Source organism: Nocardia sp. NPDC041819 (assembly GCF_055590505.1).
In genome coordinates, this window is record NZ_JBVJAP010000003.1 from 543,702 (window position 1) to 599,598 (window position 55,897).

General features: G+C 69.0%; 54 protein-coding genes, 1 tRNA gene and 1 riboswitch (2 of these 56 only partly in view). Of the genes, 20 read left to right on the forward strand and 35 right to left on the reverse strand.

Annotated elements, in window-relative coordinates; all coding sequences use genetic code 11:
• From ACZ6DL_RS14265 to ftsH, 12 genes are all read right to left on the reverse strand, one after another.
• Positions 1–220 carry the start of a cysteine dioxygenase gene (locus ACZ6DL_RS14265; RefSeq protein ID WP_466051180.1) on the reverse strand. Its footprint begins 389 nt before the window's first position, so only the first 220 of its 609 coding nucleotides appear in the window; its start codon is at positions 218–220; its stop codon lies beyond the left edge, outside the window.
• Positions 221–401: 181 nt separating this feature from the next.
• A complete protein-coding gene (locus ACZ6DL_RS14270; protein WP_466051182.1) occupies positions 402–1,199 on the reverse strand; it encodes a type III pantothenate kinase in 798 nt (265 codons plus the stop codon).
• A 17-nt stretch (positions 1,200–1,216) separates the two neighbouring features.
• Entirely contained in the window at positions 1,217–1,636 is a 420-nt protein-coding gene (gene panD / locus ACZ6DL_RS14275; RefSeq protein ID WP_040773236.1) for an aspartate 1-decarboxylase, read from the reverse strand.
• Between the two features lie 14 nt (positions 1,637–1,650).
• Positions 1,651–2,631 (reverse strand): pantoate--beta-alanine ligase, encoded by a 981-nt coding sequence (panC, locus tag ACZ6DL_RS14280; protein ID WP_466051184.1) that lies wholly within the window; start codon positions 2,629–2,631, stop codon positions 1,651–1,653.
• Entirely contained in the window at positions 2,631–3,575 is a 945-nt protein-coding gene (locus ACZ6DL_RS14285) for a Rossmann-like and DUF2520 domain-containing protein (protein WP_466051186.1), read from the reverse strand. Before ACZ6DL_RS14285 ends, panC begins: the two co-directional genes overlap by 1 nt.
• 140 nt (positions 3,576–3,715) lie before the next feature.
• Positions 3,716–4,663, reverse strand: a complete 948-nt coding sequence (locus ACZ6DL_RS14290; protein ID WP_466051188.1) for a DUF6779 domain-containing protein — start codon at positions 4,661–4,663, stop codon at positions 3,716–3,718.
• A 69-nt stretch (positions 4,664–4,732) separates the two neighbouring features.
• A complete protein-coding gene (locus tag ACZ6DL_RS14295) occupies positions 4,733–5,203 on the reverse strand; it encodes a DUF3180 domain-containing protein (protein ID WP_466051315.1) in 471 nt (156 codons plus the stop codon).
• 2 nt (positions 5,204–5,205) lie between these two features.
• Positions 5,206–5,742, reverse strand: coding sequence for a 2-amino-4-hydroxy-6-hydroxymethyldihydropteridine diphosphokinase (folK, locus tag ACZ6DL_RS14300; RefSeq protein ID WP_466051190.1), 537 nt, complete (start codon positions 5,740–5,742; stop codon positions 5,206–5,208).
• Between the two features lie 58 nt (positions 5,743–5,800).
• Entirely contained in the window at positions 5,801–6,238 is a 438-nt protein-coding gene (gene folB / locus ACZ6DL_RS14305) for a dihydroneopterin aldolase (protein ID WP_466051192.1), read from the reverse strand.
• Entirely contained in the window at positions 6,235–7,092 is an 858-nt protein-coding gene (gene folP / locus ACZ6DL_RS14310; RefSeq protein WP_466051317.1) for a dihydropteroate synthase, read from the reverse strand. Before folP ends, folB begins: the two co-directional genes overlap by 4 nt.
• A gap of 143 nt (positions 7,093–7,235) precedes the next feature.
• Positions 7,236–7,847 (reverse strand): GTP cyclohydrolase I FolE, encoded by a 612-nt coding sequence (gene folE / locus ACZ6DL_RS14315; RefSeq protein WP_357043799.1) that lies wholly within the window; start codon positions 7,845–7,847, stop codon positions 7,236–7,238.
• Positions 7,848–7,996: 149 nt separating this feature from the next.
• Positions 7,997–10,387, reverse strand: coding sequence for an ATP-dependent zinc metalloprotease FtsH (gene ftsH / locus ACZ6DL_RS14320; RefSeq protein ID WP_466051194.1), 2,391 nt, complete (start codon positions 10,385–10,387; stop codon positions 7,997–7,999).
• 358 nt (positions 10,388–10,745) lie between these two features.
• Between ftsH and ACZ6DL_RS14325 the strand changes: the two genes are divergently transcribed.
• Positions 10,746–11,690, forward strand: a complete 945-nt coding sequence (locus ACZ6DL_RS14325) for a hypothetical protein (RefSeq protein WP_466051196.1) — start codon at positions 10,746–10,748, stop codon at positions 11,688–11,690.
• Here ACZ6DL_RS14325 and ACZ6DL_RS14330 read toward each other — a convergent pair.
• Complete coding sequence (locus ACZ6DL_RS14330; RefSeq protein ID WP_040864663.1) at positions 11,670–12,503, reverse strand: DUF1266 domain-containing protein; 834 nt, start codon at positions 12,501–12,503, stop codon at positions 11,670–11,672. The two genes, ACZ6DL_RS14325 and ACZ6DL_RS14330, sit on opposite strands and share 21 nt — an antisense overlap.
• A gap of 159 nt (positions 12,504–12,662) precedes the next feature.
• Between ACZ6DL_RS14330 and ACZ6DL_RS14335 the strand changes: the two genes are divergently transcribed.
• Complete coding sequence (locus ACZ6DL_RS14335) at positions 12,663–12,926, forward strand: DUF2277 domain-containing protein (RefSeq protein WP_040864529.1); 264 nt, start codon at positions 12,663–12,665, stop codon at positions 12,924–12,926.
• 8 nt (positions 12,927–12,934) lie between these two features.
• Here ACZ6DL_RS14335 and ACZ6DL_RS14340 read toward each other — a convergent pair whose 3' ends face one another.
• Complete coding sequence (locus ACZ6DL_RS14340) at positions 12,935–14,248, reverse strand: PucR family transcriptional regulator (RefSeq protein WP_466051198.1); 1,314 nt, start codon at positions 14,246–14,248, stop codon at positions 12,935–12,937.
• Between the two features lie 184 nt (positions 14,249–14,432).
• On the opposite strand from ACZ6DL_RS14340, the gene ACZ6DL_RS14345 reads away from it, so the two are divergent.
• The 4 genes from ACZ6DL_RS14345 to ACZ6DL_RS14360 all read left to right on the forward strand — a co-directional run bounded on the left by ACZ6DL_RS14345 (position 14,433) and on the right by ACZ6DL_RS14360 (position 18,181).
• Positions 14,433–16,034: an aldehyde dehydrogenase family protein gene (locus ACZ6DL_RS14345; protein ID WP_466051200.1), complete on the forward strand. Its 1,602-nt coding sequence runs from the start codon at positions 14,433–14,435 to the stop codon at positions 16,032–16,034.
• Complete coding sequence (locus ACZ6DL_RS14350; RefSeq protein ID WP_466051202.1) at positions 16,031–16,864, forward strand: SDR family oxidoreductase; 834 nt, start codon at positions 16,031–16,033, stop codon at positions 16,862–16,864. Before ACZ6DL_RS14345 ends, ACZ6DL_RS14350 begins: the two co-directional genes overlap by 4 nt.
• 228 nt (positions 16,865–17,092) lie before the next feature.
• On the forward strand, positions 17,093–17,275 hold the full coding sequence (locus ACZ6DL_RS14355) for a hypothetical protein (RefSeq protein WP_466051204.1): 183 nt from the start codon (positions 17,093–17,095) through the stop codon (positions 17,273–17,275).
• A gap of 18 nt (positions 17,276–17,293) precedes the next feature.
• A complete protein-coding gene (locus ACZ6DL_RS14360; protein WP_466051206.1) occupies positions 17,294–18,181 on the forward strand; it encodes a LysR family transcriptional regulator in 888 nt (295 codons plus the stop codon).
• Here ACZ6DL_RS14360 and ACZ6DL_RS14365 read toward each other — a convergent pair.
• Positions 18,171–19,664, reverse strand: coding sequence for an amidase family protein (locus tag ACZ6DL_RS14365; RefSeq protein ID WP_466051208.1), 1,494 nt, complete (start codon positions 19,662–19,664; stop codon positions 18,171–18,173). The genes ACZ6DL_RS14360 and ACZ6DL_RS14365 overlap by 11 nt on opposite strands.
• A gap of 177 nt (positions 19,665–19,841) precedes the next feature.
• On the opposite strand from ACZ6DL_RS14365, the gene ACZ6DL_RS14370 reads away from it, so the two are divergent.
• From ACZ6DL_RS14370 to ACZ6DL_RS14380, 3 genes are read left to right on the forward strand one after another with little or no spacing between them, the layout of a single operon-like run.
• Positions 19,842–22,397 (forward strand): serine/threonine-protein kinase, encoded by a 2,556-nt coding sequence (locus ACZ6DL_RS14370; protein ID WP_466051210.1) that lies wholly within the window; start codon positions 19,842–19,844, stop codon positions 22,395–22,397.
• Entirely contained in the window at positions 22,394–25,255 is a 2,862-nt protein-coding gene (locus ACZ6DL_RS14375) for a serine/threonine-protein kinase (RefSeq protein WP_466051212.1), read from the forward strand. Before ACZ6DL_RS14370 ends, ACZ6DL_RS14375 begins: the two co-directional genes overlap by 4 nt.
• The gene (locus tag ACZ6DL_RS14380; RefSeq protein ID WP_466051214.1) at positions 25,252–25,968 is read left to right on the forward strand and encodes a cyclase family protein; all 717 of its coding nucleotides are present in this window, start codon (positions 25,252–25,254) and stop codon (positions 25,966–25,968) included. The genes ACZ6DL_RS14375 and ACZ6DL_RS14380 overlap by 4 nt, the downstream gene beginning before the upstream one ends.
• Before the next feature lie 3 nt (positions 25,969–25,971).
• On the opposite strand, the gene hpt is transcribed toward ACZ6DL_RS14380, so the two are convergent.
• Genes hpt through dacB form a run of 4 tightly spaced genes read right to left on the reverse strand, consistent with a single transcriptional unit; the run spans position 25,972 to position 30,283 of the window.
• On the reverse strand, positions 25,972–26,526 hold the full coding sequence (gene hpt / locus ACZ6DL_RS14385) for a hypoxanthine phosphoribosyltransferase (RefSeq protein ID WP_040864524.1): 555 nt from the start codon (positions 26,524–26,526) through the stop codon (positions 25,972–25,974).
• A 1-nt stretch (position 26,527) separates the two neighbouring features.
• Positions 26,528–27,664, reverse strand: a complete 1,137-nt coding sequence (gene tilS / locus ACZ6DL_RS14390) for a tRNA lysidine(34) synthetase TilS (RefSeq protein WP_466051216.1) — start codon at positions 27,662–27,664, stop codon at positions 26,528–26,530.
• A gap of 56 nt (positions 27,665–27,720) precedes the next feature.
• Positions 27,721–28,830, reverse strand: coding sequence for a zinc-dependent metalloprotease (locus ACZ6DL_RS14395; protein ID WP_466051218.1), 1,110 nt, complete (start codon positions 28,828–28,830; stop codon positions 27,721–27,723).
• Positions 28,831–28,843: 13 nt separating this feature from the next.
• Positions 28,844–30,283, reverse strand: coding sequence for a D-alanyl-D-alanine carboxypeptidase/D-alanyl-D-alanine endopeptidase (gene dacB / locus ACZ6DL_RS14400; protein WP_466051319.1), 1,440 nt, complete (start codon positions 30,281–30,283; stop codon positions 28,844–28,846).
• Between the two features lie 217 nt (positions 30,284–30,500).
• Here dacB and ACZ6DL_RS14405 point away from each other — a divergent pair, with 217 nt between their 5' ends.
• Positions 30,501–30,992 (forward strand): inorganic diphosphatase, encoded by a 492-nt coding sequence (locus ACZ6DL_RS14405; RefSeq protein WP_040864523.1) that lies wholly within the window; start codon positions 30,501–30,503, stop codon positions 30,990–30,992.
• Between the two features lie 126 nt (positions 30,993–31,118).
• Here ACZ6DL_RS14405 and ACZ6DL_RS14410 read toward each other — a convergent pair whose 3' ends face one another.
• Positions 31,119–31,361, reverse strand: a complete 243-nt coding sequence (locus tag ACZ6DL_RS14410) for a hypothetical protein (RefSeq protein WP_063049413.1) — start codon at positions 31,359–31,361, stop codon at positions 31,119–31,121.
• A 188-nt stretch (positions 31,362–31,549) separates the two neighbouring features.
• Positions 31,550–32,371 (reverse strand): crotonase/enoyl-CoA hydratase family protein, encoded by an 822-nt coding sequence (locus tag ACZ6DL_RS14415; RefSeq protein WP_466051221.1) that lies wholly within the window; start codon positions 32,369–32,371, stop codon positions 31,550–31,552.
• A 193-nt stretch (positions 32,372–32,564) separates the two neighbouring features.
• Here ACZ6DL_RS14415 and ACZ6DL_RS14420 point away from each other — a divergent pair, with 193 nt between their 5' ends.
• From ACZ6DL_RS14420 to ACZ6DL_RS14430, 3 genes are all read left to right on the forward strand, one after another.
• Positions 32,565–32,885, forward strand: coding sequence for a 2-oxo-4-hydroxy-4-carboxy-5-ureidoimidazoline decarboxylase (locus ACZ6DL_RS14420; protein WP_357127632.1), 321 nt, complete (start codon positions 32,565–32,567; stop codon positions 32,883–32,885).
• 54 nt (positions 32,886–32,939) lie between these two features.
• On the forward strand, positions 32,940–33,416 hold the full coding sequence (locus ACZ6DL_RS14425; RefSeq protein ID WP_040864519.1) for a YbaK/EbsC family protein: 477 nt from the start codon (positions 32,940–32,942) through the stop codon (positions 33,414–33,416).
• A gap of 88 nt (positions 33,417–33,504) precedes the next feature.
• The gene (locus ACZ6DL_RS14430; protein ID WP_466051224.1) at positions 33,505–34,056 is read left to right on the forward strand and encodes a flavin reductase family protein; all 552 of its coding nucleotides are present in this window, start codon (positions 33,505–33,507) and stop codon (positions 34,054–34,056) included.
• A gap of 83 nt (positions 34,057–34,139) precedes the next feature.
• Here the strand turns inward: ACZ6DL_RS14430 and ACZ6DL_RS14435 are convergent, their stop codons facing one another.
• Positions 34,140–34,739: a Uma2 family endonuclease gene (locus ACZ6DL_RS14435; protein WP_466051226.1), complete on the reverse strand. Its 600-nt coding sequence runs from the start codon at positions 34,737–34,739 to the stop codon at positions 34,140–34,142.
• Positions 34,740–34,815: 76 nt separating this feature from the next.
• Positions 34,816–36,135, reverse strand: coding sequence for an aminotransferase class V-fold PLP-dependent enzyme (locus ACZ6DL_RS14440; RefSeq protein WP_466051228.1), 1,320 nt, complete (start codon positions 36,133–36,135; stop codon positions 34,816–34,818).
• Between the two features lie 47 nt (positions 36,136–36,182).
• Positions 36,183–36,296: riboswitch (SAM riboswitch) on the reverse strand.
• 669 nt (positions 36,297–36,965) lie between these two features.
• On the opposite strand from ACZ6DL_RS14440, the gene ACZ6DL_RS14445 reads away from it, so the two are divergent.
• Positions 36,966–40,877, forward strand: a complete 3,912-nt coding sequence (locus ACZ6DL_RS14445) for a Pls/PosA family non-ribosomal peptide synthetase (protein WP_466051230.1) — start codon at positions 36,966–36,968, stop codon at positions 40,875–40,877.
• Complete coding sequence (locus tag ACZ6DL_RS14450) at positions 40,877–42,223, forward strand: M1 family metallopeptidase (RefSeq protein ID WP_466051232.1); 1,347 nt, start codon at positions 40,877–40,879, stop codon at positions 42,221–42,223. The genes ACZ6DL_RS14445 and ACZ6DL_RS14450 overlap by 1 nt, the downstream gene beginning before the upstream one ends.
• On the opposite strand, the gene ACZ6DL_RS14455 is transcribed toward ACZ6DL_RS14450, so the two are convergent.
• From ACZ6DL_RS14455 to ACZ6DL_RS14465, 3 genes are read right to left on the reverse strand one after another with little or no spacing between them, the layout of a single operon-like run.
• The gene (locus ACZ6DL_RS14455; protein ID WP_062974667.1) at positions 42,224–42,409 is read right to left on the reverse strand and encodes a hypothetical protein; all 186 of its coding nucleotides are present in this window, start codon (positions 42,407–42,409) and stop codon (positions 42,224–42,226) included. It abuts the gene before it with no gap.
• A gap of 27 nt (positions 42,410–42,436) precedes the next feature.
• Positions 42,437–42,895 carry a DUF2752 domain-containing protein gene (locus ACZ6DL_RS14460; protein WP_466051234.1) on the reverse strand — a complete coding sequence of 153 codons (459 nt, stop codon included), beginning with the start codon at positions 42,893–42,895 and terminating at the stop codon, positions 42,437–42,439.
• Between the two features lie 49 nt (positions 42,896–42,944).
• Entirely contained in the window at positions 42,945–43,316 is a 372-nt protein-coding gene (locus tag ACZ6DL_RS14465; protein ID WP_466051236.1) for a glyoxalase superfamily protein, read from the reverse strand.
• A 188-nt stretch (positions 43,317–43,504) separates the two neighbouring features.
• On the opposite strand from ACZ6DL_RS14465, the gene ACZ6DL_RS14470 reads away from it, so the two are divergent.
• From ACZ6DL_RS14470 to ACZ6DL_RS14480, 3 genes are all read left to right on the forward strand, one after another.
• Positions 43,505–44,557: an alpha/beta fold hydrolase gene (locus ACZ6DL_RS14470; protein WP_466051238.1), complete on the forward strand. Its 1,053-nt coding sequence runs from the start codon at positions 43,505–43,507 to the stop codon at positions 44,555–44,557.
• Positions 44,558–44,851: 294 nt separating this feature from the next.
• Positions 44,852–45,307: a hypothetical protein gene (locus ACZ6DL_RS14475; protein ID WP_466051240.1), complete on the forward strand. Its 456-nt coding sequence runs from the start codon at positions 44,852–44,854 to the stop codon at positions 45,305–45,307.
• Positions 45,308–45,443: 136 nt separating this feature from the next.
• Positions 45,444–45,866 (forward strand): PPOX class F420-dependent oxidoreductase, encoded by a 423-nt coding sequence (locus ACZ6DL_RS14480; RefSeq protein ID WP_466051242.1) that lies wholly within the window; start codon positions 45,444–45,446, stop codon positions 45,864–45,866.
• A 38-nt stretch (positions 45,867–45,904) separates the two neighbouring features.
• Here ACZ6DL_RS14480 and ACZ6DL_RS14485 read toward each other — a convergent pair whose 3' ends face one another.
• The 5 genes from ACZ6DL_RS14485 to ACZ6DL_RS14505 form a co-directional block, all read right to left on the reverse strand.
• Positions 45,905–46,513, reverse strand: coding sequence for a hypothetical protein (locus ACZ6DL_RS14485; protein WP_466051244.1), 609 nt, complete (start codon positions 46,511–46,513; stop codon positions 45,905–45,907).
• Positions 46,514–46,643: 130 nt separating this feature from the next.
• A complete protein-coding gene (locus ACZ6DL_RS14490) occupies positions 46,644–48,176 on the reverse strand; it encodes an MFS transporter (protein ID WP_466051246.1) in 1,533 nt (510 codons plus the stop codon).
• 359 nt (positions 48,177–48,535) lie between these two features.
• The gene (locus tag ACZ6DL_RS14495; protein ID WP_466051248.1) at positions 48,536–49,795 is read right to left on the reverse strand and encodes a SpoIIE family protein phosphatase; all 1,260 of its coding nucleotides are present in this window, start codon (positions 49,793–49,795) and stop codon (positions 48,536–48,538) included.
• The gene (locus tag ACZ6DL_RS14500) at positions 49,792–50,601 is read right to left on the reverse strand and encodes an alpha/beta fold hydrolase (protein WP_466051250.1); all 810 of its coding nucleotides are present in this window, start codon (positions 50,599–50,601) and stop codon (positions 49,792–49,794) included. The genes ACZ6DL_RS14495 and ACZ6DL_RS14500 overlap by 4 nt, the downstream gene beginning before the upstream one ends.
• Positions 50,602–50,829: 228 nt before the next feature.
• On the reverse strand, positions 50,830–51,333 hold the full coding sequence (locus tag ACZ6DL_RS14505; protein WP_466051252.1) for an SPW repeat protein: 504 nt from the start codon (positions 51,331–51,333) through the stop codon (positions 50,830–50,832).
• A 130-nt stretch (positions 51,334–51,463) separates the two neighbouring features.
• Between ACZ6DL_RS14505 and ACZ6DL_RS14510 the strand changes: the two genes are divergently transcribed.
• Positions 51,464–51,925, forward strand: coding sequence for a MarR family winged helix-turn-helix transcriptional regulator (locus ACZ6DL_RS14510; protein ID WP_466051254.1), 462 nt, complete (start codon positions 51,464–51,466; stop codon positions 51,923–51,925).
• Positions 51,926–52,010: 85 nt separating this feature from the next.
• Here the strand turns inward: ACZ6DL_RS14510 and ACZ6DL_RS14515 are convergent, their stop codons facing one another.
• On the reverse strand, positions 52,011–52,961 hold the full coding sequence (locus ACZ6DL_RS14515) for an RNA polymerase sigma-70 factor (protein WP_466051256.1): 951 nt from the start codon (positions 52,959–52,961) through the stop codon (positions 52,011–52,013).
• A 122-nt stretch (positions 52,962–53,083) separates the two neighbouring features.
• Entirely contained in the window at positions 53,084–54,274 is a 1,191-nt protein-coding gene (locus ACZ6DL_RS14520) for an NAD(P)/FAD-dependent oxidoreductase (protein ID WP_466051258.1), read from the reverse strand.
• A 251-nt stretch (positions 54,275–54,525) separates the two neighbouring features.
• Between ACZ6DL_RS14520 and ACZ6DL_RS14525 the strand changes: the two genes are divergently transcribed.
• On the forward strand, positions 54,526–54,918 hold the full coding sequence (locus tag ACZ6DL_RS14525; RefSeq protein WP_357127682.1) for a hypothetical protein: 393 nt from the start codon (positions 54,526–54,528) through the stop codon (positions 54,916–54,918).
• A gap of 209 nt (positions 54,919–55,127) precedes the next feature.
• Here ACZ6DL_RS14525 and ACZ6DL_RS14530 read toward each other — a convergent pair.
• Positions 55,128–55,200, reverse strand: a tRNA-Thr gene (locus ACZ6DL_RS14530).
• 62 nt (positions 55,201–55,262) lie between these two features.
• Positions 55,263–55,897, reverse strand: partial view of a DNA polymerase III subunit delta' gene (locus ACZ6DL_RS14535; RefSeq protein WP_466051260.1) — the 3' portion only. The gene runs 571 nt beyond the window's last position; only the last 635 of its 1,206 coding nucleotides appear in the window; the start codon falls outside the window, past its right edge — the gene reads right to left on this strand; it ends in the stop codon at positions 55,263–55,265.

Here is a 55,897-nt window from a genome sequence, read left to right on the forward strand (position 1 = left end):
GCCTGGTCGCCCAGCGCTCGTTTTCCGGCCATTTCCCCCCGGCGGGAAGCAAATGGTCGTATCGCCCGGCCAGCACGTCTTCGGCGCCCTCGTCGGTCAGACGCAGCAGATCGGCCGGGCGCAGCCGGGTGGGCAGGGCGGGCGCCACCGAGCGTTCTACCGGCGGGGTAGCCGACAGCGCGGTACGCGCGGAAGAAAGGGAAAGGACAGAAGAACGCATGAGCGAATCCCCAGGAGGAAGGTAACGGTCGAGGGCGGGAACTCAGCCTCGATCGGTCGAGGCACGTCAGCCTCGACAACACTCCTGGGTGCTCGCGTAGAAGGTCACGAGAGGGAGTCTAACAGCAGACAGCGCGGTGTCGACAAGTGCCCGGCCTGCGACAAATCCGACACCGCGCATATCAGACACTTCCCTTGCGCCGCTGATTGCGTTCGTATACGAGTCGCAGACCGGTCAGCGTGAGGTGCGGATCGTGGTCGTCGATCGTTTCGGATTCCGGGACGATCAGCGGTGCGCTCGCCCCGGTCGCCACCACGGCGACGTCGTCACCGGCGAACGCGTCGAACTCGTCGCGAATGCGATCTATCAGGCCGTCCACCAGCCCGGCGAAACCGAATACCGCGCCGGACTGCATGCATTCCATGCTGTTCTTCCCCAGCACCGAACGTGGCCTGGTCAACTCCGCCCGCCGCAGCGCACTGCGTTCCACCAGGGCCTCGGTGGAGATCTCCACACCTGGCGCGATGATCCCGCCCAGGAACTCGCCCTTCTTCGACACCAGGTCCACGCAGATCGCCGTGCCGAAATCGACGACGATCGCGGGCGCGGAATAGCGCTGATACGCGGCCAGGCAATTGACGATGCGGTCCGCGCCGACTTCCTTCGGATTGTCCACCAGCAGCGGAATCCCCGTGCGCACACCGGGTTCCACCAACACGTGCGGAACGTGGCCCCAGTATTGGCCGAGCATGCCGCGCAACTCGCGCAGCACGGGCGGCACCGTGGAAAGCGCTGAGACGCCGATCACCTCGTCCAGTTGCGCGCCGACCAGCCCGCGCACCTGCATGGCGAATTCGTCGGCGGTCAGCAACGGATTGGTGTGCATTCGCCAGTGCCGCACCAGTTTCGAATGCTCCCCGGATCCGGAGAACAGGCCGAGTTCGATACTCGTGTTGCGGACATCGATGGTCAGCAGCATGTCCTGGTCGCCGCTCCTCAGACGAACGACAGCGAGCGGGGCGAGGTCAGGCCCGAGCCCTCCGGCGCGTGCGCCGGGTCCGAGCCGAGTTCGACCGGGCGGTTGCGCTCGTCGACGAACACGACCTTGGGGTCGTACTCGGCGATCTCTTGCTCGTTCAGCTGGCCGTAGGCGATCAGGATGACGAGGTCGCCCGGGTGCACCAGGTGAGCCGCGGCGCCGTTGATCCCGATCACCCCGGAACCGCGCTCACCGGCGATGACGTAGGTCTCCAGGCGGGCGCCGTTATCGATGTCGACGATGCAGACCTGTTCGCCTTCCAGCAGGTCGGCGGCGTCGAGCAGGTCCTGGTCCACGGTGACCGAGCCGACGTAGTGCAAGTCGGCGTGCGTCACGGTGGCACGGTGGATCTTCGACTTCATCATGGTGCGCAGCATTGCGTCGAACCTTTCTAGTTCGCGGGAGGGAGGACGGCGGGGTCTGACACCGCCGCGACAGGCTGGGAGGAGGTCGCGGCGGGCCGCGAACCGGCGACGGTGGGGTGGCCGTCGATCGGAGCGCCGAGCGTGACGGCGATGTTGTCGATCAGCCGGGTCGCGCCGACGCGGGCCGCGACCAGCAGCCTGGCGTTGCCGGTGGCCGGAGCGGGCCCCAGGGTGGCCGAACGCAGCTCCAGGTAGTCGACGTCCACGCCGGTCGCGGCGTCGAGCACTCGGCGGGCGGCCGCGAGAACCGCGTCGCCGCCGAGGCCGCCCGCGTGTTTGCCCGCCGACAGCGCGGCCGACAGGGCCAGCGCCGCTTCGCGCTGCACGGGGTCGAGGTAGCGGTTGCGCGAGGACAGGGCCAGGCCGTCGGGCTCACGGACGGTGACCACCGGGGTGATCTTCACGTCGAAATTCAGGTCGCGGACCAGCTGCCGGATCAGGGTGAGCTGCTGATAATCCTTCTCACCGAAGAACGCCTCGGTCGGCCGCGCGATCTGTAGCAGTTTGGCGACCACGGTGAGCATGCCCGCGAAATGGGTCGGGCGGCTGGCCCCCTCCAGCTCCGCGCCGAGCGGACCCGGGTGCACTGTGGTGCGCGGACCGTCCGGGTACATGTCGGACACGCTCGGCGCGAACACCAGCTCGACGCCCTCGGCGCGCAACAGCTCGACGTCGGCGTCCAGCGTGCGCGGGTATTTGTCCAGGTCTTCATTCGCCCCGAACTGCAAGGGATTTACGAAGATCGACACGATGACGACCTGGTTGGTCCGCTTGGCCAGCCGCACGATCTCCAAGTGCCCCTCGTGCAGCGCGCCCATGGTCGGCACCAGCGCGACGGTGCGGCCGACGCCGCGCAGGGCGGCGGACACCGCCCCGAGTACCGCGGGATCGTGGTGCACGGTCAGCACCCCGGGCCGATAGGCACCGCGCAATTTCGAGTCGAACATCAGCGTCCTTCCAGCAGCTGGATTACGGCGGGGGCGGTGCCTGCCCGCTCAGCGGTGCGCAGCGACAGCGCGCGATAGGCCTCGGCCAGCCGGGAATCGACCGACGCCAGCGCCTCCAGGTGCGCGGCCACCGCGTCGGCGTCGCCGCGGGCGACCGGGCCGGTCAGCGCGGACTGGCCGCGGCGCAACGCGTTGTCCAGCGCCGCCGATGCCAGCGGGGCGAGCAGACGCTCGGCCAGGCCGTTGGGCTGCTCGTCGACCAGTTGCTGTCCGATCAGGCCGGGGCCGGCCAGGGCGGCGCGCAACGCGGCCACCGCGTCCACGATCACCGTGACCAGGTGATTGCTGCCGTGCGCGAGCGCGGCGTGGTACAGCGGCCGGTGCTGCTCCGGTACGCGAACCGGCTCGCCGCCCATTTCGATCACCAGCGACTGCGCGATGGCAAAGCCGACCTCGTCGGCCGCGGTGATACCGAAGCACGCGTTGCCCAGCCGGGCCACGTCCTCGTCGTGACCGGTGAAGGTCATCGCCGGGTGGATGGCCAGCGGAAGGGCGCCGACCTCGGCCAGGGGGGCGAGCACGCCGACGCCGTTCGCGCCGGAGGTGTGCGCCACGATGGTGCCCGGCCGAACCACTCCGGCGCCTGCCAGGCCGCGGACCAGGCCGGGGAGCTCGGTGTCGGGCACGGCGAGCAGCAGCAGCTCACTGCGGGCGGCCACCTGCTCGACCGGCAGGATCTCCGAATCGGGCAGCCGGGTCCTGGCACGGCGCACCGAGGCGTCGGAGATCGCGCAGACGCCGAACACGACGTGTCCGGCCCGCTCGAGCGCGGCGCCCAATGCCGAGCCCACGCGTCCCGCCGAGACGATTCCCACCGTCAGGCGTGCGGGCGCGGGGTCGTAGCCCGAAGCAGCGTTGTCGGAATTCACGCTTCTCGAGGTCAACGTTGTCCTCTCGATGTCGTTCCAGTCCCGCCATGCGGGTACCGGACGGTACGCCAAGAGAATATCGGCAGGCGGTTCGCCGCCGCCACGGGGTGCCCGCGTGATCTAGGCCGCAGTGCCGGGATGCGGCCCGGCACGCGTCACCGGCGTTCACGCTCCTCGGATTGCAGGTTGGCCATGATCTCCGCGACCGAGAGACGGCGCGACGGCGTCGCGTCGTCGCTCTCGGCCCTGCGCCGCCTGCGCGCGCTGGGCGTACCCATGGCGGGCGCGGACGAGGGCCGTGCGGGCGGTTCCTCGGTCGGCTGCGGGCGGGTAGCGGGGCGGGTGGGCGGCTCGTCGCGCGGCTCGTCCGCGGTCTCGGTGAAGGCATCCGCCCAGCCGTGCGGCCCGGCGTGGTGTGCCCGCTCCGCGTCGGCCTGCTCGGCATCGTCGTCGACGGAGACGACCGCGGTCTCGGCGGTGACCGGATCGTCGAAGGGGCTGGCGAAGACCGGCGGCTCGGGATGGTCGGGCTCGAAGATCGGCGTCATGCTGCTACGCGGTTGCTGGTCGGCGAAGACCGACCACATCCCGGCATTCGCGGAGCTATTGTTCCCGGACTCGGTCCCGGAGCTGGTCAGCTCCTGGATCCGGGTCGCGTCGGCGCGCAATGCCGGGCGATCCGTCGGCAGATCGCCGTCGAACAGCCGCTGCAGGCTCTGCCGCAGCACCGTGAGCTCGGCCCGTAAGGCCGCGAGTTCGGCCGCGTCGGCGCCCACTTCCTCGCGGACCCGCGCCTCGACGCCGAGTTCGTACTCGCGCCGCGCGGTGACCTCCCGCTCCAGCTGCAACTCGTAGACGGTCTGCAGATCGCGGACCTTCGCCTTGTCGATCGTCGCCTCTTTGCGGTACTTCGTCGCAGCCAGAGCGCCGATTGCCGCGGCCCACAGCGCCGCGACCAGACCTACCCGTACGAACTCGACACTGTTACTGAAGATCAGGAAAACGCTGGCAACCAGACCGAGCAAGATCAAGACACCGACGAATAATTTTCCCGCGTCCTCCCGCTGTCGACGGGAAGTGCTGCTACGGGAGGGTGAAACCATGCCAGCCAGGGTAGCCAATAGGTCGTGCAGAGCCCAGATTCCGTTTTGTGATTCGATTCGGGACACTAGCTATGTAGTTGCCGCATCGTCGGTTGGATCCTCCGGCGCCCGGCAGCAGTACTCCAGCCACAGGGCCGCAGCAACCAAAGCGACGCCCGCCAGCATCCCGACGATCGCACCGGGGCTGTCGGCGGCGGCCGCGCGCAGCGTGCCGCGCTGCGGGAGGACCCAGCACAGGAAACCGAGCCAGATGCCCGCGGCGATCGAACCCACCTGCGCCGACGCCTTGGCCAACGCGACGGCGCGGGCCGCGGTGATCGGATGCAACTGGTGGCGGCCGTCGCCGATCTCGTGGTCGTTGACCCGCGCCCGGATGACGAAAGCGAGCACCGCTTCGATCGCGGCCACCGGGTACAGCGAGGCGCCCGCGAAGATCGAGATCGGCGGGAAGCTGTCGTAGGCCACGCGGGTGGCGATCCACGCGACGAGCGCGGCGATCAGCACGTTCGCCACGACATCGAGGATGCGGGTCGGCTTCAGTTTCACGACGCCTCGCCCGTCAGCGAGAACTCGGTGCGGCGCACCCCGGCGCGCTCGGCCGGATCGAGCCGCGCCAGCAGATCCGCCACCGGATGCGGCGCGCCGTCGACCTCCAGCACCGCGTCCGGCGCCACGTCCAGCCACGGCACCAGCACGAAAGCGCGCCGGTGCGCCTGCGGGTGCGGCAGCAGCAGATCCGGGTCGGCGCTGCGGCACGCGACCGGCTGCCCGTCGCGCAGCTCGGCGCACCACACCACGTCCACGTCGAGTGTGCGTGCGCCCCAGCGCACCTCGCGAATTCGCCCCGCTGCCTGCTCCAGCTCCTGGCCGCGACGCAGCCAGTCCGCGCAGCTGAAGGCCGGATCCTCCACCAGCACAGCGGCATTGAGATAGTCCACCTGCGGGACACCACCCCAGGGCGCCGTGGAGTACACCGCCGAAGCGGCCAGCACGCGGTGTCCGAACCCGTCGAGGACGCTGCGCAGATGCGCGAGCCGGTCGCCCAGATTCGAACCGATGGACAGCACGGCACGGGTCATCGGCGTGCCTCCCAGGCACCCGGCACGGTGAAAGTGGCCGTGCCGCAAGGTAGCTCGCTCATTCGGCGGGCTCCCCCCGGTGCCGGGAGGTGACCACCCGCACATCGGCGAAGGTGTGCGGGATCGGCGCGGACGGTTTGTGCAGCACCACCTCGACCGACCTGATCCGCGGATCGGTCATCACGTCGTCGGCGATCTCCGACACCACCGTTTCGATGAGATCGCGCGGCTCACCCTGGACGATGCGCACCGCACGCTCGGCCAGCGCGCCGTAGTCCACGGTGGCGGCCAGATCGTCGGACGCGGCGGCCACCGCGAAATCCACCCACACCGTCAGATCGACCAGGAATTCCTGACCGTCGCGGCGCTCGTGCTCGAACACGCCGTGATGCCCGTAGGCGCGCAGGCCGCGCAATTCGATGCGGTCGGCGCCGCGCCGGATCACCGGATCACGCGGCGGTGCCTCGTGTTCGGCGTGGACGGGGGACCGGCTCATCGTCGAGCTCCTTGCGCACTGGGTCGGGCGGTGTCGTGCTGTGCGGCGCGCTGCTGTGCGGCATTCTGCCACGCGTCGGTGACCGTGATGGCGTCCAGCGAGGCGCGCACGTCGTGCACCCGCACGCCCCACGCGCCGTGCAGCGCGGCCAGCGCCGAGATGGTCGCGGTGGCCGTCTCCCGGCCGTCCGGCGGGCGCAGACCCGCCTCGTCGGCGAGCAGCGAACCGAGAAAACGCTTGCGCGACGCGCCGATCAGGACCGGCAGCCCGTGCGCGACCAATTCGGGCAGCGCCCCGAGCAGCGCCCAGTTGTGCTCGGCGTTCTTCGCGAAGCCCAGACCGGGGTCGAGGATCAGCCGGGAGGGGTCGACGCCCGCGGCCACGGCCAAGTCCACCTGCGCGGTGAGTTCGGCGAGCACCTCCGCGACCACGTCGCCGTAGTGGTCCGCCGGTCCGGTGTGCCGGTAGTCGGCGCCCGCCCGCCAGTGCATGAGAATCCACGGGACCCGCGCGGACGCGACCACCCGCACCATGTCGGCGTCGGCGCGGCCGCCGGAGACGTCGTTCACCACCGACACCCCGGCTTCGAGCGCCGCAGCGGCCACGGCCGCGCGCATGGTGTCCACGCTGGTCGGTATGCCCGCCGCGACCAGGCCGCGGATGACCGGGGCCACCCGCGCGGCCTCGGTCGCCGCGTCGATGCGGACCGCGCCCGGCCTGGTCGACTCACCGCCGACGTCGATGATGTCCGCGCCCGCGGCGTGCAGCCGTACACCGTGGGCGATGGCCAATTCGGGATCGAGGTACCGGCCTCCGTCGGAGAACGAATCGCTGGTGACATTCACCACGCCCATCACGACGCAGGAGCGTCCGGCGCGGGCGAACCCGCGCACCGGAACGGTCGATCCCGTTTCCGACCGCGCCGTGGCGGTGTCCTGCCTGGTCGCACCAGTCGCCGCGCGCTGCGCGCCGCTCGGTTCGGACACCGCGGGACCGCTCACTTCCGGAGGATCAGATCGAGCGCCTCGGCGCGCGAGGCGGCGTTGGACTGCAGCAGTCCGCGCACGGCGGAGGTGGTCGTACTCGCACCCGGCTTGCGGATGCCGCGCATCGCCATGCACAGGTGCTCGGCCTCGATCACCACGATCGCACCGCGCGGGTCCAGCTTGCGCATCACCGCGTCGGCGATCTGGCTGGTCAGCCGCTCCTGCACTTGCGGGCGCTTGGCGTACAGGTCGACCAGCCGGGCGAGTTTGGACAAGCCGGTGACCCGGCCGTGCGGGCCGGGGATGTAGCCGACGTGGGCGACGCCGTGGAAGGACACGAGATGGTGCTCGCAGGTGGAGTACATCGGGATGTCCCTGACCAGCACGAGTTCCTGATGACCCTCGTCGAACGTGGTGTTGAGCACCGAATCCGGTTCCACGTAGAGCCCGGCGAAGGTCTCCCGGTAGGCGCGCGCGACCCGGGCGGGCGTCTCGAGCAGGCCGGGCCGATCCGGGTCCTCGCCGACGGCGAGCAGCAATTCCCGTACCGCGGCTTCGGCCCGCGCCTGATCGAATGATCTGCCCGTTTCCAATGCGACGGGGCCGGGCTCCGTCACGCCGATGTCGACACCGTTGTGTTCAGCACTGTCCGGTTCGGCGAGGATGTAACCACCGCCATGCTCGTTCGCCGACAATCGAGGACACCTCCAAACTCCCGGGGCGCCGGCAATTTCTCGGCACCCCCACGATGGACGAGCCTAATCGTCACCGCTCAGTGACGACCGTTCGGTCCATCCCAATCGCCGTTGTCGCCCTCACCGTTCGGATTGGTCCGGCGCGGCTCGTCGTAGCCGCCGCGATCGCCGTACCCGTCCCGGTCGTAGCCACCTTCGGGCCCGCCCTGCGGACCCCATTGCTGGTAGCCGTGCCGCGGCTGCTGTGGCTCGCCCCAGCCCGGCTGACCCGGCTGCGGCTCGTCCCGCGGCGGCCAACCCGGAGCCGACCATCCCGCCGGAGCGCCGTAGTCCGGCCGCGAACCGTGCGTACCCTGGCGCGGATACGCCGGAGCGGGCGCCTGGGGCAGCGGGTAACCACCCGATGCGGGCGGGCGGCCGTATTGCGGCGGAGCGCCGTAACCGCTCTCGTGCGGCGGGTATCCGTTGGCGGGCTGCGGCTCGCGCTGAGCGGACGCGGCCACCGGCTCCGCGACCGGCTCCGGCGGCCAGGACTCGCCGCGCTCGGCGGCCAGCTCGCCCGGGGTCTTCACCGGCGGCTTGTCCGAAGGGACGCGGTCGCCGAAATCGTTGAACGCGGTGATGCGCGGGCGCTTCTGCACCGACGTGAGGATCTGCTCGAGATCCTTGCGGTGCAGGGTCTCCCGTTCCAGCAGCGCGGTGGCCAGATCGTCGAGCACGTCGCGGTACTCGTTCAGGATCGCCCACGCCTCGGTGTGCGCGGCCTCGATCAGGTTGCGCACCTCCTCGTCGATCGCGCCCGCCACCTCGTGCGAGTAGTCCGAACCCATGCCCATCGAGCGGCCGAGGAACGGATCGCCCTGCTCTTGGCCGTAACGGACGGCGCCGAGCCGAGCACTCATGCCGTACTCGGTGACCATCGCGCGGGCGATCTTGGTGGCCTGGTCGATATCGGAGGACGCGCCGGTGGTCGGCTCGTGGAACACCAGTTCCTCGGCCGCGCGGCCGCCCATCGCCATCACCAGGCGGGCGATCATCTCCGAGCGGGTCATCAGGCCCTTGTCGTCCTCGGGCACCGTCATGGCATGGCCGCCGGTGCGGCCGCGGGCCAGAATGGTGACCTTGTAGACCGGCTCGATGTCCGGCATCGCCCAAGCGGCCAGGGTGTGGCCGCCCTCGTGGTAGGCGGTGATCTTCTTCTCGTGCTCGCTGATGATCCGGCTCTTGCGCCGCGGACCGCCGATCACGCGATCGACCGACTCCTCCAGCGATTCGCCGGTGATCATCGCGCCGTTCTCGCGGGCGGTGAGCAGGGCGGCCTCGTTGATCACATTGGCCAGGTCGGCGCCGGACATGCCGACGGTGCGCTTGGCCAGGCCGTCCAGGTCGGCGTCCGGGGAGATCGGCTTGCCCTGCGAGTGCACCCGCAGGATCGCGCGGCGACCGGCGAGGTCGGGGTTGCCCACCGGGATCTGCCGGTCGAACCGGCCGGGACGCAGCAGTGCCGGGTCGAGGATGTCGGGCCGGTTGGTCGCGGCGATCAGGATGATGCCGGTGCGGTCGCCGAAGCCGTCCATCTCGACCAGCAGCTGGTTGAGGGTCTGCTCGCGTTCGTCGTGACCGCCGCCGAGGCCAGCGCCGCGCTGGCGGCCGACCGCGTCGATCTCGTCGACGAAGATGATGCAGGGGCTGTTCTGCTTGGCCTGCTCGAACAGGTCGCGCACCCGGGAGGCGCCGACGCCGACGAACATCTCCACGAAGTCCGAACCGGAAATGGTGAAGAACGGCACACCGGCCTCGCCCGCGACGGCGCGAGCCAGCAAGGTCTTGCCGGTGCCGGGCGGGCCGTAGAGCAGGACGCCCTTGGGGATCTTGGCGCCGAGGGCCTGGTAACGGACCGGATTCTGCAGGAAGTCTTTGATCTCGTAGAGTTCCTCGACCGCCTCGTCGGCTCCGGCCACGTCGGCGAACGTGGTCTTGGGCATGTCCTTGGACAGCTGTTTGGCCTTCGACTTGCCGAAGCCCATCATGCCGCCGCGCCCGCCGCCCTGCATGCGGGCCATCACGAAGATGAACAGGCCGAGCAGGATGACCATCGGCAGCACGAACAGCAGGATCTGGGTGAACCAGCTCTCCTGCTTGACCACCGTGTTGTACGGGGCGCCGGAGTTCTTCACGGCTGAGAAGACCTGGGCGGAGGTCTCGCTGCCGCCCGGATACTTCGCGATGATCTTGTTCTGCCCGCCGGTGGCGTCGTTGCCGTCCTTCAGCTCGATGCGCAGCTGCTGCTCGCGATCATCGATCTGAATGTTCTGGACGTTGCTCTTGTTCTCGAGCTGGCTGAGGGCAACCGAGGTATCGACGCTCTTCCAGCCCCGCGTGTCGTTGCCGAAATAGCTGAACGCATAGATCACGAGCAGAATGCCCGAGACTATGGCCAGGGTGCGAAACACTGTCTTGCGGTTCATAGAGCGTCGGCCGGGGCGGCCAGTCCTTTCCGGTGTCTCCGGTTCTTGCCTAGCGATGCATCTGGCGCGTCCGGTTCCGCGGGGTTCGGATGCGGACAAGCCACGTTACCGCGTACGGTCTACTCGATACATCGCACAGTTCGGCTGCAGGTGCAGTTAACGAGGTAAACGGCCGGGGAACGACGGTGGTTCCCGATGTCTCCGGTCCGGCTTCCTCCAAGTGGCAACAATCATGGCATGTTCGGCCTATCGTGAGCGACGACACAACATCGCGGCGCGAGCGACGGGCACGTAGGCGGTAGCTCGCAAACCACGAAGGCCCCGGGAGCGCCGCAGACCAGACACGAGCGCAGGGGGTATGGACATAGTCGAGTTACGGACACCCACAGCGATACTGCGTCACGGCGACGGCAGGCTGATCGTCCTGCGACCCGGGTCCGACGGCGAGCGCGTGCTCGATGTCCCGGTCTCCGACCTGCTGAAGGTCCGGCTGAACCGGCGCGCGGACGACGCGGTCGTCATCGAGATCTATCTGCGCTACCCGACGCCTGTGCTCACCGGCGTGCCCGCGGACCGCACCCCGCTGCCGGTCCTGATCGCCGAACACGATGTTCCGGCGGCCACCGAGATCGTCGACCGGCTCAATACGCAGATCATGGCCACCCAGCGCATCGACGTCGCGGCGCCGGATCTGTGCCCGCCCGCGCCCACCTGGGGCCGCGGCGGTCCCATCCGCGCTGACGTGGAGCGGGCGACGCGCAGGATGTCCCCCCGCCGCGACGCGAAGCAGGCGATAGCGGCTCTGCATCGTTACGTGACGCCGGACGAGTACGTCCTGGAGACCGCGATCGCGGTCGCGCACCCGCCCGCGGGCAGCGGTTCCGGCCTGCTCGCCGCGACCACGGCGCGGCTGCTGTTCATCGCCATCGGCGACGGCCGTTACGCGCACGAACTCCCGATTCCGGTGGTCGTGTGGGCCCGGGTCACCGACACCCCGGCCGCGGGCCGCGGCGAGATCGGTCCCGGACGCGGCGCGACCGGCATCGAGGTGCACGACGGCAGCCGGACGCTGCAGTTCTCGGGCACCGACCGCGCCGACACCGATCGGGTCACCTGCGCGGTGAACTTCGCGGTGCGCCGGGAGTCCGCCGACGGCGCCGCGGGCTCCGCCGATCCCGGGGTGGCCCAGTTGTACTCGGAGTGGGAACTACTGGTCGAGCGGCACTCCCTCGGCATGGTCGACGACGCCCAGTTCCAGCGCTACGGCCGCGGCATCCTGCGCTCACTCCCCGACGGGAACTGAGTTCAGCGCGATCCGCCGCCACGGGCTGGTCGGGCGCAGCCACAGTCGCAGCAACTCCTTGCGGCGGTCGACGCCGCCGTTCTTCAGCTCCGCCAAGTCCTCACAGGCCTGCCAATAGGTCCAGCCGGTGAGATAGGCGTCGCCGAACTGACGCCAGTTGCGGTACTTGCTCTGCGCCAGCGGCAGGGCGCGCGCCAGATAACTCCAGGCCACGTCGGCATCGAGGTACCCGGCCGTGTAGGCCATCCTGGCCACCGCGACCACCCGGGCCAGATCCCAGGCGTGGATGTCGCTGGGCAGCGGTCGCGCCAGATGGTCGGTGAATCCGATCTTGATCGCCTGCGACCAGATGTCGTAGTCGCGGACCAGCGCCTCCGGATTGTCCATCCCCCGAAACGCGCCGACCTGCCGCAGGAACGCCCGATGCCGGTCGGCGCGCTCACCGAACCGATCGCGCTCGCTGGCGTTGATCGAGGCCGTCACCAGCGGGTGCACCAGCGCGTAGAGCGGGGCGTGCATGCCGTCGAGCAACTGCTCCATCGACGCCTGCGCCTCGGTGCCGTCGGTGATGCCCCACGCGCCGGTGAGCGTGTCGATGGCCAGCTCGCGCCGATCGCCGAGCGGATGCGCCCGTTCCGGGCCGAGCAGCAGCGCGTCGTGGAACGCGTCCCAGCGCGCCGAGTAGAAGGCGCCGAGGGCCAACGCCCGCAATTCGTCGTCGGATACCGCGGCGCCGGACCAATGGTCTTCCTCCCGCTCGTCCAGCTCCGCGTACGGAAAGGTCGTCAAGGTGGGTACACCGCGCGAAGACATGCCCCGATTGTTCCCCATCCCGCGCGGCCGACGCGCGGTATTCGCGGACGGCGCCGATCTCGCCGCCGCGGACCCGGGGGCGTCCAGCGGGCGAACCGATTTCGGCCTCGGTGACTTCTTGCCCTGACGCGTGTCGTGATCTGGGGCTACTGTGCTCGCATGTGTAGAAACATCACCGTCCTGCGTGGTCTGGAACCTGCCGCAACCGAGCAGGAAATCTATGCCGCCGCACTGCAGTACGTGCGCAAGGTCGGTGGCGTGTCCGGCCTGAGCTCGACCACCAAAGCGGCCGTCGACAAGGCCGTCGCGGCCATCGCAGAGGCGACCACCACCTTGCTCGCCGAGTTACCCGACCGGAGGGTGGCGCCGCCCACCGAGCCACCGCTGCGCCGCATCGCCGCTCGCGAAGCCGTGGGCGACTAGCCGGCGGTTCAGGGCAGGGCGTCCGTACCGTAGACGGCGACGCACACCAGCGCGATCTCCAGCGGCAGGCCACGCTCTTCGATCGGATATCCCAGTAGTTGTTCGATCCGCTGCACGCGGTAGCGGACCGTGTTCTTGTGCACACCGAGTACTTTCGCGGTGGCCTCCGGGCTGCGTTGGCTGCGCAGATAGGCGTGCAGCGTCTCGCGCAGCCGCGCGGCGTGCGCGTCCCGCCCGGCCAGTGCGCCGAGTTCCCGCTCGACCAGCCCGCGCATGGCCGCTTCGTCCGCGCCGGCGAGATAGGCGATCTCCACCGTTCGATAGCCCGTGACCCGAGGGCCGCCCGCGGGCGCGCGCTCGGCGACCTGCCGCGCGGCGACCGCCTCACGATGACTGCGGCGGAAGCCCGCGATCCCCCCGGCGAGCACGCCGAACGCCACCCGCACCGGCGCCTCGACCTGCACCGCGGCCAGCCGCTCCACTTCGCCCGGCGTCGCTAGTTCGGCACCGTGTTCTCCGTCGTCCGTACCCGCCCACGCCCACATCGCGCTGGCGCCGGACGCAACGGTGAGCACCCGCGCGCTGCCCAGTGCCGCGGCAAGCCGCGCCGCGACCCGATCCAGCAGCCCGGTCGCCTCCGCGTCCGCACCGGTGGCCTCGCCGGTCGGCTCGTCGGTCCACAGCACGAAGGCCAGGTGCCGCTGCGACAGGCGGTATCCCAGCCGCACCGACGCTTGCTCGACGTCCACGTCGTCGCCGTCGAGCAGGGCGCGCACCGTCTCGGCGCGCCGGTTGAGCGCGGCGCGCAAGACCTGCTCGCGCTCCTCCATGTAGGTGTCGGTGAGCAACTCGACCGAGGTGCTGATCCACTTCGTGGCCCGCTCGAACAGCCGCAGCAGCACCACGCGCTCGAGTTCCGGCGTGGCCTGCCGCTGCTCGACGACCTCGGTCATGTAGTCCAGCACCGCCTCCATGCCCACGTGATAGACCCGCAGCAGCAGCCGCAGCTCGAAGCCGCGCCGGGCCACGCTGCGCGCGAACGCGTGCGCCTCCTCCGGCAGCGAGAACTCGAAGGCGTCGCTGGCCAGGCGGCTGAGCACGATCCTGGCGTGCGCCCGGGTGCTGGCCGCGAGGTCGCGGCGCATATCGCGATCGGCGAGTTCGGGGATGCGCGCGATGATCACGTCGTCGAGCCGGGTGACGATCCGCTCCAGCACTTCCGCGCGTGTCGTCTCGTAGACGTATTCGGCCAGCCAGTCGCGCACTTCGTCGGGAGCCGGGCTCGGCCGGACCGCGCCGCCCCGCGGCGGACCACCGGTCATCGCGCCCTCCTTCGACTTGGCGGATACTTCGCAGTCTTTGTACCAAGAAAACAAATTTGCCTATTTTCCTTGACAATTCGGGCCAAGAAACTTGGTTCGGATTGTGTCACGATCATAGTTCAGTGGCCTGCCTCACAGCAGTTAGCAGACCGCGGTTCAACACGACGTCAGTGGGAGAACAGCAGTGACCAACACCGAACCAGCGCCCGCGACCGAGGCGCAGGCACGCGAAACGACCGCGAAGAAGGACGGTCCCGCCGTCATCGAGGTGCGCAATCCCGGCACGGGCGAGGTCGTCGGCACGGTGCCGGACCAGACCGCGGACGCGGTCGCGGCCAAGGTCCGCGAACTGCGGCTGTATCAGCCGGAATGGGAGGCGATCGGCCCCGAAGGACGCAAGGTCTGGCTGCTGAAGTTCCAGGACTGGTTGATCGACAACACCGACCGGCTGGCCACCGTACTGCAGTCGGAAACCGCGAAGCCCCGGGTGGACGCCCTGATCGACCCCGGTTTCGCGACCGATCTGATCGGCTACTACGCCCGCCGCGCGGCGAAGTTCCTGGCCGACGATCACCCCTCGCCGCACAGCCCGCTGGCCCGCGTCAAGCGGCTGACCACGGTCTACCGGCCCTATCCGGTGGTCGGCGTCATCACACCGTGGAATTTCCCGTTGGCCATGCCGGTAATGGACGTCTTCCCCGCGCTCGCCGCCGGGGCGGCCGTCATCCTCAAGCCCTCCGAGGTGACCCCGCTCTCGGCGCTCGAACTGGCCAAGGGCTGGGCCGAGATCGGCGCGCCGCCGGTCTTCGCGGTGGTCACCGGCGCGGGCGCGACCGGAGCGGCCGTGGTCGGCAACGCCGACTACATCCAGTTCACCGGCTCCACCGCGACCGGCCGCAAGATCGCCGCCGCCTGCGTGGAACGGATGGTGCCCTACAGCCTGGAACTGGGCGGCAAGGACCCGGCCATCGTCTTGGCCGACGCCGACCTCGAGCGCGCCGCGCACGGCATCGCCTTCGGCGGCATGTTCAACTCCGGCCAGGTCTGCATCTCGGTGGAGCGGGTGTACGTCGAGGAACCGGTGTACGACGAGTTCGTCGCCAAGCTCACCGCCAACGTCAAGGCACTGCGCCAGGGCCTTGACGGGCGCGATTCCAAATACGACGTGGGAGCGCTGGCCAACGAGAACCAGGCGGCGATCGTGCAACGCCACGTCGAGGAGGCCGTCGCGGCGGGCGCCAAGGTCCTCACCGGCGGCAAGCGGGCCGGATTCGGCACCGCCTTCGAGCCGACGGTGCTGGTGGACGTCGATCACTCGATGTCCTGCGTCACCGAGGAGACCTTCGGCCCGACGCTGCCGGTGATGAAGGTGGCCGACGAGTCCGAGGCGGTGCGGCTGGCCAACGACTCCATCTACGGCCTCTCGGCGTCGGTGTGGACCGGCGACAAGGAGCGGGGCGAGCGGATCGCCCGGCAACTCAACGCCGGCGCGGTCAACATCAACGACGTCTTCGCCAACCTGTTCAGCTATGCCCTGCCGATGGGCGGCTGGGGCCTGTCCGGTGTCGGCGCCCGCTGGGGCGGTGCGAACGGTGTGCGCAAGTACTGCCGTCAGCAGGCGATCACCACGCCGATCCTGCCGACCCAGCAGAAGGAACTGTTCTGGTACCCGTACTCGATGCCGAAGCTGCTGTTCGCACTCGGCGCGATGCGTGCGGCGGGTGCGCGCGGCCTGCGACGCCTCGACCTTCCGGCCCTGCTGAAGCTGAAGGGAGACGACAAGTGACCGACGCGCAGCAGATCCGCGGCAAGGTCGTCGTCATCACCGGTGGCGCCCGCGGCATCGGACTCGCCACCGCGACCGCGCTGCAAGCCCTCGGCGCGCAGATCGCGATCGGCGACATCGACGAGACCACGGTCAAGGAGTCGGGCACGGCACGCGGCTTCGAGCTCTACGGCAGGCTCGATGTGACCGATCAGGATTCGTTCGATGGGTTCCTGGACGAGGTGGAGCGCACCCTCGGCCCGATCGACGTGCTGATCAACAACGCGGGCATCATGCCGACCGGCAAGCTGGTGGACGAGCCGGATCCGCTGACCAGGCGCATCCTGGACATCAACGTCTACGGCGTGATCCTGGGCTCGAAACTGGCGCTGCGCCGGATGCTGGCGCGCGGCAGCGGGCACATCATCAACATCGCCTCGCTGGCCGGTGAGGCCCACATCCCGGGTCTGGCCACCTACAACGCCAGCAAGCACGCGGTGCTGGGGTTCACCGACACGCTGCGGGAGGAGTACCGCGGCACCGGCGTGCGCTTCTCCTCGGTGCTGCCCACGCTGACCAACACCGAATTGGGCTCCGGCGTCACCGCGCCCAAGCTGATGCGCGCCGCCGAACCGGAGGAGATCGCCGACGCCGTCGCGAAGCTGATCGTCGCACCGAAGTCGAAGGTCAGGGTGACCGCGGTGGCAGGGTTCATCTCCCAGTTCGTCGGGCTGCTGCCGGAAGCCCTCGGGGACGGCATCGGCCGGGCGCTCGGGTCCGGCCGCGCCTTCCTCGCCGATGTCGACGCGGACAAGCGCAAGGCCTATGAGGAGCGCGCCCGCGGGGTGTGAAACACAGCGCTGAGCCGTGGCGCCGCGGCCGGGATTCGTCTCGGTCGCGGCGCCTCGCTTTGTACAGCGGACGCACAGCGAGCGCCGTTCACCCACCGTCATGTGAGGAAAATCACGCGAGGTCTCGATTACATCGACCAGCCGGTCAGGGGCAAATTCTCAGCCGGTGATCGGCGCCCGCAGGGATGTCCACAATCCGCCATCGCCCCTCCGGGAAGGACCTCATTCGTGCTGGTCAACTGCCCAACTATGCCGGCAGGAGGGCAACAGCTGCACGCATGCCGAGAATTCGCCAACCGGTTGATGCGCAACACCATCACAGGCAATATGCTGTCCCTAACAAACCTGCCGACTGTTTCGGCACCCGTATCCGAACTTTTCGGCCTGATAAGCCTGGAAATTCCGGACTGATTCTGATAGCAAGGGGCTATGGACCCGCATTTGCGCGACCTGCGGTATTTCGTCGCCGTCGCTGAGGAACTGCACTTCACCAACGCCGCTCAGCGGCTGCACATCGCTCAACCCACCCTGTCGCGTCAGATCCGTCAGCTGGAACGTCAGCTCGACGTGGTCCTGTTCGACCGCAACCAGCGCAGTGTCGCACTGACCGTCGCGGGCAAGGAACTGCTCGAAGGCGCCCGCAAGATCCTGGAGCTGTGGGAGGTCACCAACGTCTCGCTACAGGAGGCGGGCGAGGTGTTGCGCGTCGGCATCCAATCCGCGCTGGGTCGCGGCCTGCTCAGCGATCTGGAGAGCGCGAGCGGGCATCGCCTCGCACTGCACGCCGCTTCATGGACCGACCCCTCCAGCGGGCTCGCCGGGCGCCAGGCCGACCTCGCTCTGGTCTGGCTGCCGCTGCCGGACCAGAGCCGCTATCGCTGGCAGGTGCTGCGCACCGAACCGCGGTGGGTACTGCTTCCGGAGAACCACCCGCTGGCCGTCTCGGAGACCATCGAGTTCGCCGATCTGCTCGACGAACCGTTCGTCGCGCTGCCCACCGAAGCCGGCGCGGTACGCGATTTCTGGCTCGGCAACGACGGACGCGCCGGACGTCCGCCGAAGATCGGCGCCGAGGCCGCGACCGCCGAGGACAAGCTGGAGGCCGTGAGCCTCGGCCTCGGCGTGTGCCTGCTCGCCGAGAACAACGTGCCGATGTACCGCTGGCCGGGGCTGACCGCGCGTCCCGTGTCGGGGCTCGCACCGTGCGAGCTGGCCGTGGCGTGGCGGGCCGACGACATCCGGCCGACCATCCTCGAGTTCGCAGGCCGGGCCGTCGAGGGCGGATTCGCCGCGCAGCAATCGCCGGTCAGCGTCTGAATCGGCCCGCCGTGGTTGCGGGCGCCGTGCGCTGCCACGGATAGTGGGCCTCCAATTGCGCGGCCAGCCGTAGCAGGGTTGATTCGCTGCCTGGCGGCCCAGCGAGCTGGGCCGCCACCGGCGTACCCGACCGGGGATGCTCGCCCATGGGGATGGATGCGGCCGGCCAGCCGACCAGATTCCACAGCGGAGTGAAGGGGGCGAACCGCGCGCCCGCGAGCAGCGTGGCCGGCCGATTGCGGAAGTGCCAGGCCCGCACCGGGGGCGGCGGGGCGGCGAGCGTGGGAGTGATCACCACGTCGTAATGCTCGAAGAACTCCAGTAGTCGCGCCTCGACCCGGTCGATCTGGGCGGGCCGCGCGAGCCGTAACCGATGCACCGTCCGGCCCAGCGCCAGTCGATGCCGGGCTGTCCGGGATAGCTGGTCGGGCTCGGGTAACGCGGGAGCATCGCGTGCACCGAGGGCCAGCCAGCGTAGGGATGCCGCGAACAGCGCGTTTCCGTACGGTAGCGCGGTCGGTTCGACGAGATGGCCCGCCGCCGCGGCCAGCGAGGCCGCTCTGCGGGCCGCGGCCGTCCAGTGCCGGTCGACGCGCGTCAGGCGAGAAGGTGGATCCACGGCCAGTCCGATCCGTAGTCGGGCGGGTGGATCCACCTCGGCTAGGTCCGGCCGCGCCGCCAGCACCGACAGCGCCAACGCGGCGTCGTCCACGCTCGTGGCGAGGACACCGCTTTCGACCAATCCGGACCAGGCGCCCGCACCGGGGACGGTGTACTGCCCGGGCTTGATCCCGAAGACGCCACAGCACGCGGCGGCGACCCGCACCGCGCCCAAGCCGTCGCAGCCGTGTGCCACCGGGACCAGCCCGGCCGCGACGGCGGCGCCTGCCGCGCTTCCCGCGTTGCGTGCGGGGTTCCACGGATTGCGGACAACCGGTTCCGTGCCCGCGCTGGTCACCCATCGGCTCAGCTCGGGCGCCGTCACGAGGCCCACGACCACCGCGCCCGCGGCGCGCAGCCTGGCCACCACCGGATGATCCGCGGCGGCTGCCGGGCCCCACGGCACCGGCTCGCCCGCGATCGGGAGGCCGTGTTCGACCGCGACCGGGACACCGGCCAGCGGTAGGACGTCGAGGTCGTCGCGGTCCATCAGACCGACCGACTCGGCCATCGCCTGTTCGGCCCGGACAACGCTGAACGCGGTGTGTTCGCGGTCCGCCGCCGAGATCCGGGTCCCGGCGTCCGCGGCCACCTGGCCGGGGTGCAGCAGGCCGTCTCGCACGCACGCCGCGATCGTCGCGGCCGGACCGCGTTCGAGACCGGCCTCGGCTTCCCGAGCGCTCTGCGGCCGTACGCCCGCGCCGGCGCCGAGCGGCCGGATAAGGACCGGTTCGCTGGTCTTCGCATTCGAAATGGTTGTTCGCGGCGCGGCGCGTCCCGCCGATATCGAGCCGTCCGCCACGATTGCGGCCTCGTCAGACATGTGCTGGTCATCCCCCGTCGCGTCGTTGTCGAAATCGGGTGATCCACTGTCGTGCCGCAAGTTATCATTTCGAATACGGCACGGGGGATGATGGTGTGGGGTGTGGCGGAAATTTCCGGCCATCCGACAACGACCGATGCGGATTCCGCGGCGTCCGCCGAGCCACAAGGTCCGAGCATGAGTGTGAACTCTGGAAGAAGTTCCGATCCCGACACAGGTGTTTCCACCCGTCCGAGGGGTGGCGAGTTATCGCATGCCGAATCCGACGCGGTAGCGGCGTTCTCGGCGGCATGGAAATCGACCCGGCGCCCGCCGACGATCGCCGATTACCTGCCCGACGCCACTACGTTGCGGCGCGAGGCATTGCTCGAGCTGATCCGCGTCGACTTGCGCCATCGCTGGTTGCGTCGCCCGGTGACGGCCACGAGCACCGTGCCGGAACCGGCCACGCGGCTGCGTTTGGCCGATTACTGCGCCGAATTTCCCGAACTCGCGTCCGACGATATTCCGGCCGGTCTGGTGTACGAGGAGTTCGTCATCCGCCGCCAGAGCGGCGAGCGAGTGGATCCGCGCGAATGCCTGCGCGAATATCCGCAGCAGGCGGAGCAACTGCGCGAGTTGTTGAACACCGACGACATCGATCAGAGCACCCGCCGCGCGACTTCGGAGGATTCTTCCCGGACCGTGCTGGCGCATACCGGGTCGGTCCTCGCCGACACCGCATTGAACCGAACCGCCGAGTCCGCTCGTGATTCCGAGATGACCAGAACGACCGCCGCCGATCTGACGGGCACGGCCACCGCCGCGCCGACGACGATCGGGACCGGGCCGGGCCGCGCCGACCCGCTCGACCGCATCGAGATCGGCCAGCGCATCGACGACTTCGATCTGCTGACCGGCCTGGGCAGCGGCGCGTTCGCCCGGGTCTTCCTGGCCCGGCAGCGCTCGCTGCAACGGCTGGTCGCGGTCAAGATCTCCTTGGACCACGGCACCGAGCCGCAGACGCTGGCCCAGCTCGACCACGACTACATCGTGCGGGTCTTCGACCAGCGGCTGCTCGACGACGCCGAGGGCGCCGCACGCCGACTGCGTCTGCTCTACATGCAGTTCCTCCCCGGTGGCACGCTGCTCGGGGTGTTGCGCTGGGTGCGCGCCACCCCGCCCGCCGAGCGCAGCGGCCGGTTGCTGCTGGACGCCGTGGACGCTGCCATGGAGGAGAAGGGCGAGATCCGGCCGACCGATTCCAGCGTGCGCGCCGAGATCGCGAAGCTGAGCTGGCCGGAGACGGTGGCCTGGCTGGGTCGCAGGCTGGCCGAGGCGCTGGACTACGCCTCCTCGCACGGCGTGCTGCACCGCGACGTGAAACCGGCCAACGTCCTGCTCACCGCCGAGGGCGTGCCGAAGCTGGCCGACTTCAACATCAGCTTCAGCCGCAACGTGGAGGGCACCAGCCCGGTGGCCTACTTCGGCGGCTCACTGGCCTACATGTCGCCGGAACAGCTGGAGGCCTGCCATCCCAGCTTCGGCCGCAGCGCCGCCGACCTGGACACCCGTGCCGACATCTATTCGCTGGGCGTGGTGCTGTGGGAGTTGCTCACCGGCGCGAAGCCGTTCGACGACCGGACGGCGGGCGTGGGCAACCAAGGCGACGACACCGCACTGGAGGCCATGCTGGAGCGGCGCAGCGCCGGCGTGAACGAGGCCGCGTTGGCGCGGGTCCCGGCCGACTGCCCCGCCGCCTTGTGCCGCGTACTGCGGACCTGTCTCGCCCCGGACCGGGACGACCGCTGGTCCAGTGGCACCATCCTGGCCAGGCAGCTGGAGATGTGCCAGGACGCCCGCGCCCGCGAGCTGGTCGACCCAGCGCCGAACAGCTGGCGGCGGCGGCTGCGCCCGCACATCGTCCCGGTGTCGCTGGCGGCCATGGCGCTGCCGAACGTGCTCGCCTCGCTCTACAACATCCAGCACAACCAACACCTGATCATCAGCCGGATGACCGAGGAAGCCCAGCAGACCTTCCTCGTCATCACCGGCGCCGTGAACGCGATCTTCTTCCCGACCGGCATCGCGCTCGTGCTGTACATGGCGAGATACGTGCTGACGGTGCCGCGCGGCCTGCGCAAGGGGCGACGATACGACCCGGAAACCCTGCGGCGTGCCAGACGCGACGCGCTGCTGATGGGCGACCGGGCCGTGGCCGTGGCCTTCTCGCTGTGGGTGCTGGCCGGACCGGTCTTCCTGATCGCGCTGCAAGTGTCGACCGGAGGGATACCGACGCGCTCTGTGGTGCACTTCTTCTCGTCACTGGTGGTGTGCGGTGCGATGGCGGTCGCGTATCCCTTCTTCCTGCTGACCTTCTACATGGTGCGGTGCGTCTATCCGCTGTTCCTCCGGCACGGGGACATCAGCCCCGAGGACGCGGTGTGGCTGCGCGGCCTGGACCGGCGCTGCAACGGCTACCTCGCGGTGGCCGCCTCGGTGCCGCTGCTCGCGGTCGCCGGGGTGACCTTCCTGCCCCCGTCCGACATCCCGTCGGTCATCTTCGCGGTCCGGCTGCTGTGCGTGGGCGGCATAATCGCGTTCGTGGGGACCTATCTGATCTTCCGTGCGCTGGAAGCGGATCTGCGGGCGCTGGAGCGGGTGGTCGATCCCGAATCCGCCGAAACCGAAACGGGGCCCGCCGAGGGCAGGGCCGCCCGAGCGAAAATGATCGCCGCGGAGACCACCACGTGAGCTTGCCCCACACCCATGCCGTCGCCCGGTTCTCCGCCGACTGGCAGCGCAGCATCCACGGCGATCGGTTGCCACCGCAGATCCGCGACTACGTACCCGACGGCACACAGGTTCGCTTGGCGGTGCTCGTCGACCTGATCCGGGTGGATCTGCGGCGGCGCTGGGAACAGGAGGGGCTCGGCAAACGGATCGCGGAGTACCGCGAGGAATTCCCTGAAATGGCGGACAGCCCGGAGCTGGTCGATCTGCTGTGCGAAGAATTCCTGGCGCGCCGTGAACTCGGATCGCTGCCGCTGGAGGACTTCCTCGCCGAATATCCGGAACTCGCCGGCGCGATCCGCGAACGTCTCGCCGATTTCGCCGACGACGCGGGGACGGACGCCGAGTCGAGCGAAGCCGTCGCCGCGCTGGCCGACCTCGCGCCCGGTCTGCGGATCGACGACTTCGACCTGATCACCGATCTGGGCGCCGGGCTGCTGGGCCGAGTCTTCCTCGCCAGGCAGCGTTCCATGCAGCGGCTGGTCGCCGTCCGGTTCTCGGCGGGCCGGGCGGGCGCCCCGCGCACGATGGCCCAGCTCGACCATGCCCACATCGTGCGCGTCTTCGACCAGCGGGTGCTCAGCGCCGACGCCGCGCGCACGCTGACGGTCGCCGGTGCGCCGGCGAACGGCGGCCACACCACCGCAGGCACAGCCGACGCGGATGCGACTCTCGCCGCGCCACGGCCCGCCCGCCGACTCCCGCTCGCGGATTCGGACGCCACGGTCGCAGCGCCACCGGGCCACCCCGGCGACGACGCGACGGTCGCGCAGCCCGGCGCCCGGCGAGCCGATGCAGCTCCCATCCGACAGTCCCCCACGGACGACGCGACAATCGCCCAGCCAAGCGCTCCTCATGCCCGCCGTTCCGATGCGGCGCTCACCCAACTGCCCACCGCAGACGACGCCACAATCGCCCAGCCCCACCCCCAGCCGGCTGACCCGACACACAGCCAACGATCCGGCACGAACGACGCGACGATCGCCGCGGCGGCCGATGCGTTCACCGCGCGAGAAGACAGTGACGACACCACAGTCGCCGGTACTCGCCGCCCACGCCGCGACGGTGCGCGGATCTCCGAGCACGCTGCCGGGCGACCCCCCGGTTCCGGTAAGGGCAACGCGGTTCTCGCCGCTCCGGACGCGACGGGGGTCGACCGATCGATCGATCCGGACGCGACCATCGCGGGCCCGCCGGCCCACGCAAGCTCCGCGCCCGGCCGACCGCGGTTCGTACCGGACGCCCTCGCGACCGTCCCCCCGCGCCTGGTCTACATGCAGTACCTCCCGGGCGGCACGGCGGTCGGTCTCCTCGAGCAACGTCGTCGCGGCTCGGTGACCGAGGGCGGCGCACTGCTGCTGCGCGCGCTGGACACCGCCATGGAGGCCAAGGGCGAGATCCGGCCGTCGGATTCCAGCGTTCGTGCCGAGATCGCCCGCTTGACCTGGCCGGAGACCGTGGCGTGGGTGGGCAGGCGGTTGGCCGATGCCCTGGACTACGCCGAGCACCACGGCGTGCTGCACCACGACATCAAACCGGCGAACGTGCTGTTCACCGCGGAGGGCATCCCGAAGCTGGCCGACTTCGCTCTCGGCGAGGCGGCCCGCGCTTCGGCGCCGCCCGGTCCCGGCGCGACCGGCGCCCTGGCCTACCGCTCCCCGGAGCAGCTGGCCGCTTACCTCGATCCCGCCGCGCCCGCACCCGACAACGGCAGCGACGTGTACTCCCTCGGCGTGCTGCTGTGGGAGATGCTCACGGGCACTGTTCCGTTCGACGATCCGCCGCCCACCGAGGACGGCACCGCCACCGAGACGTACGCGGCGATGCTCGCGGTGCGCCGCCGCGGCGTCTCGGCGGAGGCGCTCGCGCGCCTGCCGGAAGACACCCCCGCCGCGCTGCGCCGCGTGCTGCTGGATTGCCTGCACGCCGAGCCGGAACGCCGCTGGCGCGGCGGTGCGGAACTCGCGGGCCAGCTCGACCTGTGCCTGGACGCCCGCGCTCGCGACCTGGTCGATCCCCCGCCCGACAGCCTCGCCCACCGAGCCCGCGCATGGCTGCTCCCGGTCGCGGCGCTGTGCGTAGGCGTGCCGAACGTGCTGGCCAGCTTCTACAACATCCGGCTGAACCAGAGCCTGATCATCGACCGGATGTCGGCCGCGGACCAGGAGAAGTTCGCGGCGGTCGGATTGATCAACAATCTTGTCGCGTTCCCGGTCGCCGCGCTGCTGCTGCTGTTCATGACCCGGCGGCCGCTCACCATCGCGTACCGCCTCGGCCGCGGCTCCGGGTATTCCGCGCGCACGCTCGCGAAAGCGCGCCGCGACACCTTGCTGATGGGCGACTGGGCGGTGTGGATACCCTTCGGCTTCTGGCTGGTCGCGGGCATCATCTGGCCGCTGGGACTGGCTTCCTCCGGCGTCGCGCTGCCGCGCGGCACCTTCCTGCACTTCTTCGCGGCGCAAGTGGTGTGCGCGGCGATAGCGCTGGCCTATCCGTTCTTTCCGATCATGGTCTACGCGGTGCGCTCGATCTATCCACAACTTCTGGTGCGCGGCGGTATCGGTCGCGACGACGAACGTCAGCTGCGCGCGCTGGCCAGGCGCGGCAGTCTCTATCTCGGTGCGGCGGCGTCGGTTCCGCTGCTGGGGGTGGCGAGCGCGACCTTCGTCGAGGCCACCGACCTGGAACTGGTGATCGTTCCGGTGCGCGTGCTGAGTGTGGGTGGCATCCTGGCATTCGTGCTGACCTATCGACTCTTCCGGCTCCTCGAAGCGGATCTGCTCGCGCTGGCCAGGGCGATCCCGCAGCGTCCGCGATGACCACACCGCGTCCGCTCGGGCAGCTGGTGAGCCTCTCGCACGTCCACGATCCGGTCACCACCCCGCTGTACCCGGGCGATCCGGAATTCCGCGCCGACGTGGTAGCCACGATCGCGGACGACGGCTACCACCTGCGCTATATCCAGCAGGGCGAACACACCGGAACCCATTGGGGCGCACCGGTTCATTTCCGTGCCGACGGCCTGGCCGCGCACGAACTGGAACTGGACGATCTGCTGTTGCCCGCGGTGCGGATCGATGTCCGGCAACGCTGCGCGAACGATCGCGACTACGCGATAACGGTCGACGATCTGACGCGGTGGGAAGCCGAACACGGCCGGATTCCGGACAGCGCGGCAATAATCGCCTGGACCGGCTGGGACGCCAAGTGGGGTACGCCGGAATTCGTCGGCACGGGTGAATCCGCCGGTCGGCAACCAGGTTTCGCGGTAGAGGCGGTGGAATGGTTGCTGCGCGGCGGCAGGCTCGGCCGCCGTGGCGCGCTCGGCATCGACACGTTCGGCCCCGACGTGGGCGCCGACGAGACGTACGCGGTGTCCAAGCTGCTCTACGGCGAGCACCGGATCAGCTTGGAATGCTTGGCGAACTTGGCCGCGCTGCCCGCGACCGGGGCGTGGGTGCTGGTCGGCGGACCGCTTTACCGCGGCGGTTCCGGTTCTCCGGCAACGATCTTCGGCATCCTGCCCGGCTGAGTCTCAGCCGCCGTAGACCTTCGGGTCCAAGGTGCCGATGTAGGGCAGGTCGCGGTAGCGCTCCGCGTAGTCGAGGCCGTAGCCCACGACGAACTCGTTCGGGATGTCGAAGCCGACGTGCGCGACCTCCACGGGCGTGCGTAGCGCGTCGGGCTTGCGTAGCAGGGTGACCACCTCGAGCGACGCCGGATTGCGGGTGGACAGGTTGCGCTTGAGCCAGGACAGCGTGAGCCCGGAGTCGATGATGTCCTCGACGATCAGGACGTTGCGGCCCGCGATGTCCTTGTCCAGGTCCTTCATGATGCGCACCACGCCGGAGGACGAGGTCGACGACCCGTAGGACGAGACGGCCATGAACTCCATCTGGGTCGGGATCGGCAGGGCCTTGGCCAGGTCGGTCATGAAGAAGATGGCGCCCTTGAGCACACCCACCAGCAGCAGATCGCCCTCGGGAGCATCGGGCGGATACCGCTTGGCGATGAGTTCGGCCAGCTCCTGGGTCTTGGCGGCGATCTGTTCCTCGGTGATCAGCACCGACGCGATGTCGTCCCCGTACACGTCAGCCGGATTCCCTTCCGTGGTGGTGAGCCCGTTGGGCCGGTTGGGTCTGCTTCATCGGTCCGATGCCATCCTCGCCCAGCCGCAGTGTCAGCCTGCCATGTTCACGCCCGGCGACCAACCTGCGATCCGGCCGTCCTCCGCCGACCGCCACGCCGCCCTGCCCGCGCCAAGCCGTAACCAGTTCGTCGACTGCCTGTAAATGCTTGGTGGTCAGGGCTTTCGCTCCGCCGTCGAGCAGCCATGCCCGAATTGCCCGTTTACGAAGGGCTGCGGGCGCAGTGGCGAGGGTCTCGATCACCAGCGCCCGCCCATCACTCGCGGTGTGCCGCAGTTCGGCGGCGAGCGCGTCGAGGACGGCGCCGTCCTCCCGCAACTGCTCGGCCGTGCGTGCCAGCGCGGGGGCCACCCCGCCGCCGAGAATCCGCTCCAGCAGCGGCAACGCCTCGGTACGCAGCCGGACCCTGGTGAACTCCGGCGCCGCGTTGTGCGGATCGTCGTGCGGCGTCACGCCCAGGTCGGCGCACATCTGCCGGCTGGTCTCCCGGCGCACGCCGAGCAACGGCCGCCCCCACGGCTCGGCGCAGGCGGCCATCCCTTGGATCGAGCGGCCGCCCGAGCCTCGCGCGAGCCCGAGCAGCACCGTTTCGGCCTGGTCGTCGAGGGTGTGCCCGAGCAGCACCGGCAGGTCCGCGCGCGCCGAGTCCAGCGCGGCATAGCGGGCCCTGCGGGCGGCGGCTTCCACACCGCCCTCGGTGCCGACCTCGACCGTGAGCACGCGGGCGGACCGGCAGCCCATGGCCATGGCTTGTGCCGCCGCCGTGGCGGCGACGGTCCCGGAACCGGGTTGTAAGCGATGATCGACCACCAGAGCGTCGACCGCGTTCGTCTCGACCACCGCCGCCGCGGTGAGTGCCAGCGAATCCGCGCCACCGGACAAAGCCACCGCGACTGCCTGTTCTTCGGTCTCGCGCGGCCCGTAAACGCTCAGCCAGTCGCGGACCGCCCTGCGGACGGCGAGCACGGCCGCGGTCTCGGGCAGCCGGCGGGGGGTGCCCGCAGCGGGCGCTCGCCCGGGACCGGATGACCCCGTCTCCGACCCGAAGGGCCCGGGTGTGGTTGCTGGCGCACGCCCCATGGGCGCAGCCTACCGGCCGACCGCGACCGGCGATTCATCGCAGTGGCCCTGCTCGCTCAGGCCAGCACGCGCTCGATCCAGCGCTGCGGATGCTCGATCTCGTCGGTGCGCGGCAGCGTGTCGGCATCGGTCCACACCGTGTTGAACCGCGCCATCCCGACGGTGCCGACCACCTCGTCGACGAACTTCTTGCCGCGCACGTATTGGGCGACCTTCGCGTCCACGCCGAGCAGGGCGCGCAGGAGGCGTTGCACCGGGTTGGTCGGACGCCTGCGCCGCTGGTCGAACGCGGTGCGGATCTGCTCGACCGACGGGACCACCGCCGGGCCGACCGCGTCCATGACGTGGTCGGCGTGCCCTTCCAGCAGGGTGCCGAGCATGAGCAGCCGGTCCAGCGCCTCACGCTGCGGCGGCGCCTGGGTGGCGCGCAGCAGGCCGACCACACCGCGCGCGGCCGGGTCGTCGGAGGCGGCCCCGCGCCGACGGTCGCGCACCTCGTCGACCAGCCGGGACAGCATCTCGCTCACCGGCTCGTCGGCGACCTCGCCGAGAACCTCGACGTTGGCGCGCATGTAGTCCCCGAGCCAGGGCGCGGAGGAGAACTGCACCCGGTGGGTGACCTCGTGCAGGCAGACCCAGAGCCGGAAGTCGCTCGGCGACACCCCGAGGGCTCGTTCGACGGCCACGATGTTCGGCGCGACCAGCAGCAAGGTGCCGTCCGACCCTGTGAACGGGTCGTATTGACCGAGAATCGCCGTGGACAGGAAGGCGAGCATCGCGCCCGCCTGCACACCGGCGGTTTTGCCCGCGAGGAGTTTGCGGTCCGGCCCTGCCGCACCGGACCCGGTGAGCTGGGCCATCGAGTCGGCGGCCGCCGTGATCCACCCCGGCCGGTCGACGATCCTGGCCGCCGGGACCGGCCGGTCGTCCAGCAGTCCGCTGACCTCACGTACCGGCGCCTCTGCCCGCACCGAGGAATCGGCGAGTTCGGCGACCACCTGTTCGGCGGAGTAGCGCGAGGTGCGCGGACCAGCCGGAACCAGAGCGGAGCCGGTTTTCGCGGCCAAGCGCCAATCGACCACGCCGGACAGACCCGAGCGGGCCTTTCGCCGCTCGACCCGATCGGCGGAGCCGAATTCAGCTGCCTCGGAACCTTGCTGGGTCATGATCAACCACCCGTCAGGAGCATCCACAATTTCGCAGCGTGCCTGCGATCGCGTCCAACGCGGGCCTGCTCACCTCCGGCGGTCGATCGTTCGACATCAAAGCGAAGGTCAGCACCCGCCCATCGGCGTCCAGCACATACCCGACCAACGCGCTGGACACCGACAGAGTTCCGGTCTTGGCCCGCACCCAGCCCGCGCCCTGACGGTCCCGGGCGACGTAACGGCTGGTCAGTGAGCCCGTGGCACCCGCGACCGGCAGATCGTCGAGCATCGGCGCCAAGGTGGCCGCGACCCGGTCGTTCTCCGGCTGGGCCTTGGTACCGGCCGGTTTCACCGCCGTGGCGCCGGTGGGCTCGGCCGCGCTCGCCACGACCCGGTCGAGCAACCGCGCGGGAATCCGGTCGTCCACCGAAAGCCCGCTGCTGTCGTGCATATCCAGGCCGGCCAGATCGAAACCGGCCTTGCTCAGCGCCGCGCGCACCGCGGCGGCCCCGCCGGTGAACGACGCCTCGCCGCCGGTGGCTGTGGAGATCTCCCGGCCGATCGCCTCGGCGAGCACGTTGTCGGAGTAGACCATCATGTCGCGCAACCGGTCGCGCAGCGGCGCCGAGCGCACGGAGGCGATCTCGGCCGCACCGGCGGGCGCGGCGCCCGCGCGGACCTTGGCCGGGTCCAACCCCAGATCGGCGGCCAAGCGCCGCCCAGCGTCGAGAGCGGGCGTCGCGGTGCGCGGCGAGTACTCGACGAGCGGTTGCAGGCGGCCACCGTCGATCATCACCGGCTCGATCGGGGCGATGGAGCCCTCGGGGATGTCCACCGGGTCCCAGCCCTGCGCCATGGTGGGGCCGGTGTAGGCGGAGGTGTCGACCACGATCGTGTCCACCGCGCGCCCGGCCGACTTGATCTGGGTGACCAGGTCGGACAGCCGCGGCCCGTTCGGGTAGTACCCCTTGCCGTCCGGTTGCGCGGTGAGCGTCGGGTCGCCGCCGCCGACCAGTACCAGTTCGTTCGGCGCGGCGCCCGCGACGACCTTCGTGATCACCCGGTGCTCGCCGGGCAGCGTGAGCAGGGCCGCCGCGCTGGTGAGGATCTTCGCGGTGGACGACGGGATCATCGGCCGGTTCGCGTCGCCGCTCCACAGCACCATCCCGCTGTCGGCGTCGGTCACCTGACCTGCGAACGCGCCGAGGTCCGGATTGGCGATCACCGGGGCGAGCGCGGCGGCGATCCCCGCGGGGCTCGGCGCGGAATCGGTGGACCGGGCGGGACCGACCTGCGGAGACGGCTCGACCGGAGCGGGCGGGTCGGCGATGGTGAGGCCACCGTGCCGGAACTCGTCGGTCCACGGACGCACCGCGAGCAGTGCCACGGCGGCCGCGACGATGAGGACGACCACCGTGCTCGAGATCCAGATCCACCTGTTGCGGCGCCGCCGGGCGGCCAGCCCACCGATGTTCTCGTTGCCACCAAACACGTCGCCGCCGCTCTCCTGACCGATTCCCGCAGCAGCCGCCTGCCGCACCCATATCCGCGACGCCCACACTATCCTCGTTGCGCAACCGTTCCCCTGAACAACCTGGCGAGTCGGCGCACTCCGCAGCGGCCGAGTCGGCAGTCGCCGAAAAGCAGCCGAGTCGCCGGGCTCGGCACCGATGCACGAAGGAGATGGCGTGGAGTTCGACGTCACCATCGAGATCCCCAAGGGTTCCCGGAACAAGTACGAAGTCGATCACGAGACCGGCCGGGTCCGGCTCGACCGGTTCCTGTACACGTCCATGGTCTATCCCGCCGACTACGGCTACATCGAGAACACCCTCGGCGAGGACGGTGACCCGCTGGACGCGCTGGTCCTGCTGCCCGATTCGGTGTTCCCCGGCGTGATCGTGGAAGCCCGTCCGGTCGCCATGTACAAGATGACCGACGAGGCGGGCGGCGACGACAAGATCCTGTGCGTGCCCGCGGGCGACCCGCGCTGGGACCACATCCAGGATCTGAAGGATGTGCCGGAGTTCGAGCTGGCCGCGATCAAGCACTTCTTCGAGCGCTACAAGGACCTGGAGCCCGGCAAGTTCGTCAAGGGCTCGGAGTGGGTCGGACGGGCCGAGGCCGAGGCCGAGGTGGAGGCGTCCATCCAGCGTCTGAAGGACCAGGGCGGGCACTGAACGCCCTCGGGCACAACGAAAGCGGGGAGTCCGATAGGCACGGACTCCCCGCTTTCGTTTTTTCCGGGCGCGAAAGATGAAAAGGGGCACCCGGAAACCGGATGCCCCTTCTCGGCGTCAGGTGGCTCAGTAGTAGATGTACAGGTCCCAGCCGTCCCAGGACTCGATGCACTCCCAGTAGTAGCCGCCGGTGCTGGGCGACTCGCCGTCGGCCCGGCAGGCGTTCAGCGTGGCGTAGGTACCGACGTAGGTGCCGCCGTAGGCGACCTCCTGGTAAACCGGCGCGGCCGAGGCCGAAGCAGCCGTCGACACCCCGGCGACGGCGGCGGTGGCCAGCAGACCAGCGGCGAGGAAGGACTTGATACGCATTGTTCTTGCTCCTGAATGCGAGGCGAAATTTCCGACGTCCCAAACGATATGGACGATCGGCGCCTGGCACAGCCAACCCTAGGGTGAGGGCAAGGCAACCCTGAGGCGAATCACCTTGCCCACCCTCGATACCCACCCTTAGGGTGCTCGGCACGGCGCACTCGCGGGGCACGGGCCCGCCGAGGGTGTCACTGGCCGCGGAATTCGGGCGCGCGTTTTTCGAAGACGGCCTTGATCGCCTCGGTGAGGTCCTCCGAGGGCAGGAAGGCGGCATTCCACGCCGAGACGTAGCGCAGGCCCGCGGCGACCTCGTCCTTGCGGCGCTGATCCAGCACATCCTTGACGCCCTGCACCACCAGCGGCGGGTTCGCGGCGATCTCGCGCGCGGTGGCGTGTGCCGCGTCCAGAACCGCTTCCTGGTCCGGGAAGATGTCGTTGACCAGGCCGATCTTCTCCGCGCGTGCGGCATCGATGTCCTTGGCGGTGTAGGCCAGCTCCCGCAGGTGACCTTCGCCGATGATGCCGGGCAGCCGGTGCAGCGAACCGATGTCGGCGACGATCGCGACCTTGGCCTCCCGCAAGCTGAACTTGGCGTCCGCGCTGGCATAGCGGATGTCGACCGCCGCGATCAGATCGAGCCCGCCGCCGATGCACCAGCCGGACACCGCCGCGATCACCGGCTTGCGGCAGTCCGCCACCGCCGTGACCGAGGCCTGCATCTTGCGCAGCTCGGTGAGAAAATCGGTGCGCGGCGCGGCCAGGGCGCGGTCGGCCATCAACGGGCCGAACGTGCCGCTCATCGCGGGCAGGTCCAGGCCGTAGGAGAAGTGCTTCCCGGAGCCGGTCAGCACGATCGCGCGGACGTCGGGATCGGCGTCGAGCGCCTGGAACACCTCCGGCAGCTCGCGCCAGAAGTCGGGACCCATAGCGTTGCCCTTGCCGGGGCCGATCAGCGTCACCTGCGCGACGTGATCCTTGGTTTCGACGGTGAAAGCCTGCCAATCAGTCATTTGTACAGCGTATCGAGACCACGCCGGGCGGGTATCCCGGCCCGTGCGAGCCCGGTGTGCGAGGATTCGCCGCGAAACCTCGCAGCGTGTAAATCCTGTGCAAATTGCGCGGCGGCGCACTGGTTCCCGGGTCGGGATTCAGCGGATCATGGTCGAGTCAGCAAACCTCATTCGCCGGTTTTCGGAGGACACCATGCTGATGCATCGGGGAATCGGCCTCGACCGGTTCAACGGTCTGCCGCGCGGTCGCGCGATTCATGCCCTCTACGAGTGCTGCTGCAACGTGACGTGGGCCGCGACGCTGGCCGACGCTCGCCCCTATCCGGATCGGGACGCGCTGCTGAGCAAGGCCGATGTCGAACTGCTCGCGCTGTCCCAGCGGGACGTCGATCGCGCCTTCGAAGGGATTGCGCACGAACCGGTCTCGTCACACTGTATGGCCGAACTGGCACGGGTCACCCGCGAGCGAATCGCCGGGATGCTCGGGCCCGCCGAGGGCTACCCGGAATACTGAACCGGCGGCGCGACTTGCCCGGCGTACCGACGGCAATCGCTCTACCCTGGTGAGATGCGCAGGTCGTCATTGCCACCGGTCGCCTGCCGGGTCGCGGACACCCTCATCTCCCGGGGCCATCACGGTCTCATCGTCGCCCAGCCGGAGCCGACCCACACCGCCGCCGACGCCGCACGGGCCCTCGGCGTAGACGTGGGGGCGATCACGAAATCACTGGTGTTCCTGCTCGACGACGACCCGGTGCTGCTGCTGGTCTCGGGAGCGCACCAAGTCGATCTGGCGAAGACCGGCGCGCGCCTGGACGGGACGCTGAGCCGCGCCCCCGCCGAGATGGTGCGGGAGGTAACCGGTCAGCCCATCGGCGGCGTCGCACCGGTCGGTCACCCGACCAACCTGCCCACCTGGGTGGACAGCGCGCTGGGGCGCCATCGGGAGCTGTGGGCGGCGGGCGGGCATCCGAACACCATCTTCCGCACGTCGTTCCCGGAATTGCTGCGGATCACCGCGGGTCTCCCGATCGATGTCGACTGACTCGACGCCCTCGCGGCGAGCGCGGTGCCCGCACGAGTGCGATCAATGCCACCCGCACCCGCGGGGCGTCCGGGCGTAGTTTCGTGAGGTGACCGACGCACAACGGCCCGAGACGGAACTACAGATCCCCGATGATCTGAGCGGCATCACCGCGGAGCAGTATCGCGCCTCCATGCGCCACTATCCGGCCGGCGTCACCGTCGTCACGCTGACTTCGCCGCAGGGGCCGGTCGGTTTCACCGCGACCTCCTTCGCCTCGCTGTCACTGGACCCGCCGCTGGTGTCGTTCAATATCGCGCACACCTCCTCCAGCTTGTCCGCCATGCTGGACGCCGAGTCCGTCGTCATCCACTTCCTCGGCGAACACCAGCAGCACCTGGCCCACCGGTTCTCCCGGACCGCGGAGGAGCGCTTCACCGACCGCGCCCTGTGGACCACCTTGGACACCGGCGAACCGGTCCTGCACGGCACCCCCATCTGGTTGCGCGCCACGGTGCACCAACGGATCCCCATCGGCGACCACACCTTCGTCGTCGGCTTGGTCACCCGGGTCCACGACAGCACCGACGAGAAACCCGCCGCCGCGCCACTGCTGTACTACAACGGGCGCTACTACCGACCGATCGCCCTCAGCGACTGACCCCGCGCTCGATTACGCCACCCGCGGCCACATGACCGACTCCGCGTCGAGCGCGAGCCGGCCATTCCAACTCGAGAAAGCAATCAGGCACCGTCCAGCACGGCAAAGTCCACGTCGACCGGGAACGGATCGCTCAGCCGGAGCACATCTTGATGAGTTTCCGCCAGCCGGTAACTGCGGCTCGCCCAGTCCAGACGGTATTCCTGGATGATCTTCACCTTGCGATCCGCGGCCAGATGCACGATCAGGTAGATCGGGATTCCTTCGTTCGCGTACTCCGCGCATTTGTCCACGGTGTCGGTGTATTCGGATCCCGGTGAGACCACCTCGACCACCAGCAGCACGTCCGCCGTCCTCAATTTCCGATCGCCGTCGACGCACCGATGCAATGCCACGTCCGGACGACGAAACGAAAATCCTGGACTCGCCGGACGACTTCGCACGTAATACATCTCGAAGTCGGTCACCACCCCGGTGCACGGCTCGTCCGGGCTCCCTTGTTCCAACGCGTTTGCCAGTCGCCTGGCCACGTTGTTGCGCTCGAAGGTGCCGCTCCGGCAGACGATCACGTGGCCGTCGACCACCTCGATCTGACGTTGGACGTCTTCCGGGAGCGCCGCGTAACCCTCCTCCGTGATGAGAAGGGCGGCCGGATCGGTGGCCCACACGGGCAGGGTGCTCATGAGACCGCCTCGAACTCGGGTTACCGGATACGGCGATAGTATCCGGTGCCACCATGCCATCGGGACCAGCGCGGCTTCAGCCGACGAGACAGGGGGCCGCGCCGGTGGGGGCGGTGGAGGTGAAGGGACGCGTTTCGGGGGTGGGGTTCCAGACGCCGTTCTCGGCGGCGTAATTCCAGGTGGGGCCCGTTCGCGCGAGGATGGCGATCGCCTCGATCAGGCGGTCCACGTCGGCGGAGGTGGTGCCGAGGCCGATGCTGGCGCGCAGTGCGCCGGTCAAGCCGAGGCGGGCGAGCAGCGGGTGGGCGCAGAAACGTCCGTCGCGCACACCGATGCCGTGTTCTGCGGAGAGATAGGCGGCGACGTGGCCGGGGGCGAAATCGTCCAGGGTGAAGGCGACGATGCCGACGGAGTCGGGGCTGTCGATCCAGATCCGCAGCAGCTGGACGCCGGGAATCGTGGCCAAGCCGGCGCGCAGGCGGTCGGCGAGCCGGTGTTCGTGCGCGGCAAGGGTTTCGGCGTCGATCCCGCTGAGCGTGTCACAAGCCGCGGCCAGCGCGGCGGCGCCGAGCACGTTCGGCGAGCCGGCTTCGTGCCGCTGCGGAGCGGACGCCCATTCGGCCGCGTCGCTGCGGACCTCGCGCACCGCGCCGCCGCCCGCGAGGTAGGGCTGCGCCGCGTCGAGCCAATCCCGCTTGCCCACCAGCACACCGGCGCCGAACGGCGCGTAGAGCTTGTGCCCGGAGAACGCCAGGTAGTCGATCGCGGTGTCCCGCAGGCTGATCCGCCGATGCGGCGCCAACTGGGCGGCGTCCACCAGGATCCGGGCGCCGCACTGATGCGCGATGGTGGCCAGCCGTTCCAGTGGAAGCACCTCGCCGGTCACGTTCGAGGCGCCGGTCACCGCGAGCAATGCGGCCGGCTTGCTGCACAGTTCGGCGACCAGCCTGCCGATGGTCTCCTCCACCGTGTCGGCGGCCTGCACGACGCGCCTGCCCCGCTTGGTCCACGGCAGGAAATTGGCGTGGTGCTCGATGTCGAGCACCACGGTGTCCCCGGGGACGCAGGAGGCGAGCAGGTTCAGCGAGTCGGTGGTGTTGCGGGTGAAGACCACCACCTGATCGTCGGCGGCGTCGAGGAACCGGGACACCGATCCGCGAGCGGCTTCGTAGCACTCGGTGGAGATCCGCGAGGCGTAGCCCGCGCCGCGGTGCACGCTCGCGTAGTACGGCAGCAACTGCTGTACCCGGTCGGTGACCTGGGCCAACGCGGGCGCACTCGCGGCGTAGTCGAAGTTGGCGTAGGTCGCCGATCCGCCGTGTACCAGCGGCACGCGCAGTTCGTCGCCGGACACCCGGGCGAGTGCGGCACAGGGGTTGTCGACAGCAGTAGTCATCACGTGAATCCCGTCGGCTCAGGGACTCGCGACCGAACGATTCGGCGAGTCCGCGCTTGCCGCGCCCGGTTGGGCGGCGGCCGGGTCGTCACCCGGAGCACCCCACCGCGGAGGAGGGTTGCCGGCCAGCAAGCCGGGGCTTTGCACTGGCACTCATGACCAGACTCGAGAGTGGCAGAAGCGCCCCGGCACTGTCAACCACATTCCACCCGAGTCCCCACGAGCACCGCGTGGACATAACCACCACGCGTCGGCCATTACAAGCACCCCCACGACGACGCGCGAGCCGCGCCCGACGCGGGATTTCGCGCATCGGTACCAACCCCGTCCACGGGCGAAACGCGCCTCGGTTCGCTCGTCGGTTACCACCGAGCGAACCGATGCCGATGAGAGTCGGTCCCCCCTCGTTTCCCGCAACGGGGCAACTTCTCGAGCGCCTCCGTATCTCGAACGCGCTGAACCCGATCGCGTCGCCCGCTGCGACTCCCTCGATGACCGGCCGGAACAAACGGACATCCCCGCCCTCGCGAGGACCAGCTCGGGACCGCTCGATGAGCCGAATCACACCTTCGGATCAGCGATCTCCCGGCGAACGCGACAGGCGAGCCGCCCACCAGCGTTTTGCCCTGCCGGAACGGCGAATATCTATCCCACCTGCAACAACGCGCATCGCGCCCACCGATCCGGCATCCGGTCCGGTGAACAACAAGCGACGACAACCCCGGGTACCGTGGACAGCTGGCCACAGCGCTGTTTGCCCTTTGGTAACCCAGCTATGACACAACAACGGGAAAGTGTGAGGCGAGTCGATGGGAGGTGCGCACAGCACCATGCTCGAGACAGACGTCGACGCGTCGGCGGGCCCGTTGTCACGCGGCGATCGCGCGCCGGAGGCCAGGACGCTCGTCGACATCCTGACCGCGACGGCACTCGCCCATCCCGACGCCCCCGCCATCGACGACGGCCATGTGGTGCTGTCCTATCTGGAATTGGTCGTCGAGATCGAGAACGCCATGGCCCGGCTCGCCACCGCGGGCGTGCGGCCCGGCGATCGGGTCGGCGTTCGCATGCCGTCGGGCACCCGCGGGCTCTATGTGACCATCCTCGCCGTTCTCTACTCCGGCGCCGCTTACGTGCCGGTCGACGCCGACGACCCGGACGAGCGCGCCCAGCTGGTCTTCGGGGAAGCACAGGTCACCGCGATCGTGACCGCCGAAGGCATCGAGACCACGGCCGCGGGCATCCGCGCAGCCGAGCAGCAGCGCGAACAGACCTGGTCGACGCTGCCCACTCCCGGCGACGACGCCTGGATCATCTTCACCTCCGGTTCCACCGGCACTCCGAAAGGCGTTGCCGTCACCCATCGCAACGCGGCCGCCTTCGTCGACGCCGAGGCCGATCTGTTCCTGCGCGACGCCCCGATCGGTCCGGGCGACCGGGTTCTGGCGGGTCTGTCGGTCGCCTTCGACGCGTCCTGCGAGGAGATGTGGCTGGCCTGGCGCAACGGCGCCTGCCTGGTGCCCGCCCCGCGTGAGCTGGTGCGCACCGGCGCCGATCTCGGCCCGTGGCTGGTGCGGCGGGAGATCAGTGTGGTCTCCACCGTCCCGACCCTGGCGGCGACCTGGCCGGTGGAGGCATTGGAGGCGGTGCGCCTGCTCATCTTCGGCGGCGAGGCCGTCCCGCCGGAACTCGCCGAGCGCCTCGCGGGGAACGGTGATTCGGCTCGCGAGGTGTGGAACACCTACGGCCCCACCGAAGCCACGGTCGTCGCCTGCGCCGCCCGCTTGGACGGCCGGTGGCCGATCCGAATCGGCCTGCCGCTCAACGGCTGGGACCTGGTCGTCGTGGACCGGGCGGGTAACCCGGTGGCCGAGGGGGAATCCGGCGAACTGGTGATCGGCGGCGTCGGACTGGCTCGCTATCTCGACCCGGTCAAGGACGCCGAGAAGTACGCGCCGCTGCCTTCTGTCGGCTGGGAGCGCGCATACCGCAGCGGCGACCTGGTCCGCAACGACAGCGCCGGACTGGTCTTCCTCGGCCGCGCCGACGATCAGATCAAACTGGGCGGGCGGCGCATCGAACTCGGCGAGATCGACAACGCTCTGCAACACCTGCCCGGCGTCACGAGCGCCGCTGCGGCCATCCGGACCACCAAGGCGGGCAACAAGCTTCTGGTCGGCTATCTGACCGGACCCGGCCCGGACTTCGATGTCAAGGCCGCGCGCGCCGTCCTCGGTGGACAACTTCCTGCGCCGCTGGTGCCCAGGCTCGCGGTGGTCGACGAGCTGCCCACCCGGACCTCCGGCAAGGTGGACCGCGACGCGCTGCCCTGGCCGCTGCCCAATGCCGCCGAGGACGACGACGACAACGACCTGACCGGCACCGCCCAGTGGGTCGCCGGACTGTGGGATGCCATTCTCGGCGCGGAGGTCGGCGATCTCGACGCGGACTTCTTCGACCTGGGCGGCGGCTCGCTCGCGGCGGCGCAGCTGGTCACCGCCCTGCGCGAACGGTATCCGCAGATCGCCGTCGCTGACGTCTACGACCATCCCCGCCTCGGCGCGCTGGCCGACCTGCTGGAACAGACCACGCCCGCGGTGGCCGTCGCAGAGCGAACGGTGCGGCCGACGCCGCTGCTCGCGCAGGCGGCGCAGGTGCTGGCCACCATCCCGCTCACCACCCTCACCGGATTGCAGTGGCTCACCTGGCTGGCGATCGTCGGCAATATCGCGGCCTGGTCCGGCTCACTGCCCTGGCTCCCCCAGCTGTCCTGGTGGTGGACGCTGGCCGCGTTCCTGCTGTTCATCTCGCCGCCCGGCCGCATGGCGATCTGCGTGGCGGGGGCGCGGCTGCTGCTGCGCGGCATCCGGCGCGGCAGCTATCCGCGCGGTGGCTCGGTACATCTGCGGCTGTGGGCGGCCGTCCGTCTCTCCGAGGCCAGCGGCGCCGAGAACCTGTCCGGAGCGCCGTGGATGGTGCCGTTCGCCCGCGCGCTCGGCGCGAAGATCGGCAAGGGCGTCGACCTGCACAGCCTCCCGCCGGTGACGGGCATGCTCGAACTCGGTGACGGGTGCAGTGTGGAACCCGAGGTCGACCTGTCCGGCTACTGGATCGACGGCGACGTGGTGCATCTGGGCCCGATCACGATCGGCCCCGGCGCGGTGGTCGGCTCACGCTCGATCTTGTTGCCGGGCACCAAGATCGGCAAGAACGCCGAGGTGGCCCCCGGCTCCGCGGTATCGGGCAAGGTGAAGGCGGACCAGGACTGGGCCGGTTCGCCCGCGGTGAAGGTCGGTAAGGCACAGCACCGCTGGCCCGCGCACACGCCCGATCGTGCCCGGCACTGGGTCGGCATCTTCGGGATCACGTCGATGGCGCTGGCCGCCATGCCGATTCTCGGTATCGGCGCCGGTGGGGCGTTCCTGGCCTGGTTCGTTCGCGACACCCGCACGCTCGCCGCCGGCGCCGCGCGCGCGTTCGCCGTGCTTCCCCTCGCGACCTTGCTCAGCCTGGGCGTCTATGCCGCGGCGACCATCGTCGCGGTCCGGCTGCTGAGCATCGGCCTCACCGAGGGCTACCACCCGGTGCGCAGCCGGGTCGGCTGGCAGGCGTGGGCCACCGAGCGGCTGCTGGATTCCGCGCGTACCTTCCTGTTCCCGCTGTACGCCGGCCTGCTCACTCCCCTGTGGCTGCGCTTGCTCGGCGCGAAGATAGGTAAGAGCGTCGAGGCCTCGACCGTGCTGCTGCTGCCGAAGTTCACCACCGTCGCCGACGGGGCGTTCCTGGCCGACGACACCATGATCGCCAGCTACGAACTCGGCGGCGGCTGGCTGCACATCGGGGAGGCGAAGGTCGGCAAGCGCGCTTTCCTCGGCAACTCCGGGATGACCGCGCCCGGCCGCCGTGTCCCGAAGAACGGGCTGGTCGCGGTGCTGTCGGCGGCGCCGTCCAAGGCGAAACCGGGCTCGTCATGGCTGGGCAGCCCGCCGGTACGGCTGCGCCGCGCCGCGGAGAACGCCGATACCGCGCGCACCTTCGACCCACCCGCGCGCTTGCGGGTAGCCCGCGGCATCGTCGAAACCTGCCGCTTGGTCCCGGTGCTGGTGACCTTCGCGATCGGGCTCGGCGTGCTTTTCACCCTCGCCTGGCTCGCGCAAACGTTCGGCCATCTGGCCGCCGGACTGCTCAGCGGGTTGGTGCTGCTGGCGGCAGGCGCTGTCGCGGGGGCGAGCGCGATGGCCGCCAAATGGTTGCTGGTGGGGCGGATACGCACCGGGGAACATCCGCTGTGGAGCTCGTTCGTCTGGCGCAACGAGGTCTCCGACACCTTCGTGGAAACGGTTGCCGCGCCGTGGTTCGCGCGCGCGGCGACCGGGACGCCCGTACTGAATCTCTGGCTTCGCGGTCTCGGCGCGCACATCGGGCGCGGGGTATGGTGCGAGTCCTACTGGCTACCGGAGGCGGACCTGGTGACTCTCGGCGACGGCGCGACCGTGGAACGCGGCTGTGTGGTGCAGACCCATCTGTTCCACGACCGGATCATGGCCATGGACACCGTCACTCTCGGTGCGGGCGCCACCCTCGGTCCGCACTGCGTGGCGCTGCCCGCCTCGACGCTCGGCGACGGCGCTACCATCGGCCCGGCTTCGCTGGTCATGCGCGGTGACACGGTGCCCGCCTCGACGCGCTGGTGGGGCAACCCGATCGCGCCCTGGTTCACGGGCGACCCCGGGGCGCGCTGATGACGGGCAAGTTCTATGAAGCCCCCATCGACGAGTACCTCCCGCAGAACGGCAATCGGGGGTATCGGGTCACCCGGTACGAACTGGAGCTGGCCTACCGGGTTGCCGCCAACCGCCTCACCGGGCGCGCGGCGATCACCGCGGTGACCACCGAGGTGCGCACCCGGTTCGCACTCGATCTCGCCCAGGCGCTGAGCGTGTCGAAGGTGTCCGTCAACGGGATCAAGGCCGCGAAATTCGCCCATCAGCACGGCAAGTTGATCGTCACGCCGCAGCAGCGGATTCCGGCGGGCGGCGTGCTGGCGCTGGTGGTGCAGTACGGCGGTACCCCGAAACCGGTGCGCGGGCCGTGGGGCGAGGTCGGCTGGGAAGAACTCACCGAGGGCGCGCTCGTGGCCAGCCAGCCCAACGGCGCGGCGTCCTGGTTCCCCTGTGACGACCACCCGAGTTCCAAAGCGAGCTATCGGATCTCGATCACCACCGATTCGCCGTACTACGCGGTGGCGAACGGAACCCTGCTGCGCAAGCAGACCAAGGCCAGTCAGACCACGTGGGTGTACGAGCAGGCCGAACCGATGTCGAGCTACCTGGCGACCATCCAGATCGGTCACTATCGCAAGCACCGCATCGGCCCCTCGCACTCCGCGGTGCCGATGCAGGCCGTCCTACCGCCGCGGTTGCGCGCCAACTTCGACCACGACTTCGCTCGCCAGCCACGGATGCTCGAGGTCTTCAGCGAGAAGTTCGGCCCCTACCCGTTCGAGGATTACACCGTGGTCGTCACCGACGACGAGCTGGAGATCCCGATCGAGGCGCAGGGCATCTCCATCTTCGGCGCCAACCATTGCGACGGCCGGCGCGGCGCCGAACGCCTGGTCGCGCACGAGCTGGCCCATCAATGGTTCGGCAACAGCTTGACCATCCGGCAGTGGCGCGATATCTGGCTACACGAAGGCTTCGCCTGCTACGCGGAATGGATCTGGTCGGAGGCCGCGGGCGGACCCACTGCCGACCAGCTGGCCCGCGCCGCGCGGCACAACCTCTCCCGCGAGCCCCAGGACATCGTCATCGGCGATCCGGGACCGCAGCGCATGTTCGACGATCGCGTCTACAAACGGGGTGCGCTCACCCTGCACGCGCTGCGCCTGGAACTCGGCGATTCGGGATTCTTCGACCTGCTGCGGGAGTGGACCATCCGCTACCGCCACTCGTCGGTGACCACCGAGGAGTTCACCGACCTGGCGGGGCACTACAGCCTGGTCTCGCTGCGCCCGCTGTGGGACAGCTGGCTGCTCGGCGAGCGGCTACCGCAGCTGCCGCCCTACGGCGGCACGTCGACGGCCTGATCAGAACACCAGATAGCGGGCGGCGAGTTCCTCGACGAGCGGATCGTCCTCCGGGACGTTCGCCAACGCGTCCAGATCGGTTTCCACGGCGATCTGCCGGGGGTCGTCGTGCTCGGTATCCCGCGGATCCTCGATGAGCTGGCGCAGCAACTTCTCCCGCACCCGGGTCTTCAGCGAATCGTTCATACCTGAGGGTGCCCCCACATCGGCGTGTTACACGGGTGTGAACAGGGTTCCCCACGGCGTATTGCGCACCACGGTGTAGATCGCCAGCAAGGCGAAGAATGTCCACATGGTGGTCCGGCTGATCGACGGCAGCCGCATCTTCTGCCCGCGCCAGGCCTGGACGGTCCAGTCCGTCACCCACACCACGAACGCGACGACCAGCGGGATCGCGAGCAAGTTGCTGTGCAGGGCGTCGAGCACGTGCCCGTCGGTGAGATTGTGCACGGCGCGCATCCCGCCGCAGCCGGGGCAGTACCAACCGGTCAGCGCGTAGACCGGGCAGGTGCCGTAGGAGCCTTCGACGTGCGGATCGCGCAAATGCAGCAGCACCCCGACGCCCACTCCGACACCCGCGACGAGCAGGGGAAGTCCGACGCCGCGCCATCCGGTCCTCGGCTCGGCTCGCAGCTCCGTAGCGGGGCCGGAGGAAGGTTGCGCGATGTCCACGAAGTCAACCGTAACCGGGCAGCGATCGAGGACGCCACAGTAGCGCCGCCTATTTCGGCTGCGCGAACCGCAGCACGTTGCCGGACGGATCGACCAGCTCGAACCCCGGCCCACCCGGACCGTCTTCCGGGCGATGAGGGTCGGCATTGCGGTAACACTTGGCGCTCAGCTCGGCATACCAGGCGAAGATGTCGCCGACCGCGATCCACACGACGCTGCCCGGTGTGCCGTCCCCGTGGTGCTCGCTGAGGTGAAGCGTCGCTTCGGCTCGGGAGAGCTGGGCATAGAGCGGGAACTCCGGTCCGAACCGGTGCTCCCAGTCGACCGTGAAGCCCAGATAGTCCCGGTAGAACTCGTAGGTCCGCGCCACATCGAACATGCGCAGCACGGGTACCGGCGGGGCGAACTGGATGGCCGTCACGTCGTGATCTTGCCATCGCACCGCGATACGCCCGATACCTCACAACCCGGTTCATTCCGAAATGATCTTTTGCGGTATCGATTCCGGGGGTACTCCCCGATATACACCAGGAATGCCGTCGTGCAGCGCTAGCACTAGCAAGCACCTTGCTTGCACTGTACGGTGACGGTGGACACAAAGGAGTGCTCATGCTGGCGAAGTCGATGAGGACGCTGGCGGACGCGCACAACGGTGCGCTCACCGCCGATTACCGTGCCGGACTGCGGTCCCGCACCTTCGGAACCGCGTCGTTGAACGCGCCCACCGCCCGTCACGCGGTCATCCCCGTCACCACCAAGGACGGCGCTCGCCTGCGAGTACACGCGTACGGTCCCGCCGAGGGCGATGTCATCGTCCTGATCCACGGCTGGAGCTGCAGCATCGAGTACTGGAACCCGCAGATCAACGCCTTCGCCGACCGGTATCGCGTGGTCTGCTACGACCAGCGCGGCCACGGCGCCAGCGAACTCGGCAAGTCGGCCCCCACCAAAGAGTCGCTGGCCGACGACCTTTCGGTAGTCCTGAATGCGACGCTCCGCCCCGGGCAACGAGCCGTTCTGGTCGGTCACAGCATGGGCGGGATCACGGTGCAGGCGTGGGCCGCTCGCTATCCGGAGCAGGTGCGCAAGCAGGCCGCCGCCGCCGTGCTGCTGAACAGTTCCTCGGGCAACATCCGCTACGACACCGACCTGCTTCCGCTGCTGAACAAGCCGCTGACGCTGGCGGACCGGCCGATCACCGTGCTCGGCGCCACCGTGCGGATGCCGATGATCGTCGCGGAGACCCTGCTCACCGCGCCGGTCCCGCTGCCGGGCGGCTGGCCGGCCAGCGCGCTGCTCAAGGCGCGCGTGATGACTCCGCACGCGACCGCCGACCAGGTGGAGTTCGCGCTGGGCATCGTGCGGTCGTGCCGGCCGCTGACGCGCGGCAGGCACGCCGCCGCGCTGGCCGACATGGATCTCGCCGAAGCCGCCGCCTCCCTCACGGTGCCGACCACGGTGATCGCGGGCGCGCACGACCGCTTGCTGCCCGAACGCATGTCGCGCCGCATCGCCGACGCGCTCGCCGAGACAGGCCATCTGGCCGCGTACCACGTGTGGCCCACCGGCCACCTGGGCAATATCGAAGCCGCCGACCGCTTCAACGCGGAGTTGGCCGCTATCGCCGAGACCGCCCATTTGCGCTCCGCGGCCGCGGGCTGACCCGAGACCGTTTCCCTGGGCCGGTCGATGACGTCCGGTCCGGGGGCGAAAGTTGTCCCGGAGTGAGCCGACCGGCCATTAGCGCCGGTCCGCTATCGCACTCCCGTCAGTTTGCCAACCAGATACTGCATAGATGGCTCTTCGGACGCCGTCTGTCGATCACCAGGAAAATCCGGCGTTTCTACGCCGGATTCCCTTTGTTCAACTCGACCTCCAGACGCTCTCGTTAACATTCAGCGAACTCAAGTCGACTCAGAGGACAGACAGGTTCGGGTTCCGACGAAGGGAGCAGCGGTGAGTGTCTGGCGTGGCGTGGCGGTCCTGGCTCTGGCAATCAGCGCACTCGGTGTGACCGCCCCCGCGGCCACCGCGCTTCCCCTGGGCGTCCCCCCTGCGCGAACGCTCTGTGGCGGCGATGGTGCCGGCATCGGCATGATCGCCGCCTTCTACGACCCCGACCGCAATTACTCCGGTGTTCCGACGCTATGGATCCACCCGGAGTTCGTCTTCGCGCCCGATCGACCCGGAGGCTCCTGCGGCGTAACGGTCACCGTTTCGTGGCGCAACTCCGATACCGGCGTCTTCGGAACCCTTCCCCCCATACGGCTCGACGACCGGACCCCGGCCGAGGAGAACGTCGCCGGCTCGTGGATACCGGTCGGCATTCCCGCGGGCCTCGGCCGAGTGGAAGTCCTGATCGCGACCGACTCCCCTCACGTCCCGGGCAAGGGAGTCTTCGTAGTCACGTAGTCCGCGCAGCCCGCCCCGGCACGACCGGCGCGGGCTCTCGATCAGGGGCGGATCCATCCGATCCGCTTGCTCCAAGGGCGATCTCGTCGGGCGCCGTGGCGGGAATGAAAACGTCGGCCGAGCGGTAGAACAACACATGACACTCGACGACGACGCCCGTGCACTCATCGGACCCGGTGCCGACGCGACGCTGGTCACGATCAACCCGGACGGCAGCCCACAGGTCTCAGTCGTCTGGGTGGCCCTGCGGTCGACACCGGACGGCGACGAACTCGTCACCGCGCACCTCGGCGTCTACCAGAAGATCCGGAACGTCCGCCGCGACCCGCGCGTCGCGGTGACCATCCTGTCCCCGGAACGGGGTGAGGTGATGCGCCCGTATCTCTCGATCACCGGCACCGCACGCGTGGTGGAGGGCGGCGCACCCGAGCTGCTCCGAGAACTCGCCGAGACTCTGGCCAGTCCGAATGCCGAGTTTCCTCCCGCCGACGCCCCGCCCGGTTACCTCACCCGGATCCGCATCGAGAAGGTCGGCGGAATCGGCCCTTGGGCCTCCTGACACCGACGAGAGTCCCGCGCTCCGGCCGAGCCCGCAACTCAGCCGGAGCGACGGCGTGACTTCATTCTCCGCACCCATTGCGCGATAGCCACCACCGCCGAGAACATCGCCGTCGCGCCGGCCAGCAACGCGGTACCGGTGAGTTTCGCGGTGGAGAACTCCACCTTTCGTAGTCCTGGCAGCGGGTACTGCCCGTTGCCCGAGGCCCAACGGATCACGTAGCCGACCTGAGTTCCGAGGTCGGTGGGAGGCCCGGAACCGATCATGTTGCGCAGCTCCGGCCCCTTCCCATTCAGATAGACCAGCGTGAAGGCGACGAAGAGCGCCACCGCCACGGCGGAAACGGTCGTCAAGCGAGCGAGCGCTTCGGTGCGGGCCCAGAGATTGATCACCGCGGCGATGACGGTGAGGAAGATCGCGATGGTGGCGAGAATGGCCCACTTACCGCTGAGGTTCGTGTGGGCAGGCGGACTCTTCGACCACAGGCCGACGAGCGTGGTGGTGATGTGCGTTTGACCGAAGGCGTTGCTCCAGATCGTGCCATCGGGCCCGCCGGTGGCGAGCCACGGCTTGAACAACAGCGTGAAGGTGTACAAGCTCCCCACCGCGGCACACAGGAAGCCCGCGTTGTCCCGGAGCGAGATCACGAGTGGTCGGAGCCGCGCTCGTAATTTCTCGCCGTCGACCAGGCGTTTTCGAACACTGCCCGCTGACCGGCGCGGTGCGGCTGCCTGTCGATCCTTGCTCGCACGCCACGGAGTCGGCTGCACCATCTCGCTAATCCCCGTTCGTTGCATCGATACCCGACGCGCCGTCAGACACCGGCTCGCTACTCATGGCAACTGGAGTCGAGGGTTTCGCCACAGACAGCGGATCCGCGATGTCCTCCAGGGACTGCCCTTCGGCGTTCACTCCGAAGAACCAGGCGACCAAACCGCCGACGATCATGAACCCGGCGCCGATGAGGTACCCCACCGTGAGCGGGAACCGGTCGGGGCTCGGGTTGTCGGCGCCGCCTACCAGGTGCCCGAACAGGAACGGTGCGACAACCCCACCGGCGCCCTGCGCGATGGCGAAGAAGAACGAGATGGCTTGACCACGCAGTTCCAGCGGAAAGATCTCGCTGACCGTGAGATAGGCGGAGGAAGCGCCCGCCGAGGCGAAGAAGAAGATGACGCACCAGAAAATCGTCTGCGTGGTGGCGTCGAGCATGCCCGCGTTGAATGCCCAGGCAGAGATGAAAAGCAGGAAACCGGATATCGAGTACGTCGCGCAGATCATCTTCCGGCGACCGATACTGTCGAAGAGCGGGCCGAGCACCAACGGGCCGATCAGGTTGCCGATCGCAAAGGGGAAGAAATAATATCCCGTGTGATGCGCGGGCACGTTGTAGAAATTGATCAGAACCAGGCCGACGGTGAAGAAAATCGCATTGTACAGAAATGCTTGCGTGGCCATCATCGTGAATCCGAGGAAGGAACGGGAAGGATACCGTCCGAAGAAGATCCGACCCATCTGCAGATAGGACAGTCGCTCCGTGTCCACGATATCCAGGGCTTTGCTCTCGTCGACCGGAGGGAGTTCGACTCCCCTGCTCCGAACCTGCGCTTCGATCTCGTCGACGGTCCGCTCGGCTTCCTCGGCCCGCCCGTGGGTGAGCAGCCAGCGGGGGCTCTCGGGGATGTGCCTGCGCAGGAAGATGATGACCAGCCCGAGGACGGGTCCGATGAAGAATCCGAGCCGCCATCCCCAATCGGTCGGAATGAAACGTTCGTTGAACAGGACCAGGCTGGCTGCCGCTCCCAAAGCCGCACCGCCCCAATAGGTGCCGTTGATCGCGATGTCGACCCGGCCCCGATACTTCGACGGCATGATCTCGTCGATCGCCGAATTGATCGCCGTGTATTCTCCGCCGATTCCGGTGCCCGCGATGAAGCGGAAGAAATACAGCGACCACGCATTCCAGGAGAAACCGGCCAATCCGCTGCCGATCAGATAGATCGCCAGAGTCAGGATGAATAGTTTCTTGCGACCGAGCCGGTCGGTGAGACGGCCGAAGACGAGTGCGCCGACGACTTGGCCTGCCAGATACCACGAAGCCATCGCGCCGACCTGACCGGACGTGAGATGCAGTGCGTCGGCGTCCTGTAGCGGGCCGCCCATGCTGCTGACGATCTGGATCTCGATTCCGTCCAAGATCCAGGAGACGCCGAGCCCCACGACGATGAGCCAATGGAACCCGGTCCACGGAAGCCGGTCCATCCGAGCGGGAACCAGACTTCGGATTACCTTGGTTCGGTTTTCCAACACTTGATGATCACCTCGATTGCAGAAGAAGCCGGTTCGCCCACGGGGCCGCGTGAGGGTCGGCAGGATAGGACCGCATCGATGCCGGGCAACGATGGTTCCCCGAGGGACGTAAGCCTCGATCTGGTCCTCGGCATCTGCACCGGCGTCGCTCCTCATCGCCCCGAGCGGAACCTGGTTACGCCAGGGTTACATGAATATTGGTTCGTTGTGAATTGTGCCACTATTCGACGGCTCATTAAAGTTGTGAGATATTCCCCGCTCAGCGAAGCGGCGTTTCAGCAGGTAGCGGTTCGGGGCGCGGTCGAACGGATCCACTCACGGTAGGGCCCAGCTCTCGAACCCGGTGTCCCCCGCGGGAATCAGGGCGTGGCGCCCTGCGCTGGGGGTAACGCGTGGATGGCGAGGACGGCGGTATCGTCCTCCACTCCGGATCCGAAGGAGGCGAGCAGTTCTCGGATGGCCTCGACGCCGCCGGAGGCCGTGACCGGGGCCAGCGCGCGAGCGAATTCGATGAGTGCTCGGTCGCTGTAGCGACCGCCGTTCGCCGTCGTGCGGGCCTCGGTGAGCCCGTCGGTGTAGAGAATCAGGGTGTCGCCGACCTCGAGCCGGACTTTCCTGGTGACGATCTGGGCGTTTCGGATCGCCCCGATGAGCTGACCGCCCCAGGTATGCATTTCCTCCACGCCCCCGTCGGAGCGCAAGAGCAGGGCCGGCGGGTGCCCGCCCCCGGCCAGGGTGATGTCGCAACCCCCGCGCTGGGGTGTGGGTTCGATCAGGCCGAAGATGATCGTGCAGAACCGTGGGCTGTGGCCGTGGGACCGCTCGGTGAGGGTGGTGTTGAGCATGTCGAGCACGGCGGCCGGATCGCGGGTGTAGGCGGTGGCGGTGCGCAGCGTGTAGCGGGCCTGGGAAGTGAGGGCCGCGGCAGGAGCGCCTTTGCCGCAGACATCGCCCAGGAACATTCCCCAGCTGCCGCCGGTGATCGGGAACAGATCGTAGAAGTCGCCGCCGACCTCGTCGGCGGAGGCGATGTGGTAGTACGCGGCGACCTCGAGGCCGGGAACATCGGGTAGTTCGGGTGGTAGCAGTGTGGTCTGCAAAGTGGTGTTCAGACGCTGGAGGCGTTCGCGCTCCTGCTCGGCTTCTCGTCGTGCCCGTAGCAGCTCGGTCTCGTAGGCGCGGCGCTCGCGGGCATCGAAGACGGTGGTGCGAATCAGAAGCGGTTGCCCCTGGCTGCCGGTCTTGACCTGCGAGCTGACCAGCACGGGTAGTCGGCGGCCGTCGGTGGTCTTCATCTCCAGGGCGATCCCGCGAATCTTCCCCTGCATGCGCAGCAGGGGAGCGAAATGGGTCTCGTGATAGAGGCGGCCACCCACGGTGAGCAGGTCGGAGAAGTGCTTCCGGCCGACCAGTTCGTCTCGCCGCCAGCCCAGCCAGTCGAGCAGCGTCGCATTCACCTTGGCGATGCGACCGTCCAGCGAGGTGGAGAGGTATCCGCAGGGCGCGTTCTCGTACAGGTCCTCGGCGCTGTCCTCGAGCAACGCGGCGAACGCCGCGTCGTCATCCGTCCCTGCTCCGAGAGCACTGCGACAGTCTCGGTCGCCCGCGGCGCTCGTCATCCGGTCTCGGCGGCGAAGGCGGCTATGGCATCGGCGGTCTCCGCCGGAGCACTGAGCTGGGGGCAGTGGCCGGTTGCCGTCAGCGTGACCAGTCTGCTGCCCCGAATCCGCTCGTGGACGAAGGCCCCGACCTCGAGTGGGGCGATAGCGTCATCGGAGCATTGCAGGATCAGAGTGGGTACCTCCACCGCATCGAGATCGGCCCGGTTGTCGGCGAGGAACGTGACGCGAGCGAAGACACGGGCGATTTCCGGGTCGGTGCGGCAGAAACTGTTGGTGAGTTCCTCGGCGAGCTCCGGCCGATCGGGGTTGCCCATGATGACCGGCGCCATCGCACCCGACCAACCCAGATAGTTCGCATCGAGCGCCTCCAGGAGTTCGTCGATGTCGGCGGCATCGAAGCCGCCCCGATACCCGGTGGCCGGATCATCGATGAAGCACGGCGAAGGAGCCACCAGCACCAGGCCGGCGAACGCCGCGGGCTCGCGGGCGGCGGCGAGCACTCCCATCGTCGCACTCACCGAGTGCCCGACGAAGATCACCGGCCCCAGATCGAGTTCGCGAAGCAGCGCGAGCACATCCTCGACGTACCCGTCCATGCTGGAATAACGCTGAGGGCTCCAGGCCGACAGGTCCGAGCGGCCCGCACCCACGTGATCGAACAGTACGACGGTGAAATCCCGCTCCAGAACCGGCACGACCAGCCGCCACATGTGCTGGTCGCAACCGAAGCCGTGGGCGAGCACGACCACCGGCGCGCCGGTCTTGCCGCTGACGGTCACATGGTTCCTGCTCAGCACCTTCACATAAACACCTTCGCAGAAAACTCGTGCGAACGCCCACCGCCGGTCGTTCTGCCTGGCTGGAGGGAAGACGGCTTTCGATAGAGGTCAGGTCTGGGATAGCCGGCGCCCCCGGCCACCCCAGACCCAACACCTCTCAGTGTGCGAAGAACGCATCCTCGGACGGCTTCGATTTGCAGGGGTTTGCGCGTTGAAAAAGCCGTGCCGATTCAGCCGGGATGAACTGCGTTCTCACCGCGCGGGAGTTTCCGGCGGAAGCCCGGACGGTCGCTGCGTTCGAGTCGCGTTCGCGGCAGGCGCCTCTCCGGTGAGGCGGCCGGTCCGGCTCATCCCGAGGAACATCGAGCCCAGGCCGAGCAGCACAGCGATTGCGCCGGCGACCACGTTGTTCCAGATCGTCGACGTGGTGTCGACGTCGCCGCTGACCACCCAGGGAGCCAGGATCGTCCAGAGGCCGAGCAGGGGCGCGGCCCAGACGATGCCATGGGTCCGGCCGTAAACCGAGGCGAATCCGAAGGCCAGCATCGCCAGGGCGATGCCGACGACGAGGTTGTTGACGGTCAACGTCGAGAACCCGTTGAACCCCACGACCCAGGGGGAGATCGCGATATAGAGCCCGGTCAGGAACATCAGGCCGGTGACCGCTTGGGCGTCGGGCGCCTCAGAGGCGCGCTCGTACTTCTCCCGCAACTCCACGATGTCGGGATGCCGACTCATCATGGTTTCACTACTCATACTCTCCACCACCCTTCAGACGTAGTGGCGAATCGAAGCTCTCCCGAGCCGGGCGACCGCGACCGATCCAGGAACGCGGCCCGTCCTGATCGCCGCTCACTCATATATCATTCTGTGATAATATCACCCCATGATGGATGAGTCGATGCCATCGCCGGTCCCGCCCGAGTCTCAGCACCTCAGCGATCAGGAATACTCGCGGCTGCTGGCGTTCCGGGCCGGGCTTCGCCGGCTCTTGCGGTGGAGTGAGCGCCGGGCGGCCGAAGTAGGGCTCACCGATACGCAGCACCAACTGCTGCTGGCGATCCGGGGGCATTCCGCCCCGGGCGGGCCGACCATCGGAGAGATCGCCGGCTACTTGTCCACCCGCCACCACAGCGTGGTGCAACTGATCGATCGCACCGAGCAACTCGGCCTCGTCGCCCGCAAGCGAGGGCAGGGCAACGACCGCCGCGTCGTCCACCTCACCCTGACCGAGGCGGGCAAGGAAATCCTGGCCCTGCTCAGCGCCACACATCTGGAAGAACTCCAGCGACTGACCCCACTCCTCGGCACCCTCGACGACCTACCCGCCGTGCCGCAGGCAGGATGAGCCTGCCGGACCCACCCGCAACCGAGACGCGGTAGGCGAGACGGCCACCGCCCCAGTCGGTGCGCGGACGGGCCGTAACCGGTGTTCAGCGCAGAGTGAGTGGGATCTCGGAATCGACGCGGGTCAGTTTCTGCGGGTTGCGGACGTAATAGAGGCCGGCGATACGGGTGTCCTCGACACGCATCGCGATGACGCCGTCGAGTTCTCCGTCCATGTACAGAGCCAATGCGGGACTGCCGTTGACCGTGGTCGCCTCGACGGTGAGCGCGACGTCGTTCCTGGTGAGCCCACCGACGATGAACCGGGCCACCTTCCCCGCACCGATGACCGGACGCGGTGTGGCCTGCTTGATGCCGCCTCCGTCGCTGATCGCCACGACGTCGGGGGCCAGTACGTCCAGCAGGCCGCGCAGGTCTCTGGTCTCGAGCGCGCGCCGGAACGCGGCGGCAGCCGCTTCGGCCTCTCGCGCGGTGACCGAGCGGCGCGGACGGCGGGCTTCGACGTGTCGGCGGGCGCGGTGGGCGAGCTGGTGGACGGCGGCGGGAGTCTTGTCGACCGCGGCCGCGATTTCGTCGTAGCCCATCCCGAATGCTTCGCGCAGCACGAACACCGCGCGTTCGGTCGGGGTCAACGTCTCCAGCACGAGCATCAGCGCCATCGAGACGCTTTCGGCGAGTTCTACATCGGCGGCCACATCCGGCGTGGTGAGCAGTGGCTCGGGCAACCAGGAACCCACGTAAGCCTCCCTGCGGCGTTTCATCGACCGCAGCCGGTTGAGCGCCTGACGGGTGGTGATCCGAACCAGATAGGCACGGGCGTCGTCGACCTGCGCCGCGTCGACCGCCACCCAACGCAACCACGTCTCCTGGAGGACGTCGTCGGCATCGGCCGCCGATCCGAGCATCTCGTAGGCGACGGTGAAGAGCAGCTTGCGGTGGGCGACGAACGTTTCCGTCGCCTCGACCGTGGAGTGGTCGCGACCCGCTCCCGGACCGTCGACCCGCCGCGACTCGCCAGGTTCATTTGCTGTGTCCATCCAGTCCTCTCCTTCCGTCCGTCGGGGGCCGTGCGACGCCGGTTGTCGCTGCCGCGTGCGGCAGCGCCCGCGATCAGGGGGGCTGCCGCACATCGTGCGGTCGAAGTCACCGGCGGGTTCGGCTAGGCGACCGGTGCCGCGGTGACGCTACGCCGGGCCTCCAGCAGAGCCGGCCTGTGCTTGCCGTCCTTGAACCAGGAGTGCGACCCGGGCTTACGCGCCTCGTTCACCAGGTGTTCGACGCTGGAGGCGCAGGAGAACTCCTTGAGCTTCTTGCCCACCGGGCCGCTGAAGTAGAGCCGCAGCGCGGTGTCGTCCTTGTGCGCCAGCTGGAAGATCCCGGCGCCGCGGCCGAAGCTGATGCACATCGCGGGGAACGACAGGTCGATCGGCGCCGGCCGGTCACCCGCGATGCGGTGCAGCACGGTGTCCGCGGCATGGGCGCCGAGGCAACCCGCGGCGTAGGCGCTCATCCGGAACGGCAGATCCGACGGTGCCGCCGAATCGCCCGCCGCGACGATGCGCTCGTCGTCGACGCTGGTGAGGGTCTCGTCGGTGAGCAGACGCCCGGCGCTATCGGTGCTCAGCCCGCTGCGGGCGGCCAGATCCGGAACACCGAAGCCCGCGGTCCAGATGGTGACCCGGCTCGCCAACGTGCGGCCGTCGGCGAGTTCCACGGCCTCCCGCGTCACCGCGGCGACTGCCGAGTCCGGGCCTTCCAGCACGCTGACCCCCAGCTTGGCGAGATACTTACGGGCTGTGCGCCGAGCCTTCGGATGCAGATACGGGCCGAGGATCCCGCCGCTGACCAACGTGACGGCGCGCCCCCGCTCCGCCAGCTCGGCGGCGGTCTCGATGCCGGTCGGGCCGCCCCCCACGACCGTCACCGCAGCCGCCATGGGCGTGTCGAAGAGCGCCGATCGCAACCGCTGCGCCGCCTCCAGAGTCGCGACCGGGTAGGCGAACTCTGCCGCCCCCGGCACCCGTGGGCCCGCACTGCCGCTGCCCACCGCGTAGATCAGGTAGTCGTAGCGGATCTCGTCGCCCTCCGCCATCGTCACCCGGCGCGCGGCCGCGTCGATTCCGGTCACGCTGTCGACGACCAGCCGCACGCCCTCGGCGAGGACTTCGGCATAGTCGACGACCGCATCGTGGGTTCCGCCCACCAGTTGGTGCAGACGCAGCCGCGGGACGAAGAGTGGGCGGGGATTGATCACGGTCACCGCGATGTCGTCACGCTGCGTGAGACGGTTCGCCGCCATCACACCTGCATATCCGCCGCCGATCACGACCGCATGGATGTTCTTGCTCATGGTGTCTCCTTCGCTCCGAGAGGCTCGGGAACAAGACACCGCCGGAGCGCACATCCTGACACGTTGTGATGCAGGTCACTTGACAATCGGCCGAGAACCTCGGGATTTGGCATGCCGCTGCGGAACCAAGCGTGGCAACGCTCTCGTCACCGCCGCTCAGCTGTCGAGGACAGAGGTGGTCGGCGTGGCGAAGTCGGCGTTTCGCGAGGACACTGAGGTCGTAGCGCCCACCTCGTCCCCAGGAGCACATGATGCCAACCAACGGACCTTTCGGCATCGATCCGGAAGATTTCGAACGCGCACTGCGTGGGGCGGGAACCGAACTCCGCGACCTGCTCGGGAAAGCCGGCGTATACCTCGACCGTGTAGACCACGCGAGCCTCGGTTCGCTGGCGTCGCTGTTCGGGCAGTTCGTCCAGCCGGAACGGCCACGTCCACCGGAACCCGAGGGCGAGATCACCGGTGAGACGGGCAGCGGGGTATGGGCGATCTACAGCATCGACGACACCGGCGAGGCCAGGATCGACCAGGTCTTCCCCAGCGAGCTCGAGGCCTTACGCGCACATCGCGACAACACCGATGACCGCCGTCGAGTGCGGTTTCTCCCCTACGGGGTTCCGGCAAGCGTGTTGGACGCACCCTGACGCGCGGACTCGCTCCATGAGTCGGGGTCGGCCGGTATCGCTTCCAGTTACACGGTGTCGTGCGACAACCTCGGGCTTGCAGTGGCGGCAGTCGCAGACCTGAATGCGTCGCTACAGGGCCACCCGCGCGAGGTGTGGAGGCATGGAGACGCGACCGAGAACACCTAGTCTCCCCAGCGCGGAAACAGCCGTTGACCTGGCTTTCTTTGAGCCGCCTGGGGGAATCGAACCCCCGACCTTTTCATTACGAGTGAAGCGCTCTACCGACTGAGCTAAGGCGGCGTGCCTTTCGGCCAAGCGAGTCTATCCTTTCGCGGCCCGATCGCGAAAACAGGTGGTCACGGTCACTGCGCGCGGGCCGCGATGAGGGCAGCGGCCATGGCGGCGAGGGCGAAACGGGGTTTGACGTTCAGGTCGAGCGCGGTACGGCAGGCGAGCACGGCCTCGATGGACTTCAGCAGGCCTTCTGGACGCACGCGCTCGGCCAAGTCGTGGATCTCGTCGGACAGATCCGGGTGGGTGAGCGCGATGCCGGAGCCGAGCCGGGTGGCGCCGAATCGGACGGCCAGCGCGTCCCGGTAGACGCCCGCCACGTCGATCAGAGCGCGATCGAGTGCGTCGCGGCCGGTGCGGGTCGCGCGGGACTTCTGCCGCCGCTCCAAGTCCTTCAGCACGCCGGCGGAGCCGCGAGTCGCGCTCGCCGCGCCCTTGCCGGTGCCGCCCGCGCCCATCGCGGTCGCGAGTTCCTCGCGCTCGCGGTCGTCCCGGGTCGCGCTCATCTGTTTGGCCTCGTCGTCGGCCGCGCGCACCAGCTCGTCGGCGGCGGCGTAGGCCGCGCCGGGCTTCCCGGATGCGGTGACCAAGGCCAGAGCGCGTCGGCGGCGGGCTCGCGCCTCTTCGTCGGTGGCGAGCCTACGGGCACGGCCGACATGGCCGCCGCTGATGGAGGCGGCCCAGTTCGCGGTCTTCTCGTCGAGGT

What these genes read in the sequence shown, in the direction of transcription:
- ACZ6DL_RS14505 (WP_466051252.1), bottom strand. Translation starts at nt 51,333, where the DNA reads ATGAGTAGTGAAACCATGATGAGTCGGCATCCCGACATCGTGGAGTTG.
- ACZ6DL_RS14510 (WP_466051254.1), top strand. Translation starts at nt 51,464, where the DNA reads ATGATGGATGAGTCGATGCCATCGCCGGTCCCGCCCGAGTCTCAGCAC.
- folB (WP_466051192.1), bottom strand. Translation starts at nt 6,238, where the DNA reads ATGAGCCGGTCCCCCGTCCACGCCGAACACGAGGCACCGCCGCGTGAT.
- ACZ6DL_RS14395 (WP_466051218.1), bottom strand. Translation starts at nt 28,830, where the DNA reads ATGACCCAGCAAGGTTCCGAGGCAGCTGAATTCGGCTCCGCCGATCGG.
- ACZ6DL_RS14515 (WP_466051256.1), bottom strand. Translation starts at nt 52,961, where the DNA reads ATGGACACAGCAAATGAACCTGGCGAGTCGCGGCGGGTCGACGGTCCG.
- ACZ6DL_RS14425 (WP_040864519.1), top strand. Translation starts at nt 32,940, where the DNA reads ATGCGCAGGTCGTCATTGCCACCGGTCGCCTGCCGGGTCGCGGACACC.
- folP (WP_466051317.1), bottom strand. Translation starts at nt 7,092, where the DNA reads ATGGGCGTGGTGAATGTCACCAGCGATTCGTTCTCCGACGGAGGCCGG.
- ftsH (WP_466051194.1), bottom strand. Translation starts at nt 10,387, where the DNA reads ATGAACCGCAAGACAGTGTTTCGCACCCTGGCCATAGTCTCGGGCATT.
- ACZ6DL_RS14495 (WP_466051248.1), bottom strand. Translation starts at nt 49,795, where the DNA reads ATGACGAGCGCCGCGGGCGACCGAGACTGTCGCAGTGCTCTCGGAGCA.
- ACZ6DL_RS14290 (WP_466051188.1), bottom strand. Translation starts at nt 4,663, where the DNA reads ATGGTTTCACCCTCCCGTAGCAGCACTTCCCGTCGACAGCGGGAGGAC.
- ACZ6DL_RS14450 (WP_466051232.1), top strand. Translation starts at nt 40,877, where the DNA reads ATGACGGGCAAGTTCTATGAAGCCCCCATCGACGAGTACCTCCCGCAG.
- ACZ6DL_RS14370 (WP_466051210.1), top strand. Translation starts at nt 19,842, where the DNA reads ATGAGTGTGAACTCTGGAAGAAGTTCCGATCCCGACACAGGTGTTTCC.
- ACZ6DL_RS14270 (WP_466051182.1), bottom strand. Translation starts at nt 1,199, where the DNA reads ATGCTGCTGACCATCGATGTCCGCAACACGAGTATCGAACTCGGCCTG.
- ACZ6DL_RS14445 (WP_466051230.1), top strand. Translation starts at nt 36,966, where the DNA reads ATGCTCGAGACAGACGTCGACGCGTCGGCGGGCCCGTTGTCACGCGGC.
- ACZ6DL_RS14435 (WP_466051226.1), bottom strand. Translation starts at nt 34,739, where the DNA reads ATGAGCACCCTGCCCGTGTGGGCCACCGATCCGGCCGCCCTTCTCATC.
- ACZ6DL_RS14525 (WP_357127682.1), top strand. Translation starts at nt 54,526, where the DNA reads ATGCCAACCAACGGACCTTTCGGCATCGATCCGGAAGATTTCGAACGC.
- folK (WP_466051190.1), bottom strand. Translation starts at nt 5,742, where the DNA reads ATGACCCGTGCCGTGCTGTCCATCGGTTCGAATCTGGGCGACCGGCTC.
- ACZ6DL_RS14470 (WP_466051238.1), top strand. Translation starts at nt 43,505, where the DNA reads ATGCTGGCGAAGTCGATGAGGACGCTGGCGGACGCGCACAACGGTGCG.
- ACZ6DL_RS14440 (WP_466051228.1), bottom strand. Translation starts at nt 36,135, where the DNA reads ATGACTACTGCTGTCGACAACCCCTGTGCCGCACTCGCCCGGGTGTCC.
- ACZ6DL_RS14420 (WP_357127632.1), top strand. Translation starts at nt 32,565, where the DNA reads ATGCTGATGCATCGGGGAATCGGCCTCGACCGGTTCAACGGTCTGCCG.
- ACZ6DL_RS14365 (WP_466051208.1), bottom strand. Translation starts at nt 19,664, where the DNA reads ATGTCTGACGAGGCCGCAATCGTGGCGGACGGCTCGATATCGGCGGGA.
- ACZ6DL_RS14380 (WP_466051214.1), top strand. Translation starts at nt 25,252, where the DNA reads ATGACCACACCGCGTCCGCTCGGGCAGCTGGTGAGCCTCTCGCACGTC.
- panD (WP_040773236.1), bottom strand. Translation starts at nt 1,636, where the DNA reads ATGCTGCGCACCATGATGAAGTCGAAGATCCACCGTGCCACCGTGACG.
- ACZ6DL_RS14415 (WP_466051221.1), bottom strand. Translation starts at nt 32,371, where the DNA reads ATGACTGATTGGCAGGCTTTCACCGTCGAAACCAAGGATCACGTCGCG.
- ACZ6DL_RS14325 (WP_466051196.1), top strand. Translation starts at nt 10,746, where the DNA reads ATGGACATAGTCGAGTTACGGACACCCACAGCGATACTGCGTCACGGC.
- ACZ6DL_RS14480 (WP_466051242.1), top strand. Translation starts at nt 45,444, where the DNA reads ATGACACTCGACGACGACGCCCGTGCACTCATCGGACCCGGTGCCGAC.
- ACZ6DL_RS14520 (WP_466051258.1), bottom strand. Translation starts at nt 54,274, where the DNA reads ATGAGCAAGAACATCCATGCGGTCGTGATCGGCGGCGGATATGCAGGT.
- ACZ6DL_RS14340 (WP_466051198.1), bottom strand. Translation starts at nt 14,248, where the DNA reads ATGACCGGTGGTCCGCCGCGGGGCGGCGCGGTCCGGCCGAGCCCGGCT.
- panC (WP_466051184.1), bottom strand. Translation starts at nt 2,631, where the DNA reads ATGTTCGACTCGAAATTGCGCGGTGCCTATCGGCCCGGGGTGCTGACC.
- ACZ6DL_RS14455 (WP_062974667.1), bottom strand. Translation starts at nt 42,409, where the DNA reads ATGAACGATTCGCTGAAGACCCGGGTGCGGGAGAAGTTGCTGCGCCAG.
- ACZ6DL_RS14410 (WP_063049413.1), bottom strand. Translation starts at nt 31,361, where the DNA reads ATGCGTATCAAGTCCTTCCTCGCCGCTGGTCTGCTGGCCACCGCCGCC.
- ACZ6DL_RS14360 (WP_466051206.1), top strand. Translation starts at nt 17,294, where the DNA reads ATGGACCCGCATTTGCGCGACCTGCGGTATTTCGTCGCCGTCGCTGAG.
- tilS (WP_466051216.1), bottom strand. Translation starts at nt 27,664, where the DNA reads ATGGGGCGTGCGCCAGCAACCACACCCGGGCCCTTCGGGTCGGAGACG.
- ACZ6DL_RS14330 (WP_040864663.1), bottom strand. Translation starts at nt 12,503, where the DNA reads ATGTCTTCGCGCGGTGTACCCACCTTGACGACCTTTCCGTACGCGGAG.
- ACZ6DL_RS14335 (WP_040864529.1), top strand. Translation starts at nt 12,663, where the DNA reads ATGTGTAGAAACATCACCGTCCTGCGTGGTCTGGAACCTGCCGCAACC.